We start from the raw sequence: 42,874 nt of genomic DNA on the forward strand, positions 1-42,874 counted from the left end.
GACAAGATATCAATGATAGAGGAAGATGGGCAAAACAACCAAAACTGGTGAAACTTAAACTAACATTTTTGGTGAAATTTATATTGACATTAACAGCTATCATTTAATCACTATGTCATTTCTAGGAACACAAAGAACAGTTATAGTTTTTCAAAAAAGGATTAAAAGGAAGTTTAATTGAATATATAATGTACAAGAAGCGGTTTATCTATATGGTTGACCGCTTTTAGAATAAAAAGGCATATCTTATTTGAAGAATGTGAAGAAAACATTATTCAAGTAAAGTTATAACTTGAAATATGAAAGAAAATGAACTATAATTTAATTAGTCAATTAATTGACTAATTAAATTATAGATTGGTGATGAAGATGGATAAAGTAGCAAAGAAGAATGCATATTTGTATTGTAAATTTAGAGATGAGCAATTTGCTCTTTATGATGAGTATGCAAAAAGAAATGGACTATTAATGAATACTCTGCTTGTTTTAAATGTTCTTTATTATGCCAAAGAGGGTATGACACAAAAAGAAATATGTCAGCGTACATTTAATTCTAAGCAAACAGTGAATCTTATTATAAAAAATCTTTTAAAAGATAATTATGTAGAATTGAAGGAAGATACAAGCGATAAAAGAAATAAACTTGTTGTTATGACGAACGAAGGAAAAATGTATGCTAAAGTTCCGGTAACACATATTACATGGGCTGAGGACAAAGCAATGTCAATGTTTAGTGAAGAAGAACAAGAATTACTTATTCGTTTATCAAGAAAATTCACACAAAACCTGACAATGCTCATCAATGGAGGAGATGAAGACAATGATTATTAATACTGGTGGTAGAACAGATACTGTACAATATTATACAAAATGGCTTCTAAAGCGTTTTGAGGAGGGATATGTTCTTTCAAGAAATCCTTTGTTCCCTAATAAAGTAACTCGTTATGAATTAACACCTGATAAAGTGGATTGTGTCCAATTTTGTTCAAAAAATTATAAACCTATTCTAAATGATTTACCCAAGATCATAAAACGTTTTCATACTTATTTTCATTATACAATTACTGCATATGGCAATGATATAGAGCCTGGAGTGCCAACCATTGAACAAAGTATTGAAACATTAAAAGAATTATCTTTGATTGTTGGAAAGCATCGTCTTGCTTGGCGATATGATCCTGTTTTATTAACTGAAAAATATGCGATTTCATATCATTTGCAATGTTTTGAACGTATGACGAAAGAGATAGCCCCTTATGTTGATCGCTGCATTTTTAGTTTTGTGGAGATGTATAAAAAACTTGAAAGAAATATGCCAGAGTTGATTCCACTTACAATTCAGGATGAAGATATACTGGCAAAAGGATTGGGCGAAATTGCTGCTAAGTATGGTATGATTTTGCAGACATGTGGAACAAATCATGATTATTCAAAATATGGTATTCTAAGTTCTGGCTGTATGACATTAGACATAATAGGTAAAGCAAATAATATTACTTTTAAGAAATTGAAACATAAAGGAATGCGTCAGGGATGTCATTGTATAGAAAGTAGAGATATTGGAGCATATGATACTTGCTTAAATGGGTGTAAGTATTGCTATGCAAATAAATATCCTAAAAAGGCTCATGAAAATTATCAATACCATGATCCAGATTCGCCACTTTTGCTTGGAAACATTAAAGAGACAGATACTATTGTACAAGGCGTTCAAAAAAGCTTTATAGCGAAAGATAAAAAGGGAAAGGGAGATACTGATGGAATTTATTGATGTGGTAAACAAAAGAAAGACAAGTAGAGTTTTTTTAGATAAAGATGTTGATTTTGATTTAATAAAAGAAATCATTGAAGCTGGTATAAAAGCACCAACATGGGATCATAACAGGAATTGGCAATTTATCATTTTGCGAACAAAAGAAGAAAAGGAGCACGCTTTTGGGTATGCTAAATGGATTGCTGATCATTTTGATACAGGCAAGTATGAAAATAAAAGACTAACATTAGGACAGAAGATGTATGCGTATGCTATGCCTAAGCAATATACAATGTTGGTAGATTGCCCTTATGTTATTGTTCCAGTATTCAAATGGAAAAAATTAAATGCAGAATATGTTAGTAAATTAAATCCATTTTCAAGCATATGGTGTGTTATTGAAAATATATTCCTTGCTGCAACGAATGTGGGATTAGGCTGTTCAATGAGAATCCCTTTAAACAAAGAACATGATATAGTACGAGAAAAACTTGGAGTACCAGAAGGATATATTTTACCTGTTTTTATAGGAGTAGGTTATCCTGATCCAAATGAAGTTGTTCTTGAGCAGTATGCACCAAAAGTTGAAGAAAAAATTCATATGGGTAAATGGTAATATAAGAAGTGAGAGGAGAAAATATGGAGTTTAATGAAGTTATAAAGAAAAGAAGAATGACAAGGGAATTTTCAAATAAAGAAGTTCAATATTGTGATATAGAAGCGATTATAGAGGCTGGATCTTTAGCACCTACTTGTAATCATTTAAGGCAATGGGATTTTGTTATTATTGATGATAGAATGATCATAAATATTCTTGCTAAATGTGTAAAAAATTATAGTTCAAGTGCAAGTAAGCCTAAAAATCCATATGAAGATATGTGTAATTATGCATTTCCTAGACAACAGTCAATGATAGAAGAAGCTCAATTTATCATATTGCCAATTATTAAAGAAAATTCTTTATATAAAGCGACGAATATGTTTTCACTTATGCATTTTGCTGATACTTGGTGTGCTATTGAGAATATGTTTTTGAAAGCAACCGAATTAGGTTTGGGTTGTTCTATGCATGTACCAAGTATGGAAGAACAAAATAATATATTTAATTTAATAAAATGTAAGAAAGGATATGCACTGACTTGTATTATCGGTATAGGTTATCCAAGTGAAACAGCATATTATCCAGAGGAAATAGAATTTGATAGAAAAAGAATTCATAGGAACAGGTGGTAAAAAGTCATGTCTGAATTACCTGAAATTGAAAGTGTTGTCTATTTTTTAAGACCTCATTTAGTTAATAGAACAATCAAAAAGGTTATACTTGAAAAAGAAAGTATTTTAGTCAATTGTTCAAAATTAGAATTAATTGATCATTTAACCAATCGAACAATTATTGATTTTTCAAGAAGAGGAAAGATTTTAATATTTTCTCTTGATGATCAATCGAAATTATTTATTCACCCAAGAATGGTAGGACAACTCATAACCTGTTATAAAGAGTTTCCAGAAATTAAGCATACTCATTTTATAATGGAATTTGATAATGATGAAGAATTTCGTTATATTGATGTAAGAAGGCTAGGGAAACTATACTACTTGAGAGATGGAGAAGATGTTTCTGTTACAGGAATAAATAAACTTGGATTAGAGTATAATAATTCTCAATTAGATATTGATTATTTAAAATTACATCTATCTCATTTCAAAAAGACAATTAAGGATGCTCTTTTAGATCAATCCATCATCACAGGAATTGGAAATATTTATGCTGATGAAATACTGTTTTCAGCTGGAATTATTCCTAATAAAAAGGCAAAAGAACTGTCAGACGATGAAATAAATGACTTATTTATTTCTATTCAAGACACTTTAGATAATTACATAGAAATTAATGAATCAGTAGGGTATGACGAATATTTGAAAGGAGAAGGCAGAGATTTTAAAAACATGCACATTTTAAGATTATATGATAGTGAGATTTGTCCAGCATGTGGGGACAAGCTTACAAGAATAAAAATATCATCTAGGACAACGGTATATTGTCCTCACTGCCAAAAGTAAATATGACTATAAAAGAAGTGAACGTAAAAAGTATATTAACAAAATCAAATTTACCTGTATCTGATTATTCAGTTAACCCTTATATTGGTTGTATGCATGGTTGTAAATATTGCTATGCATCTTTTATGAAAAGATTTACCAATCACCCCGAGTTATGGGGAACATTTGTAGATGTCAAATATTGGAATGTAATAAAAAAGCCTCAAAAATATTCAGATAAGGAACTATTTATAGGTTCAGTAACAGATCCTTATCAGCCTGTGGAAAAAGTTTATAAACGAACAAGGGAATTTTTAACACAAATGCAAGGGGTTCCTTGTAAAATAAGTATTGCAACGAAATCTGATTTAATTATTCGAGATTTAGATTTAATAAAGTCATTTCCAGATGCGCGTGTATCATGGTCAATTAATACATTGGATGAAAACTTTAGAATGAATATGGATAATGCAGTAAGTATAGAACGACGCTTTAAGGCTATGAAAATCTTTCATGATGCTGGAATAAGGACAACGTGCTTTATATCTCCAATATTTCCAGGGATTACTGATGTGAAAGCTATCATACAGCAAGCAAAGAATTGCTGCAACTTAATTTGGTTAGAAAATTTAAATTTACGAGGCGAATATAAAAAAGTTGTTTTAGACTATATTTCATTGAAATATCCTCATCTTATTCTACTTTATAATTCCATTTATAATAAAAATGACAAGAGCTATTGGTATATGCTGGATAAGGAAATAAAAGAGTTTGCCAAGCAGGAAGGTTTTATCTATGTATGCAATGATGATACGATTAGCCATCCTTTTGAGGAGCCTCCAATTATAGTTAACTATTTCTTTCATGAAGAAATAAAACGTTCTGCAATGAATAGAAAGTAATCTTATTATAAAAATAAGATAATTATTATTGTTTCTTAAGAGAGCAAAAGAAAACTACAAAAACGAGAAAAAGCCTTTATTTAAGGGCTTTTTTTCATATTCAGTGGTTTTATGAATTTTCATAAAAAGTGGGAGAAGTGCTATAAAATTTGGAAAAAGTGGCTCAGTTGGTGGAAAATAAGCAACAAATAAGCAACAATTTGGCGTAAAATCTGGCGTAATTTTTGGCGTAAAGTTGGCGTAAAATTTCAATCCCTCGCTGACATTGTTTTATCCATGCGATAGAATGATAGTGTGGAAAGCGTAAAGGAGTGAAAATTATGGAAACTATCAGTCTGGCAGCAGAAGTCATAGGCAGAAGATTATCAGAAATACGCAATGAAAGAAATCTGACAATTCAAAGAATGGCTGTCAATGCGGATATCGATCCTAAACATCTGAAAAAAATGGAAAACGGAATATCAGAACCCTCAGTACTTGTACTTAATAAAATCATGAAAAGCATAGGTGGAAATCTAACTGACTTCTTTGATTACCACTTTGATGAGATATACTTTTTAGTCATTGAAGAAAGAGGCGATTGCTTTGAGAAAGAGTAGTGTCTTAAGTGATGATGAAAGAATTGAACTTCAGGCCCTGGGGAGACGTTTAAGAGAGATAAGAGAAGAGCAGGGAATAACAGTGGCAGAACTGGCAAAACTTGCAGGAGTGGATCGCGACAGCTATTCAAGGGTAGAAAAAGGAGAGAGAAATGCTTCACTAGGAATCATATTCAAGATAGCCGAAGGATTGGAGATATTGCCATCTGAAATATTCAATAAGGATTATCTTGAATTGCATAATGAATTGAATAAAGAAAGAGAGATTGATTCCATACTGACTGAAGATTTTTGTAAGCTTGTCAATAAACGCAAGGTTATATCACTTATAAAACGATATAGAAAATCAAAGCATATCAGCCAGTATAATCTATCATTAAGAATGGGAATATCACGAAATGTCATTAACAATCTGGAATATGGCAGAGGAAAAATCAATGCTGTGCTGTTAAAAGCAATAATGAGTGTGATGGATATGACGATAGAGCAGCTGCTTAATGAAATAGGAATGAGCTAATTAGATAGTCTGGTGTTCAAATATGAACATCGTTTTTTACCTTGTATTACTCTAAATAAGATGTCATAATAGAGTTGATAAAAGAATTAGAATTTATGAGATAAGAGGATGCTAACAGGATATTATTGTACAAATATCTTTTCTGGACAAGCAAAAGAATTGATTGCTTTTTATAGAGATACATTAGAAATACCTTTCATCAAGACAGACGTAGATTTGACCAGTGGAGTTTATTTTGGTTTTTTGGAAAACGCACCAACACTTTATATATGGGATTGTAAAGTGTTCAATGCAGAGCCTACGGGACATCAATCATTTGTTTTTCAAACAGATGATTTAGATTTAACGAAGGAATGTTTGAAGAAGAAAAGTGTTGCTATATCAGAAGCGGTTAGATATGATTGGGGAACTTGCGAAGTTCACTTAAATGATATTGATAGAAACGAAATTGTAATAATAGAGTTTGTGTAAATTATAAATACTGGTTCATTGAGTTCATACATGAGAATACAATAACAGTATTATAAAAAATAATGTGAAAAATAAATTTGAAGTCATAAAGGAGAAACAGTATGCTGGATATAATACATAGTGCAGAGGGAATGGTTACTTTAGTAGGACAATCATTATATGATGTATGGAATGAATTATGCAGTTTAATTGATGAAAAATATGAAATGGAATGCTTATGGAACAAAGGAGGTAAAGCGTGGACTTATGAATATAAGTACCGTCGTTGTTTCAATAGAGAAATTATCAATTGTTAGTGCTATTATGAATTATTACTAAGAGAAAAATAAGAATTTTGGAGGAAGCTATGGAAAAGAAAATAGTTGCATGGGAACCGTGGTTTTTTATATTTTTCGGTTTATTTCATTTACATAGAATATGGGGGCTGTTTGATAGAACTGCGTATGCTCGATTTTGGATTGGTATATCAGAAAATAAAGGATTATTTTATTTTATATTGATGGGTACATTGGCTTTCCTTTGCGTTTTAGGGGTTGTTACATTTTGCAGGAACATACATAATAACTATTGGTGGAGATGGATATATTTATTTGGTGGTATTTATGTGTTATTTGATTTATATGCGATTGCTGTTGGCTTAGAATTCTGGAATAAATTTTTATTGTGGATGTATGATGTGAATTCACCTTATTGGAATCTTATATGGTTTTCTTTTGTGTTGCTTGGTGGCTTTGTATTTGTATTAGGCATAAAATTACTTATACAAAGGAAAAAATAAATTCTAGTTTAGCGGACTGGACAAATTTCAGTTTATGTGATTATAGGTGTTCAAATATGAACACCGTTTTTTAAATCTTGTATTCTAGATTAGAAGATGTCATAATAGATTTAATGCAAGACAAACCATAATTTGTGTAGAGGGGAATTTATATGAATGAGTATATTGTTGATTTAGAGCAAGAATTATCTTTGATAGAAAATGGTTTTAAAGTGGAAGAAAGCAGAGCCTTAAGTGATTATAAATCTCATGATAATGAATTTATTAAAAAGTTGGCATTTTTAGCATACAAATCTATGGTATATCAAGTAAGAATGTATGCCGTATTTCTTTTTGGATATCTATCAGAAGATGAAAATATTTTAGTTTTCATGAGAGATACAGTTTCTAATGATGATAACTGGAGAGTTCAAGAAATATTAGCAAAATCATTTGATGAGTTCTGTAAGAAAAAAGGATACGAAAATGCTATTCCAATAATTGATGAATGGTTGAAAAACAGCAATCCTAATACTCGAAGGGCAGTTACAGAAGGTTTAAGAATTTGGACGAGCAGACCTTATTTCAAGGAAAATCCCACGGAAGCGATTGAACGATTAGCTGATTTGAAAGAGGATTCCAGCGAATATGTTAGAAAGTCGGTAGGTAACGCTTTAAGGGATATAAGTAAAAAATATCCAGATCTAATTAAAACCGAACTGGATAGTTGGAAATTGGAAAGCAAAGAAATCAATCAAGTATATAAATTGGCAAATAAGTTTGTTAAGTAACAAATTCCAGTTTGCTTGATTTCAGGTGTTCACATTTGAACACCTTTTTTTAAATCTTGCATTCTAGTTTAGAAGATGACATAATAAACTTAATAGAAGGAAATTGGAATTTATTGGAGAGAACTATTATGTCAAATATAAAATTAAGAAATACATTCAAGTCATATACTATGATATTTATAATCGGTATATTAGTAGGATGTATATGTAGGTTGCTGGATTACTTTCCAGCAGATACGCTATGGAGTTTTTCATCAATTCAAACGCTGTTAGGATTTTGGATTATTACTAATACTATCATTGTTCTGTTAAGCACCTCAAATATTTGTGCAGGAATTAGTTCGTTCTTATATATGTTTGGAATGACATTTAGCTTTTATGCCTTACAAGCAATATTAGGAATGTTTATACCCTTGTTTTCTGGTGCATTTCGCTTTTCGCTATTTGTATTGTTCACCGTTCTTTCAATCTTTTGTGCAATAGCGGCATTTATTCTATATTACTGGAATAGGGAAGACATTTTTAGCTCAGTATTATATTCTTTACCAGTAGGAGCATTAGCTGCTGAAACAATAGTAATTTTTATTTATTTTTTGGAACATCATACATTCCTGTTTCAGTTTTTGATGGATATTATAGGTGCTGTTTTGTTTGGTATAATATTTTTTAAAAAAGTAAAATATAGAAAAATGTATATTGCTGGAATTGTATTAAGTACTTTAGTATTCTATTATATTTTTCCCTGGTAGATTATATTTACAAATCCCAGTTTGTTTGATTTCAGGTGTTCAAATATGAACACCGTTTTTTATCTTGCATTCTAATTAATAGGATGTCATAATAGAGCTAATCAAAGATAAATTAGAATTTGTAGAGGTAGGAAAATGCTTGAAGTTAAATTTTATGATAATGTAGATGATAGATTATTAAAATTTGCAGTTATTATTTCTAAGTCAAATGGTCAATGGGTATTTTGTAAGCATAAGGACAGAAATACTTATGAAGTACCAGGCGGACATAGAGAAAAAGATGAACAGATTTTAGATACTGCAAAACGTGAATTAAAAGAAGAAACTGGTGCCATTGATTTTACAATTAAGCCTATTTGCGTGTACTCTGTGAAAGGAAAAACAAGAGTAAATGAGAATACAAATGATGAAACATTTGGAATGCTTTATTTTGCAGATATTCATTCATTTGAAGAAATACATAGTGAAATAGAAAAAATTATTTTAATGGACGATTTAGTGAAAGATTGGACTTATCCATTAATTCAACCTAAATTGATCGAAGAAGCAAAGCGTAGGGGAGTTATATAAATTATAACCCCTTTTTCTATACTATAAGTGATAAACATATTCGATAATCAATACTTTTGATCTATTATTATAGTAATGTGAAGATTATTATATGCAAATAATATATTTAATAAGACAATAATGTCACAATTCATGACAAATATTTGATTGGAAATTAATTAATTACAATTTTATAATTAAGTGTAATTTACTTGTGCTTTTAAAAAATTTGATAATCAATATGTAAATGGTTATATATTTTTAGAGATGAGAAAATGTTATTGTGGGTAATAAAATTAATTATGTCTTAGATGATTTCTATATCAGGATACTTTATTTTAGTTTTGATAATTATAAAATTACAGATAAAAATCTAAGAGAAGCTTACGATTAAAAAAACGTTTAAGAACTGATTGTAAATGGCTTGTTGGTGTTGTTAAAACCATTAAAATGAAATGGATAACACTTTTACAATACATAAAACATGGACTTCATGTTATGTTAAAAGTGAGAAGATAATGCCAGATGCAGTTTTGTATACAAAAGTAATGAAAATTACCTTAACTAAAGATTATAAGTATATGTAAACTTATTTCATTAACACAAGAAAATATATCTGGTATTGTAGAATACGATTTTATAATTCTTAATAAAGAAGAGTATAAAGTATATTATAAAAGGACTACACAAGAAAGGCTGGTAGGGGATTATAATTAATTGCTAATCAAAGATTATTTTATAAAAGAAATAAAAACGATGAATTAAAAACATAGATATAAATCGAAAGGGGTAGATTATTATGTTCTTTTATAGTAAACATTACAGAAGATTTCTCTACATGTTGGAGGAAGTTCTATGAATACTAATGATTTTTTACAACTATCAAAACGTAATATTTTTCATACTTTTATTAAATGAAAAGATGAGAGTGATTCAAAGTATATTCTAAACTATGCACCATCAATTATTGTTGAATTTAATGATGATGAGCTAGATATCAAGGATTTTAATACAAGGAAATCTTTATTAAAAATTAAATATACAGAAATGGTGTCAATTAGTTTATCTGTATGTTCTAGGTTAATGGCTATGAGATTTGTCCCAACCAAAATGTATGATATAGAATATATTATTAAAACAGATTCCAATGGATTTCATTTTGAATGTAAAAATCCATTAATTTGGAAAGAGATATTAAAAATTTTAAACAATCATCATGTTAGCATAATAGATCCACTATTTCTTGTAAAATGTATAGAAAATTGTGATCAAGGAGATGGTTTTTATGATTTTTGTCAAAAGAATATTGCTTCTTGGAAAGAAAAGTATAATGTTTTAGATCCAAAAGTTGGAGATTCAATTAGAAAATAGATAAATATCTATGTTTCATCGTTTTATTTTTGTTAAATTTCCTTTTTAAAGAATGAGGAATACTCTCATTCTTTTTTTGTGATAAAAAAGTGATTTAAGCATCTTTCAATCAATAAAATTAACATATAATAGAGATAATATCTCATTTGTTTGTTGATTTTATTGATGATAAGCCTATAATATAAATAAGAGGTGATTATTATGTTAATTCAATTTAATTTTAAAAATTTTAAATCATTTAGGGATGATGCAACACTAGACTTATCGGCAACTAAGATAAGTGAGTTTAATGATAGAGTAATAGAATTAGGAAATGAAAAGATATTACCAGTTGTTGCAATATTTGGAGCAAATGCCAGTGGTAAGTCAAATGTACAGCAGGCGTTTTCATACATGGTATATTATGTTTTACGTTCATTTGCGTTTGGTGGGGATGCTGATGAGAAAAAAAGCAAAAGTGAATTTATGCAACCTACACCATTTTTATTTGATAGTACCAGCAAAGATGCACCATCAACGTTTGAAGTTTATTTTATTGGAGAAGAAAAGGATAAGTATAGACAGTACAATTTTGGGTTTAGTGTAGATAAAAAAGGTGTTTGTGAAGAATGGCTTAATGTTTGTGCAAAAAGTGCAAGAGGAAAATTTAAACCAATATTTTATAGGAATAGAGATAATAATGAATTAGATTTAAGTGGTTTACCCAAGAAGGTTCATGATAACATAAAAACTTCATTACAGAATGAGACGCTTATTGTATCTTTGGGTGCAAAATTAAAAGTTGAGAAATTAAAGTATATTCGCGACTGGTTCTTGAAGCATGAAATGGCTGATTTTGGAGATCCTTTTGAAAATTTATTTCTTTCTAGATATACACCTGATGGTTTTTCAGATAATGAGAATGTTAGAAAAAAAGTAGTAGACTATTTTTCGTCTTTTGATAATTCCATCATTGATTTTAAGGTTGAAAAACTAAAAGAAGATGAAGATGATAACGAACATTTAAAAATTAATACAGTCCATAGATTAATTAATTCTGATGAAACTGTTACTTTACCTTTGCAGGAGGAGTCAGCAGGAACGTTAAAAATGTTTGCCTTATATCTTTCTTTACAGGAAGTCATGGAAACAGGTGGTGTACTATTTGTTGATGAGTTAAATTCTAGATTACATCCATTACTTGTGAGAAACTTTTTAATCAATTTTCTTGATTCTTCCATCAATAAAAATCATGCTCAAATTATTTTTACTACTCATGATTCATGGACATTATCAAATAATTTATTAAGACGAGATGAGATTTGGTTTACAGAAAAAGATCGTGATGGTATTTCATCGTTGTACTCATTAGCTGATTTTGTAAATGAAGATGGTCAAAAAATAAGAAAAGATGAGAATTATGAAAAAAATTATCTTTTAGGTAAGTATGGGGCAATTCCAGAATTGAAGTCAATGATAGTGATGGAGGATGAATAATTTATGGGAAGAGGAGATAGATGAGGCAACAGAAAATCTAGAGAACAATATAGAAAAAGAGGAGTTCCAGAGTTAGGATATTATTATATTGTAACTGATACTGATCAAACGGAAAAGAATTATTTAGAAGGATTAAGGGACTCTATACCAGAAAAATTAAGAGGAAAGATTGTGATAAAGGTTACTAAATCGAGGACAGTAGATTTAGTAAAAACATGTAAAGAAGGAGCATCTCTATATCCACAATACAGTGAACCGTGGATTATTCTTGATCGTGATCAAGTAAAAGATTTTGATAGTATTGTAAGGAATGCTCAGCAAAATGAAATTCATGCTGGATGGTCAAATCCATGCCTTGAAATTTGGTTGCATGCTTATTTTGGTAGTATGCCTAATATTCAAGATTCTGTTAGTTGTTGTAATAAATTTGCAACTGAGTATGAGAGAAGAATATGTCAAAAATATGATAAAGCAGAAAAAGATTTGTATAAGAAATTATGTGAATTTGGAAATGAAGAAAATGCGATTAAGATAGCTCAACAAAAAAGGAAGCAATGCATTGAAAATGGATTATCCGTTCCTTCTAAAATGATACCTTGTACAATGGTAGATGAATTAATAAAGGAAATAAGACAGAAGTCACAAGAATGAAAAATATGTGGTCAATATGATACATGATAAAGAAGGAATAACGAAAATAGCGATTGCTTATTAAGAACAATCGCTATTTTTATAGAAAAATATACTTGTTAATCATTTGCTTCAAAGCCATTTTTCTTATAAAGTACAAGAAATAAAACTGTTGCAATGATGATTTCAACAATTAAAATAATTATACTATTTATTTGAAATGGATGAGCATTGATGCTAATTTGATTTGCAAAGTCCATGATAACACCAGTAAATGTGAGAGATGATATTGTATCAAGAATAGGATGAATACCATTTAACATTGGTAAAAGTAAAAGCACTAGCATAAATGGTGTTGTTATCATACTTGCATTCATCTGATCTTTTGAATAAATACCAATCAGCATACCTACAATTGTGCCGATAAGACTTGATAAAGTTGTTAACAATAAGTAACATCCCCATTGCATAACTGTCATAGATAAACCAGTGATAAAAGGAAGCAAAGTATTAACAACAATGGATTCCATAAGAACAGGTAATACACTACCAAAATAAAATTCCATCCCATTAACTGAAGATGTCATCAGAACTCTTAATGTATGTTTTTCTTTTTCTTCAGCAAGTGAACCTGCAACACAAAAGATACTGCACATACAAATATTCATAATAACACAGTTTGCTAGTGTTGATGGACTCATTTTTCCACTTTCCATATAGACACTAGACATAAATCGCATCAAAAGTGCAAAACCTATCGAAAATAATGGCATGATGATATATGTCTTATCAAGTAAAGTTTTACCTTTCACTTCCATAACTGCTAATAATTTTCTTAAATGAATACTTTTCATTCTAAGCCCCTCCCTGTTACCTTTAAAAATACTGTTTCTAATGTTGGTTCACATGAGTGTAGTGTTTCAATACGGTTTTCTAATAACCACTCATTGAGTTGTGATAAATCTTCTCTTGTTTGATGAATCACATATTCTTTTTTATCATCTAATAAAACATGATATTTCTTTTCAGTGTTGTATTTTAAACATAACTGATGAGGTGTTCCAAATTCAACAATTTCACCATCATTTAATAATGCTACATGGTCACAGAGTTTTGTGGCTTCTTCCATGTTATGTGTTGTTAAAAAGATAGCCATTCCTTCACTTTTAAGTTCTAGTAAGAGTTGATGAATTTTTAAAGCAGTAGAAGGATCTAAACCACTTGTCGGTTCATCTAAAAATAAGACTTTTGGTTTATGAAGAATTGCTCTGGATAGAACTAAGCGCTGTGTTTGTCCTTTTGATAGTTTTGAAGCAAGTTTATTTTTGTGCTCTAATAACCCAACTCTTTCTAGCAAAATATTAATCTCTTTTTTATCTACACCATGTATTTTAGAAAAATAACGAAGATTATCATAAACTGTTAATCTTTCATACACTCCACTCATATCAGTGACGATTCCAATTTGTTCATAGATTGTCTCATCAATGTTTTTAGAATCAATACCAAAGATACAAGCTTCTCCTGATGTCTGATGCAGCTGACCAGTGATAATCTTAATTGTTGTTGTTTTTCCTGCTCCACTGGGTCCTAAAAAACCTAATATTTCTCCTTTATGCAGGATAGCATTAATATCTTTTAAGACAAGTTCGTTATTGAATTTCTTTGAAACATGATTTAGTTTAATAATTTCATTCATATACTATTCCTCCTTCATCACGTTATATCTTAAAGAAAATAATATAAAAAAGTGAAATGTTTCCTAAAAGGTCACTATGACTTCCTAATTAACAAAAAAATTGGTTACTGTGAACCAATTTTGCTTAATAAATTTGATTTTTCTTTTCTTGATATTGGTATAGACTGTCCTGCTATTGTGAGTGTTTGATGTTTTAAATCAACAGATTCAATCTTATCAATAGAAACCAAATAAGAGCGATGAACTTTAATAAAGTTTTGAGATAATTCTTTTTGAATATCAGAAATATTCCCTAAGAACTCAATATATTGATTTTTTCCATAAAGAATAACATAATGAGAACGAGAAGATGTTTCAAAATAATAAATGTCATTTAGCGGAACATGATAGATCACATCACTGCTTTTGATTGTATAACAGGCAATGGGATCTATATTTTCTGTTTGCAGTTTCTCTATCAATGATGATAAACAACCAGCAATAGACTCAGTAAGTTTTTCTGGTAGATCTTTAACGATATAGTCAAACGCTTCTAAATGATACTGAAAAGTTTTGTATGCTAAATCCTTATAGCTAGTAATATAAATAATTGAACCATTAGGATCAATTGCACGAATTTCTTTGCCTAACAAGAAACCATCAAAATCCTTATTTTTTAATTCAACATCTAAAAAATATAAATTACGCTTTGTTTCTTCTTTTTTTATTGCTGATAAGAGTTCTTCTGGCGAAGTTGTTGAACAGGCAATTTCCATATCGTAATTTTGAATAAGTATTTGTTTGGCAATTATATCAGTTATTTTCTGACAGATGATTTCTTCATCATCGCAAATAAACGCCTTAATCATTTTCTTCACCTCGTTTGATAAAAATATCTTGAATAAACTTTTGTTCTTTTATTTCCGTCATATGTGAAATACAGTTATAGGAGTTTATAATTGCTTTTAGACTTGTAAGCCCTTGGCCACTATGATTATCTTTTGAAGAATAACCTTCCTGATAAATCTTCATCATATCAACATCATTATAAATTGTATTTTCTACAATTATATGCAATCCTTCACTTTGATTAGAGAGAATCAATGTTATTTTACCTTTATGTTCTTTAACTTCTTCAATAGCATTATCCATTAAAATGCCAACAATCCTACACAAATCAAATGTCTTAATAGGAGTCTTATTAATTGGATACATAACCTCTAAATGAAATGCAATATCATTCTTATCAATCTCTGTCATCTTTTGAAATAGAATACTTTTCAATTCAGTGTTGATAATTTTTGATATTTGGTTTGTAAGATTCATTTTCTTATCAATATTTTCATCAAAATCATCAATAAGCTGGTGTAAATCTTGTTCAATAGCTTCAATATTTCCTTGGGTTGATTTTAAATAGAGAGATGTCATCATGTTTTTAAAATCATGTTTAAAACTTCTCATATTCTGGTGAATATTTTCTAAATCCTTAACATATAATTCTTGTTGTTGTAAAAGAATTTGTGAATATTTCTTTTCTTCTTGAGTACGGATAAGTGCAGTATAGTTTTTTGAAAAGAAATAAATAATAACAAGCAGGATAATAAGTAAAGTAAATTCAGATATATTAAAGTTAAATGTTTCTCTATTAATAATAATACGAACAATAACATAAGATAAATCAATACCAATAGATATCAAAATAACTTTGAATAATGATGTTTCCTTTTTGTCTAAGAAATGCTCTAAAAAGGAAAAATCAGACTTACGAATAAAGTAAGATAATAATACATCACTTACACATACAGCAATGAGTGAGGCAAATAAATAAGTATAAGTATTGGTATTTGCAATGGCATAACAGAAATTGTTAAGAATAAAAAAAACAAATTCATACAAACACCATGATATAGATGAAAATAAAGTTACTCTTTTCAAATTTTTATCTAAGACAAGATAAACCGTTACAACTAAAACGAAATAGTTAGATAGATTAATAAATGATAAATATATTGCTGTAATCAGTAATTCATTTTGCAAAGTTGTCGTAAGATATTGATATAGAAAATCTAGGGCTTTTGTAAAAATGGGTTCATATATAATGGTTGCTAAGATAGTTATGATGATAGACTTTTTGATAGAAATTTTATTTCTGCATAGTCTCTGATAAGAAAATACAATAAACAGCATCATTAAAAGGTTTATAAAGAAAACAAGTATATCATATAGAAATGTTGACATGTGTTTACCTCCTCAAATAGATGGAAATATGAAAAAATATGTGTATGTCGCAATCAATAATTCTTTGCAATTAAACACTAATTATTTGTTTTTAAATTTTTATTCATCTGTAACTGTAAAAATATCTTCAATGGATGCATTAAATACTTTAGCAATATTCCATGCTAGAACAAGCGAAGGGTTATATCTTCCTTTTTCAAGATTGCCAATTGTTTCTCTACGTACTCCCACAAGCTTTGCTAAATCATCCTGTTTCATGTTATGTTTTGCTCGAAATTCTTTGATATTATTCTTAATCATTTTCTAAGCCCCATTTCTCTTTTAAACCATAATAAGCAGTTGATAAAGAATACATTATGATTGCTATAGACCAACCATATGATAATCCTGTTGCCAATGCATTATGACTAGTATTGCTTTCTACAAGAAAGGAAAATAGAGTCATTAAAGCAGTGGTAATCATACCACTGTAGAAACCACGTGCTGCTGATTTACTCATATATTCTTCAAGCATTTCATCAGATTTCATAAACCAGTAATCAAAATCAATAACAAATGCAAAAAAGAGAAGAAAACTTTTTTCGTTGGTGATAATACCAAGAAATCCTATAAGGGAAAGAAACCCCATTGATCCATACATAAATTTTCTTAGATTCATAATTTATTGCTCCTTATGTGGTATATTTCTATCATTATGATATAAATATACCACATATTTTTTAAAAGTGTCAACATAAAGTTATTATGTGTTATCAAAGCATGTTTTTTTGTTAGAAGAATATGTTCATTGAGTATTACTTATAAAGTCTTGAAATGATATATTGTTAAAATATTTGACAAAGTTCTAAATATCTTTGGTAGAAAAATGAGAATAATTTAATATCTTTTTTATAGGAGAGATAAACAAGAATGGGTTTAGAAAATAACATTTTAGAAGCAAGAAACACAGTATCCAACGATGATGAGTTGAGTAGAAGAAAAATACAAGTAAAAGGATGATTGATATGAATATAAAAATAAAGATTAAGGAAAAGCAACAATTACTTTTTATTGCTTTAGGATCTGTGATAGGGTTAATGATAGGATTCTTACTTTCTAATTATATGGAACTTGATACAGTGCAAACATTGCAAGAATCTACGAGAATATTAGGTAAAGAATTATCAGTGCAAAGTGCATCTGATTTAATTCACTTTCAAATGACAGCAGCTTTATATGGACCTATTTTGTTCAGGATTATTTAATGGAACATATTTATTTATAAATTTATATAAATAAATAAGTTATTTTATCAGTGAATAATAATATATGCTGATATAATATTGTCATATAAAGAACTAACACTTAAGTCATTAAAACATATATTTAAAGGTGTTAAAATATGGATACCGTTTTTAAATCTTGTATTCTCGTTTATAAGATGTCATAATAAATTTAATGAAAGAACAAATGTGAATTGAGTATCAGGTATATTATTATAAATACATAGAGGATGTAAAAATGAAAAAGACAATATGGAAAAATCCAAATAATTTCAATGAATTAGAAGTTAATGAGAATTGTTTAATAGACAATAGAACTGGAGAACAATTTATTAAAGATGAAAATGAAATTATTCAATTTATTCAAAAAGAGGAAATAGATGGTTCAAATAAAAAGAGTACAGATTTTTATAATAGTTTTGCACCATTCTATGAGATAGGTCAAAAGATTTGGTATAGTTTTTTTGGTGGAGAAAAAAAGGCAAGAATGGATTACTTAAATTATCTTGATATTAAAGACAATATGACAGTATTAGAAGTATCTATTGGAACAGCAGCAAATGTAAAATATCTAACAAAAAATGCAGATTATTACGGAATAGACATATCTATGGGACAACTTCTTCAAAGCGTAAAAAATAAGAATAAATATAAGTTACCGATTACACTATGTTATGCAAATGCAGAGAGTTTACCATTTAAAGATAATTCATTTGATGTTGTTTATCATATTGGTGGTATAAACTTATTTAATGATAAACAAAAAGCCATTTATGAAATGGTTAGAGTTGCGAAAAAAGACGCTAAAATAATGATTTGTGATGAAACAGAGAAGGTTGCACAAAAATATGAGAAACTGCCTTATTTTGGGAAGCCATTTAAAAATAGAGAAAAAATAGTTCCACCTATTAATCTGTTACCAGAAAATGTTGAAAATATAAAAACAATGGAGATAAGAAAAGGAACATTATATATTATTACTTGTAATAAAAAATAATTTTAAAATATGTAATTAGGATTTTATGAGGCGATAAAACGTGAGCTATTAGGAGATATGAAAGATTTTTAGTTTTTAATATACCTTTTCCATTTATTTCTATATTAGATTTATTTAAATATCATAGTAATTATTTTAATCATTCAAAGAAGATTGTTATTGAGTTAGATGAAAATATAACAATGTATAATGAAAAAATTGAAACGATAAATATTTATATTGATAATGAATAACGAATTATAAAGAAATAGAATTGAACAGCAAATTACTATCATAAAGGTTTGCAATGATATTAAGAGGAAACGATATAGAAAATCATGTTAATGATAAAATAGTTATTATTGTTTTTTAAGAGAACAAAAGAAAGTTACAGAAACGAAAATAAGCGTTTACTTCATTTATAAAAGTCTACTATAAAATGAAAAAACAGGGAACTATAATAAAATGTGAAATGTCCTCTTGTTTTTGAATATCATTTTCTCGTTTATAAGATGCCATAATAGAGTTATCAAAAAGATATATGAGAAGGAGAGAAGGTGTTTTTTTGAATAAGTCTTTGAACAAAAAAGTAAGTCAAATTATCCAACAGAGAAATCTACATAGTATAATGAACAATACAAAATGGACAGAACTTATTTCTTCAATTATTCAAGAAATGCCATTCCCACCCGCTTTTGTTATTAAATATCTGACTTCTGAAACGAAACCATCAATAGATATGATGGCCTGCCATTATTACGGTGACTGGACAGGTGAGAATTTTCCATCTGTAGAGTACTATTTCAATATTGAATGGATGAAAGTACAGCCACGATATTATAAGCATAGAGGAAAACTTGTTAGTCCAGAGATTGTTGATGGAAGCAAAGAATTTGAAGCGATTTTAGATAAATGTCACATTCCTTATGAAATTGACAATGAAGTCTATTGTATTTATGGATATAAGTAATGAAGTGATAATTTCTATTTAGCAGATTATTAGGTGTCCAAATATGAACACCATTTTTAAACCTTGTATTCCAATAAGTAAGATGAGATAATAAAATTAATGAAAGAATAAATGAGAATTGATGGAGGTTCTTTTATGGATGATATGGTTATTGTTGTCATAATTGTAAATCTGATATATTTTGTAATTTGGATAGGTATAAATAAATTACGAAACTCAAATATAACGTTTATTAAAGAATGGGATAATGGCAATGAATTTTATGAATCTTTAAATGAGAATGATAAAAGAATATACTGGGAGCAAGATACACATATTCTCAATAGAGTTTTATTAATATTTTTTCCATTTATGAATTTGGCATTATTTCTCATTGATAATAAAAATTATTATTGGATAATTTGTTTAGTAATAGGATTGATTTTATCATGTATTTTAGGTGTATTAATGTCAATTAAATTAAGGAAAAGATTAGAATAGAAAAATCTTAGTTTCAACTTTAGTTTGTCTTTATAAAAATTTATGATTTTCATTACAAGACAAAAAAATAATTGTATTTTGTAATGGAGCTTCTCCGCTTGACGATGAAGCATTTGAGGAAATAAAAAAACATAATATGAAAGATGATCTCAAAAATATTCCTTGATTTTATAGCAGAGGTGGATGGGATTGAGAGGCAATGAGTTTTATAGATAGAAATATGTTAAACTGTTAAGAAAATCTATATTGAAAAAGGACCCAAATGAATTAGAAATATGGGAAAAGGCTTTGTTGTCTGTGGGCAATGAAAAATGTGATTGGATAGACAAAAAATATCTAAAGCCAATTTTAGAAGCAATAAACAAATAGATTCAATAAGAAAAGGGGATTTCATTGTGTTTGAGAGTATTGATGTTAAAAATGGAAAAATAACTTTTTGTGATATGGGTGACTATTTAAAAGAAGATTTATTTCAAGTCATATATCCAAATGATGTTATTGTTGACGTTGGATGGTATAACGGTGTTCATGGTTTTATTATTTTGGTCATTTCTTCGTTTGATTGGGAAAATCCAGTTATCAAATATGTTGTTTGCGATGAAACAAAAATGCTTTTAGTTTTACAGAAAGTAATTGATAAAATAGCTGAGAATTAGAATTTATGAAGGAAAATGACAAAAATGAAAACAGTAAATATTTTGAACGCTTTGAGGTTGTTGAAGTATTATAATAAGTAAATTGTTTTTATGCAGTGCATTGATTTTTTAGGCTAATAGTTTATTGAATATAGAAAAATTAACATTTAGCTAGGAGGGATAGGTTTGTATAATCGCTATGAAGATATTTCAAAGTTCATTATAGATATGGATCAACTGTGTGTTGCAGATGATGGGTATGTATATGTTTCTAAACAGGAAGATTATAATATTGCAGTAGATATGGAAAGCTCTTATGGCTCACTTGATGAAGTAAAGTCTTTTATTATTTATTTAGTGAAGCATATTTGTGAACTGGATAATCTCGTTCAACGTTTTAATCAGAAAAAAAGAATTAAAGATGGTGGGCGTGGGTATGTATGTCTTCCAAGCCCAGTAGGGGTTTTACGATTTGATTATTCACAGAGCATAGAGAATGATCCTTTCCCACAAGAAAAAGAGTTCCCTTATGAATTAGAAATTATTTATATGGAAAACCCCAATAGCATTGTATTTGATTACTGGAATACTAAAAATTGCAGTCAACTTGATATTACATTTGAATATAAAAAAGATAAATTTTTCTTGCGGAAGTTCGGTTATATTGATTGTATCCCTGATGGTTGGGAAGAAATAAATTCTAATTTATAGGGTTAAATACAATCCATTTTCCTATTTAGTGTAATGTTAATATATGTTGCTTGTCGCAACGGTCTTTTCTACCATATAATGGTGGTGAAAGGAGGGAATCACCGATGCTAAATGAAAACATCAAAGCAATCAGAAAATCTAAAGGACTTTCACAAGAAGAACTTGCCATCAAGTTAAATGTCGTAAGACAAACAATTTCTAAATGGGAACAAGGTTTGTCGGTTCCAGATGCTGATATGTTGATTTCTATATCAGAAGTCTTTGAAACACCTGTAAACATATTACTTGGAGAAAGTGTTGACGAGACAAGGGCTGACGACTTAAAAGTCATTTCAGAGAAACTTGAAGTCATAAATTTGCAACTTGCACATAGGAAAACAACGATTCAAAAAGTGATTCATTGGCTTTTTATTTCGTTGTGTGTAGTTATAGTATTCATTTTTTCTATTCTAATAACATTGAATAGTCCTTACTTAGGTTGGGATTATAACAATCCTGAAACCTCAGTTGCTGGAGTCATTTTTCACGCATTTGAGTGGCTGTTTGTTAGAATATCACCATTTGCTTTGTTTGGAGCAATTCTTGGGATTTGTATGACACGAAAGAAAGTGTGAAACTATTTAGATTTAAAAATGTATTTTGAGAGATTGTTAAATTACTATTTGCATAGTGATTTAAAGATAAAGGAGGATAAGGTTATGGGAATTTGGATGATTAAGTAATAGCAAGGAGTATCTAAGCTATTACACCTTGCTAATTATAAATAACTAAAATGATTAGGAGGTATAAATTTATGTCATATTTTCATTATCAAGATAAAAAAATTTATTATAGAGAAGTAGGTCAAGGTAAACCACTCATAATGCTACATGGTGATGCTGTATCATCTGTCATGTTTGAGATGTTATTACCATTATATCAAGAACAATTTCATGTCATTTTAATTGATTTTTTAGGAAATGGGAAATCAGATAGAGTTGACAGTTTACCATCAAATCTATGGATTACACAAGCTGATCAAGTGATTGCTTTGATAGAACATTTGAAATTAAAAAAGGTAAATGTTTTAGGAACGAGTGGCGGAGCATGGGCTGCTATAAATACAGCATTAAAAAGACCAGAACTTGTCAATAAAGTTATTGCAGATAGTTTTGATGGAAGAAGTTTAGATGATAGTTTTGTTGAAGAACTTCTAAAAGAAAGAACATTTGCAAAACAAGATGTTGATGGAAGGGAGTTTTATGAGTGGTGTCAAGGAGATGATTGGGAAGTTGTTGTTGATCTCAACACACAAGCATTAGTGGAATGTGCAACAAAGAAGGAAGCACTATTTATTAAACCATTAGAAACACTGAAAGTTCCAATTCTTTTTATAGGCAGTCAGCAAGATGATATGTGTAGAAAAGATATGTATTTGGAATATAAAGAGATGAGTAAACTTGTTGAAGATGGAACGATATATATGTTTGATTCTGGGGCACATCCAGCTATTGTAAGTAATGCTGAACAATTTTCAAGTATCGTTTTGAAGTTTATATAGAAATCATTATAAACAGAAAACAGTTAGTCAAATGAAATGACTGACTGTTTTTAAATTAAATATAATTTTGATATGTTAAGGTGCCTTAAAGTCAAATAGTTATGTATTCAATTAAAATTATATTTGAAAGTTATTAAAAAAGCAAAGCTAAGATCATGAAAGTTTAATGATAAAATCATACATCGGAATCTCTTTTTTACAATATGTCCACAATATAATTTTAATAGACGAAATATCTCCTTTTAATAAGAATATCCCGTTTTAAAACTAAAGACAGAAAAAGAGGGCTCATAAATATTTAATATACCTAAAAAGAATTTCTTTCCAATAGACACTAGTGATAAGTTTAATTTAAAAAAATGTAGTTCAAAAAAGAGAGATTGGAAGAAGAATCAAATTCATTTTAAATGCTAGTTACCATAAATTGGGTCTCATATTATAATTTTATTTTAACTTATAGAATTATATTTTAACATCATCAGTATTAAAATATAAAAAAATAAGTTAAAAAGGTGATGCTATGAATGCAATTGAAGTGCTAGGATTAAAAATTGAAGTAAATGATTGGAAATATAACAATCATTTACCATTATATATTACTAATACATATACAATTAAAAAGGTATTAATAAATAATGTATATGCTCTTATGCTTTTACCTAATGAAGAATTACCGAATACTCCTGCTTTAAAAAAACATATTTCGAGAATACAAAATATAGAAAATTTACCTGTGTTTTTAAAACTTGAGATATTATCTGAGTACAGAAAAAATAATCTCTTAACAAATCAAATTCCATTTATATATTTAGATAAATTAATTTATCTCCCATTTTTAGGGACGGTTTTAGCTAAAACGAATTTGAACTCAAAAAAACCAATTGAAAAATTCACATTATCTACTCAACTTTTATTTATCTGGATTATGTATCAAAACACTGATAAATATTATATATCAGAAGCAATTTCTAAATTAAATTTTTCAAATATGACATTAACACGTGCATATCGTCAGTTAGTAAATAGTGGATTATTTTGTGAAGCTAAAGATGTTAGAAAAATATATTTAACATCTATTTATAGTAAGAAAGAACTTTTTGAAAAAGCAAAACCATATTTGACTTCACAAATTTTAAAAACAGGATACATAAATAAAAAAATTTTACCAAAGAGAATTTTGTGTGGTGAGTCTTTATTAAGTGAACTTTCATTATTAACTCCTCCAAGGATAGCAGAATATGCAGTATATCATAATAAGATAGATAAATTGTTGTTAACAAATGAATTAATAGATCCAAATGAACAAGTTAAAGTTGAACTTTGGAATTATGATCCACTTTTATTTTCAAAGGATAATGAGACTACAGATATCATATCTTTAGTTATCTCATTATTTGAAACAGAAGATGAGAGAATTGAAATTGTTCTTGAACAATTATTAGAAAAAATATGGAAGGAGAAAAGTTTGTAATAGGAATAGAGAAATTCAAAGAATATTTTAGTGGCTATGAAGATCAATATGTTATTATAGGTGGAACAGCTTGTGAATTATTAATGGAAAATGAGGAACTGGATTTTAGGGCTACAAAAGATATAGATATTGTTATTATTCTTGAATCCTTAACAAAAGAATTTGGAAAAATATTTTGGGATTTTATTTTAGAAGCTGGCTATCAGCATATTAATAAGGGAACAGGGAAAGCGCAATTTTATCGATTTTATAAGCTTAAGCCATCAAATTACCCAGCTATGATAGAAATATTTTCAAAAAATCAAGATTGGATATCTTTAGATAAAATGGAAGGAATTGTGCCTATTCATATTGATAATTCTATTTCAAGTCTTTCAGCAATTCTATTAAATGAATCTTATTATAATTTTTTAATAAATGGAACTGGTGTTATTGATGGTATGTCTGTTTTAAATGCAGAACATATTATCCCATTTAAAGCAAAAGCATGGTTAGATTTAACTGAAAGAAAAGCTAATGGTGAACATGTGGATAGCCGAGATATAAAAAAACATAAAAATGATGTTTTAGAGTTATTGTATCAATTTTATAAAATTAGAGAAATACAATATATAAGATAATTGATAATAAAAATCAATGATAATGAGTTAGTATATATTATTCTTTCATAAGAAAATTATCAATTTTATCAGTATTAGCTATTAAGATGAATCATTAACGAACATGAAGAATAAATTTATGTTTTTATTCTCTTAGATTATTTTGCTTTATTGCAATTTATTAATATCATGTTTAATAAGAAAAGTAACAGACCAGTCTCGCATGGTTTTGTTGCTTTTTTATGCTACAACAATGAGAAAAAGCCAAAATGTTACTATTTAATAATTTGTATTTCTGTTTAAAAGATGTCATAATGAAGTATATAAATTTAAATTTATGGAGGTAAATATGCTTATTAATTTTAATGAAATACCAGAAAGAACTGCACCAGGAATGAACGGTGGAACAGGAGAAATGACAGCAAAGATGTTTATGGATAATGGTGGTAAAATCATTCCCTGCCGTATTCATATGGGAGGATCTATTGGCTTATATAGACATGAAACAAGTGATGATATCAACTATATTATTTCTGGTACTGGTTATGCTATTTGTGATGGAAAAGAAGAAATTCTTACGGCAGGAACTTGTCATATATGTAAAAAAGGTTCTGAACATAGCATTGTCAATACAGGGAATGAAGATTTAGTTATGATTACGATTGTCGTAGAGCGATAAATTGTTAGTGGATATATTAAAAAACAATTGAGAGTAATGTGTTTTGAAATTAAGATAAACTAAAATTTGTGAGGAAAAATCTATGATTGATGTGTTAAGTCATTTAAACCATATATTTCAGTTAGTAGCAGTCGAAAAATCTTCTGATGAAGAAGCAATTGCAAGTTTAATAGCTTCTTCAGAAATTGTAGTGCCAGATGAATACTTAAACTTAATTCTAAAGAATTCAGAGTTTGAATTTGCAGTATCCAATACTCAATATATACGTATATGGGGAGCAAGTGGGTGCATAGAGATGAATGAAGCTTATCATATTCAAAAATATATTCCTCAATCACTTGCTATCGGAGATGATGAGGGAGGGAATGCTCTTATTTATGCTACGGGGCAAGAAGGATTTGGTGTTTATGTTGTAGCATTTAATGATCTTGATATTGACGAGATGAAATATGTTTCGGATTCATTGATATCATTGCTTGTCAACGGAATGGGTGTTGAGACATTGATAAATCTATAAATATGAAGTTATTTTGAACAATTTGAATACTGTTTATTGTCTTGTGTTATTGTTTATAAGGTGTCATAATAGGGTTAACAAGTCATTAAATTAGAAATTTGGAGGCACTATATGAGTATATATAAGTCGCAAAAAGGGCGTGAAGAATCACTTTTACTATATGATAAACAATTATTAAAATTAGGAAAGTCTTTTTTAGACATTTATGTAGAGACATCATTTGGAAAAACTCATATAGTTGAAACTGGAAATAAGAAAGGAATCCCATTGCTTGTTTTTCATGGTGGGAATAGTACAACTGCATATAATTTATTGATGTGTCGATTTTTATTAGAGGATTTTCACATATATGCGGTTGATACAATCGGACATCCAGGAAAAAGTGATGAAGTGTGTTTATCACATAGAGGATATGATTATGGAAAGTGGGCAAGTGAAGTCATTGATCAATTGGGATATGACAAAATTGCCTGTTTTGGTATTTCATTTGGTGGTGGTATATTAGCCAAGCTCATATGTGTTGCGCCAGAAAAAGTTAAAAAATCAGTTTTGATTGTGCCTGCTGGAATAAGTAACGCTTTGCCTATCTCATCAGTAAAAATGATGATACCTTTATTACAATATCGTATGACAAAGAAAAAGAAATATCTTATTAAAACAGCATTATTTATGGCATTACATGAGGATGTCCTTGATGAAGATACTTTAGATACTGTTAAAGATAGTTTTGATAATGTGAAAACAAAGGTTGGAATGCCAACAAATATTGAAGAACAAAAATTATCTGGATATCATTCACCCACACTTGTTATTGCTTCTGAAAAAGATTGTTTATTTCCTGCTAAAAAAGTTTTAGCAAGAGCAAAACAAATTTTTACTGATTGCAGAATTTATGAACTCAAAGAAAGTGGACATATGCATATCTTGCCACCAAGTATTAAAAATACGATAGTAGAGTTTTTAAAAGAATCATCATAAAATCTTCATTTTATGTTTTAACAATAGCATGCTTGAATATTGAGTTAAAATTTGTTGATATCATATTGTTTATTGAAACAAGATAGTAAACTAACTTTGCCCGGTGAGTTACCATCTTTTTTCTAAATATTTTTATTTATACAATATTATAATAATTCAAATACTTATAAATATTTAAAGAAATAGAAAAAGAATATGTAGTTCAATTAAAACTACATTAAATTTTAAATAGTCTTGATAATGATTATAGTGTTCGTTGTTGAATATTATTATATTTATCTTGTTTAAATAAATTAAAAATGTAATCATAAATAGAGAAAATCTTTTTAGTAAGGAGAAAATAGATGAGTCATTATGTAATTGAAAATAAATTAACTAATCTCATACCAATCGTAAATCCAGGTTTAAAAGGAAAACAGGGAATTGAAGCAGCATTACTTTATAGAATCCTTCCCTGCAAAGAAATAGATTCATCAGATTTAGTTAAAGAAGCATATCAACTTTACTATGATGAACCTATTCCAGCTTATTCAGATACTATATTGAATGCATTTATACCATTTAGAGACTTTTGTGTATCAAAATTATTATTACTTAGCCGAGATGATAGAACTTATTATCCATTAAAAAATGGAACATATAGAAATGATTTAAATGAATTGATATACTTATATTTAGATGATATTTTTTATGGATATGAAGATTTAAGACATTTGTTTGATCGATATTTTGACCTTATGTATTCTTTTTCTAATTTCATGCCAGTGCCTGCTTTTTTTAATGGAACAAAAACAAGAAAAGGAAAAGGTGATTGGAGACTCAATAAAGATTATCCATCAATGTATTTAAAAAATCTTAACGATGAAAATTCTCAGATTTGTAATCGAATTGAAAATAAACAATGGCTAGATGAAAATATGGAAAAATATAAAGTAAAAGCTATGTATAGTTTACAACCACCTTATGATATTAAAGAATATTATGGAAACAACGATGATAAATTGGATATGTTAAAAGAATTTATTATGCAAGCAATAAAATTGATAGAAAATAGATTAAAATAAGACTATGTTTAAATGGGGGGATAAAAATGAATTTTGTATTTTTGCTATGCTCAATCTTTTTATTAATATTATCAATTCCACTATTATTTGGGAAAATGTCAAATATCATTGCTGGATATAATACAATGAATGATAAACAAAAAGAACAATATGATGAATTAAAGTTATGTCGAATAATTGCAATGATAATTATAGGATTAGCGATTATATTACTTTTAGGCGCTTTGTATATAATCAGTTCAACTAATACTATATTAGTAGGTATATCAGAAATAATGATAGGAGTAATTGTCGGAAATTTTTTTGCTAAGGAGAAGTAATATATGAAAAAGATTTATTCTGTATTAACGAATAAATCTTTTTCATTTTCAAAATTTTCTCTTTTTAATGATATTTTAATATGATTTAAAGATGAACTATCTAGCTCATAAAATAACTTATAATTCTTTGACATAGCAAGAATACTTTTCTCTATATTGTCAATTTGTGAAATAATATCATCAGAACAAAATATTTTGATCACAGTAAAACAAGATTTTTCAGTAATATAAACTGTAAGTTTAGAATGAGCATTTAAACAATTAAAGACAATATTTTTAGAAATATAAAACATTCTATGATTTAATGCGTCAATTTCATGTTTGACATTTTTTATTGAATTTATTTGTTGTAATTCAAATTTTCTGAGTTGTTGTGACTTTTCAAATTCAATTTTATTAAGTTTATTAAGATGATATAATTTCTATATAACTAAATTGAAATAAATAGGAGGTAAAAATGAAATTAGGATATTTTGTTTCAAAAAAGATTGATCAGTTAACAAAAAAAGCAGATAGTGCTATGCAATGTGGTAAATATTTAAAAGCCATTGCATATTATAAGAAAATAATAGAGATATTGCCTGAACCTAAAGAACAATGGGAAGCATACGAGTGGGGTGTAGTATCTATTGCTGATACATATTATATTATCGAAGATTATAATAAAGCAGAGTTATATTTTAATAAAATTATAAATACAGCAGTAAATCCTTTTATTTTCTTAAGATATGGGCAAACACAATATTATTTAAATAAAATAGAACTAGCTAAAAAATATTTAGAAAAGGTATATGAATTAGAAGGGGAAGAAATCTTTAAACAAGATGATCCTTGTTTCTTGAGACTAGCTATTGAATCTAGTAAAGCAACAAATAAAATTAAAGAAAATGATGATGGTTTTGAGAATCTATTTAGGTTACCCTTGGAATATCAGTATCTGGAAAAAGAATATATGAGTTTACAATATCTTTGGAAACCTATTGATTGGGATGAAATATACAATCAGTACAATTTATTCTTTGAGAAAATCCCAGAAGAACTATATTCTAATTCTATATCATTTCTTTGTGCTTCTGCGATACTAGAATCTGCAATAAATTTAGGTAAAACAGAAGTGTTTGAAAAATGGTTAACCATGATTGAAAGACTGTCACAAAACAGAAAAGATGTTGAAGTGGTGGAAATATGGAAAGGGATTTGTGAACTTTATAAAGGAAATAAAGAAGAAGCGTTGAAATTTTTTAGATTAGCAGAAGAAAAAGGTACAGATAGAATATTGAAACATTTTAGACATTTTGGTAATGATATATATGATTTTTATTTGAAAAATATTTAAGAACCAATTCTTATTGTATTTATTTTTTAAAGATGTCATACTATGAAAAAGCGTAAGATAAAGTGATATCTGGAGAGGGCATGAATATGAATAAAGAATTGTATGATATGATATTGAAAAGAAAATCATTTCATTTATTTAGAAATGTTGGAAATCATAACATTTCTATAGATGAGATTGAAAAAATTAAACAAATGTATGAAACTTTTGTACCTTTGTATCCTGATATAAAAACAACAATCAAGATTGTAGCAGCCAATGAAACAACTTGTAAACGTGGACAACAGTTTTGTATTTTGTTATATAGTGAAAAGAAAGATAACTATTTACAAAACATTGGGTATCTTGGTGAACAATTAGATTTATATTTGGTTTCACAAAATATAGGAACATTATGGTTTGGCATAGGTAAAACTGATGAACCCTCATTTGAAGGTCTTGATTTTGTGATTATGATAGCTATGTCAAAAATTGATGATGAGAAAAAATTTCGTAAAGATATGTTTAAAAGCAAACGTAAGACTATGGATGAAATCTGGCAAGGAGAACTGATCAGTGGTGTTAGTGAAATTGTGAGATTTGCTCCGAGTGCCTGTAATACACAACCATGGATTGTAGAACATGTAGATAACAAACTTTATGTTTATCGATATAAAAAACCAGGGAAAAGAGGAATTATGCCAGCAGATAAAGTTGTATTTTATAATCAGATTGATATGGGAATATTCTTATGCTTTCTTGACTTATGTTTACAACATACAAAAAATTCTTATGAAGTAACATTATTTATAGATAACGGATCACAAGAAGAAAAAATAATGAATGCAGAATATAAATTGTTATAATAAATTTATAAGGAGGACAATGAAATGAATTTATTTGGTTTAAAAAAGAAAAAGGATGAAAATTTTGAATTGAACTTAATCAATTATTTCAACAGTAAAAATATTTATCCAAATCCAGTTCAATTATTATTGCCAGAAGCAGTAGGATTATTAAATATAAATGAAAATTGGAAAGGTATATTATCAAATTGTTCAAGAAAAGAAAGAGTTCATAAAACTATTGAATTATGGAAAGAATCAACAAGTCAGTTTAGTAAAATAATAGATGTATTCAAAAGCAAGTTAATATCTATAGATACTATCCTTTATAATAAAGAACTCTATGTGGTATATTCTTTAAAAGCTTATGATGGTTTGATTTATTATTTAGGAAAATTACCAAGAGAATCATATGAAAATTCAATAATGAATAAACTTCCTAAAGAAATACAAGATTTTTATTTACATATTCATGATGGTTTTGTTTTATTCCCTGATGAATGTATGGGACCTGTGAGTTCAGATAAATTTTATTGTTTGGGGGATGATTTATTACAAAGTGAATTTTTAGATGATTATTCTGTTAAAGATACATATATGATCTTTTCAAATGGTGGTGGCGATGGAATTGTTTATGATTTAAGTCAAAATCCACCTAAAGGATTCACTTATTTTCATGGTAATTATGAGGATTGTGACTTTGAGAATAATCCAATTGATGTGATGTGTGAATGGATGAAAATAGGATTAAATGGTGAATAATAGATTTATTTCAATAAGGAGTATGGATGAATATGAGAGATAGTCTTAAAAGATTTTATGAGTATTTAGAATCTGATGAAGATTTAATGTATTGTGTTCGTATTCAGGTGGAATGGAACGAAGAAGCTTTTCTAAAGATGAAACGATTATCTAGAGAAGTCATGAAAGATTATGCTCACGAAGATAATTATCCAAAACGCTTTATTGCTTATTTTATGTGGGAAATTCCTACCATTATCGATATCCTTTCACAGTTTAAACACTGTTCAAAAAAAGATAAATCAAAAGGATATACTGATGAAACATATCACATAATGATTACAGAAAAAATCGATCAATTAAAAAAACTTCAACAAGAGTTTATAAGTTCATTGAATGTGTATTAAGTGTTCATTTATGAATTTTTGTTTATTGGATATGATGTTCATATTTGAACATCTTTTTATTTACTTGTTTTCATACTTAGAAGATGTCATAATTTAAAAAAGATGAATAGTTAAGCTTTAAGAAAGTTCGTAAAACAAATGAATTATCAATAACATGAAATATAAATGTTTTTAAATCACAAAGAAATTTTAATATCATAAATATAAAGCAATAAAACACTTTATAGAATCAATTTAAGATGATTTGCAACTATAATTTGCGCAATTGAGTGTGTATAGTAGGTCGTATGCAACTTTAAGAAAAGTTATGATTGAGTTACAGTCAGAAACGACTGAAATATGAAGGAGGATAAAAATATGAGTGTATCAAAACAACTTATTCATTTAAGAAATGTGAAGGGCATTTCTCAAGAAGAATTGGCTTCTTTGATGAATGTGACAAGACAAGCTGTATCTAAATGGGAGACGGATCAAGCTTTACCAGACAGTGAAAAAATTATTCGTTTAAGTGAGATTTTTGGTGTTACCACAGATTATTTATTGAAGGGAAAGGAAAATGATCCAATCGATATTTATTCACAACATGATTCAAAAGCTGGAACAGATATGTCAGCAGAGGTTACAGAAATTATAGATAATGTTCATCAGATGACAACAACAAAAAGATGTTTAATCGGAATAGGGATTTTCATTTTTGTAGTCATTGTTATTGTGGGTATTATCTTTATAATGAAAATGTAATTGTTATTTATGAATAAGCTTTTATTAAAACAATAAGGTGTTCATTTGGACACCTTTTTTCTTGTTATCTCATAGTAACAATGTCATAATATAAAAAATGAAGTAAATAAGGATATTCTTCAAGGAGAAATAAATATGCGAAGAAAAGATAGAGAAGTTACTGATTTTCATGAAATGATTGATATTATGAAAAAGTGTGATAGTTGTATTGTTGCTATGAATGATAGGGATTTTCCTTATGTTGTTCCAATGAATTTTGGATTAGAAGTTCAGGGAGAACAAGTCTTTTTATATTTCCATTGTGCAATGGAAGGAAAGAAACTTGATTTATTAAAAAAAGATAATCGTGTCACATTTGAGATGGATTGTGATCATAACTTTATTTTATATGAAGAAAGAATGAGTTGTACAATGGGATATTCAAGTGTTATTGGACATGGAACAATTGATAAAGTTGCAGATGAGGATAAGTATGATGCTCTTAAAATAATAATGAGACAATATCATGCAGAGGATTTTAAATTCAATACAGATATGATGAAAGTCACAACAGTTTTAAGATTGACTGTTACGGATATAACGGCTAAACGTAACCATTAATATCTATTAATCATTTAAAAAGAAATGGGAGGGGATATGATGACAAATGAACAAAGAGCAGAAGCCTTGATTCAAAAATATGGATTTGATTTTAAAAAGATTTCAAAAGAAGAAATACGTTTATTAATTAAAACAGAGATTACTCATTTTCAAGAAGGAAGCAGTGAATATTTGCGTTTATTATGTGGTTATCTTTATTGCATAGGGGATATATCTGATGTGAGCTTAATTGAAAGAGCCAAATATGATCTTAATATGGATGTTGGTTGTATGATTGACCAGGAATGGATTGATAGTTTAAAAAATGGTGGTATTGAAGATGAATATGTCAGAACCAGAGATGAAATTATAAAATCTTTTATTTTCTATTATAAAGATTTTAAAGCTGAAGATTATGAAATGTATTTATAAAGAGAAAAAAATGAGCACTTTACGACAATTCAAAGGGGTATTAGTGATAGGAATAATGTAATATGAATAAGAAGGATGGAATAATGGATATGGATAAAAAAGCAAAAGATATTTTACTAAAAACATATTGGTCAAGTTCAGGATGGAAAAATCAACCCTATACAGATCCACTTGATTTTGAATATGCAAAAGCTAAAGGTTTAATGTTTGATCCTATCACAATAACACATGATGAATGTATAAAAAGAATCATTGAAATTATTGATACAATTACCCTAGAACAAGTTACTAAAGCATTTTTATGTAGTTTATCAACACGTCGATTGGATTATCGTTCAGCGATTGCTTCATACAGTATTGCAAAATTATTGATTCCTCATCTATATACGCCAGTTATCTCAGGACATTTTTATCAAGATGGAGAGATTGCGGAAAAATCTCATACTTGTCAAATCTGTCGTGATTTAAAATATGGTATTATTGGAAACGAATATTATCAAGATGTTGATTTAAATGTACTTAATTTTGAACGTATCAAATGGGGTGGAGTTCGTCGTGGTGAACTCATTTATATTCTTTTTGATTTAGAACAATTCATTAAAGAGGATATTTTAGAACCAACAAAGCAAGATTGTGAAATCTTTAAAAATATACTTAAAATGATTCAAACATGTCAACCCAATGATTATCCCAGTGTATTATGTGAGAAAATCAAAGATATTCCTTTCTTTCGATCAAACAAAAACGAAAGATCAATGCTTATTGAAATATTGGCATGTATAGGAATATTAAAACCGGGTTCATATAATAGAACAGTAAAAAATAAAAACGATTGGACCTTTGCTGAATTTTGGCGAGGAGAAGATAGCTATAACAAGGAGATAGTTGATCAATATTTTAGTCAATATTTATTATCGTTTAAGGAGTAAAAGAAAATGACAGAAAAAGAAGCAGTTGAAATTGCTAAGCCTATTGTTAAACAAGTTGTAGATGCTTTGTCAAAAAGAAGATATCAAGATATTTGTCATTATGCAAAACTATATCAAATATCACAACAAACATTGCAGGAAACAATTGAAGAATACTTAACATTAAATGGATTACCTTACATTGATGCATTTGATGTCCCTTGTGATCTTTCTTCAAATGATGACTATCAACAACTTGATTGTGTTGTCTATAATGATGGCAGTGGTTTTACGCTTGATTATGCACTAACAACAGATTCCAATTTCAATGATTTAACTTTACAAATGGAATTTATTTGGACTGAAGAAGATATTATAGAAGCAAGAATTCTAGATGTCCATGTTTTATAAAAAATGATTATTCATTTTATGAGAGGAGGAATTCAATTGATAAGTTCTATATACCGAGGTATATTTTGGATCATATGTCACTATGATGAAGAAAGTTATCCAATATTTGAACCATTTGATTTACTCGCTTTTAAAGTTGAATGTGATGAAAATGGCAATATAATTAGATCATACAATTCAATTAAATGCGAAATCAGGAACATCTTTTAATCATAAAATGCAATAGAATCAATTACCTAAAAAATTAACAAAAAACCATTCTTATCAATATTATCCTCGTGGACGAGTAGAAATAAGACATGGAAAAGCTATTATCTTTCTGAATCCTATTCTTAATCAAGAAATGATTATTGATAAAATATGTTTGGAATTTCATTTGAACTGTGAAAAGATAAAACAAATTGAAGTGAAGTTAGATAGCTCTTATCATTATCATTGTTATTATGATGATGCATCAATATATTAAAAAGGAGAATTTATATGAATTGGAATCATTATTTATTAGAAGAAGAAAATCCCAATCATCCTTATGTAGACTTAGGTCAACTTGAAGGAACCGTTCAAGGAATATATGACTTATCCCAAGTACCTCAAAAGACAAAAGTCTTATCATTAAAAATGCCCCTTAAAAAATATAAACTGACTTACAGTCATTATGAATCAATCTATGAAAATCCAAATATCGAAGCAATCTACTTAAATGAAGTCAATGAAGAAATCATGAATCTTTTAAAAACACTTCCCAATCTTAAATATTTACATATCGCTTGTCTAAAACAAGAGTCAATCATGGATTTATCTTCGCTTTCTCATTTAGAAGTCTTGATTCTATCAACTATAACAAAACTCAACAATATAGACTTTTTATCTGGATTAAAGAATTTAAAAACATTATATATAAGAGATTTTAAGAATTTATATGATTTATCTCCATTATCCAAATTAACCTCTTTACAAGAATTACATTTATCGAGTGGAGGAATGAGTGGAGTAGGAAAACCAATAAAAAGTGTAGAACCATTATCAAGTCTTAAAGAATTACAATATTTATTCTTTGTTTTAGCGATTGAAAATAATGATATTTCACCAATATTTTCATTAAATAAATTAAAATATTTAAAGCTGTTACCACGTTATTATCAAAAAGACCAGCTGAAATTATTACAAGAAAAATTACCCAATACAATGATTGAATAAGGAGATGATTGTAATGATAGAAAAAACAATTTTTCCAGATGATTATGGTATAGCATTTCTTTCTGTTGATTTATTTATGGAAGAAATAAAAAAGAAAAAATGTAAAGCAAGAAAATTTATATCTTATTTTAATAAACATATGGATATTTATTTTGAATTGATTGATAAAGGAATTATAGTTCCGTTTCATCCTGTTAATGCAGGTGATGTTCCTATTTTTATAGAAACAGAAAGTCAGAATTTTGTGTGTCCTCAAGGATATCAAAAAATATTTCAATATGATGATTTTTATTTAAAGGTTGGACCACAAGGTATTGTGACTCTAGCTAGTTTTGGATATCTAGAATATTATGGAAAGAATATAGCTAGTGGAGAAACAAAACGCAGTTATTTTGATTTAGAAGGTAATGAGAGCTTTAGTGCTATAGATTTTCCTCTTGCTCAGGGAGAATATCAGTTTTCATTGATTGCTCTTAAAAAGATTGATAGAACTGAATATGAAATCAAATATGATAAAGGGTATGCTTATGGCTTTTATTTTAGTCAACCACAAGATATGATTAAAGATAATTTAGAAAAATGTGATGATGATCACTATGATTTTCGTTTGATGTCATCAAATCAGGGAGGAAAAATATGCGTAATGATGTAGAAAATATTATTAAAGAATTTCATCTTGATCGAAAACGTATTTTTGAAGTCTCGAAATTCAAATATGCATCAATTATTCACCAAATAGAAAAGACATTTGTTAAAAATGGTCAACATATTCATTGGTCTAATATGGGAAATGGATTTCAATCTCAATGGTCTTGTATTTATAAAGATATCAGTCAACAAATGAACTGGTATCACTTACTTCCTCAAATCATTTTAGATAATAAAGAACCCATCTATGTTCTTTTTGAAGATACAGTTGATTATCAACCAAAATATTGGGTTTATGAAATGTATATTCCAGAACTCATTGTAGTGATCGATAATAGTAATCCTGATGATTTTTATCTTGTTTCTAAAAAATATGATTGGTTAATAAGTGAGTGTCATGAAGAAGTTGTTTGTTTTTTAGGCGATAAGCTTAACTATCAAGTTATAAAATAAACTGAAAGGAAAAAATACAATGTTAACAATACAAGATATGTTTCAAAATCAATCAAAAATAGATGAAGGTGTATTGGTGGAAGTTTCTGATCAATTATGGAAATTAGGAAGTCTACAGGAAATAAAAGAAAAAGTAAGTGAAGATCTTTTTGTGGTCCATGTTGGGATAAATATGATTGGAAATTGGAAAAATGATGGTTGGTGGTGTTTGATATGTGAACAGGCATACCTTGTGCCTTATATTCCAGATGTTTTAAAAATTTTTGGTTTAGAAGAAATGAAAACTGTTTTTGAAAGTATTATTTCTTTATTTCCAGAGTATACAACTTTCTCAAATGAAGATGAAAGTTATTATGATATTGTTAATTTTTTACAGAATGCTCATTTCAAAGTTAATGATGAAAGATTAAATCATATAACAATTGAAAATCGAAAAGCAATGGTAAGATTAATCCATCAAAGATTAGATAGACTAGAAGATATCACTGATCCTTTATGGGGTTATGGAAGTCAATGTGATGGGTGGAAGTCAGTATTAGATTTTATTGCTTTAAAGATATAGAAAAGTCGAGGTATTCATTATGTATGAGGGAAGTAGAAAAAAACAACGTGGTCAAAAACGTAAGTTAGAAAAAATGTTTTCTTATATTGATTGTTTTGAACCTTGTTGGAATCAGGATGTTTTGTATGAACATTTTCATGTTCCAAGTGATCCATTTATAGAAAGGGCAAAAACATCAAATCAAGTGAAAAGAAGCTTTTATCAAAAATGGTTATCCACAACAAAAAAATTTATTGAAGAAAAACCACAAGATTTAAAGTTTTGTAAGATTGTTGCTTTATTATCAATTCCTAATCTTTGGAGCAGTGAAATCATTATTTTTTTTGATAAGAGTTATTATGAGTCTTTTTTTGAACGTCATGACGATTATCAAAAATGGATTTTGATAGAGAATGATTCATTTGCAAAAAGACAAAGCTTAAATATTGATCTTTGTGAAATGGGAATAAGACAATTTATAAATGATGAAGGTGACATATTTACTAATGAATTGTGGTTTTATGGTGAAGTTGTAGAGTTTATTTCATAATTAAATATTTATTGATGAAGGGAGATTAAAGTTTTATGGAATTGCAATTTTATAGTGTTGCTGTTTGTTATACGAATTGTGTTGAATCACTTATGGATGAAATGCATTCACTTGAAAAGTTGGCTTTGTCATGGGATTTTCCTTATGATATTTCAATAACTGTACGTTGTGGCAAGAATGTAGGGCGAACATTTCGACGATTTTATCAAAAAGAACAGACTTTAATGCTTGATATTCGTCAAGAAGATAGTGATTATATGGTTCTATCTAAAAATGAACAGAGAGAACATTTAGGAAAATTGATATATTCTTACTTAAAAGAAAGTATAAAAAAATATCCCCAGTTTGCGACAATATCCCAACAAGAATATTTGATAACTAGGTTTGAACAATGGATGAAAGAAAATAATTGGTTAGATGGTAAAATTGAAAAAGCTAGAATTATGTTAAAGGCTAACCAAGATACAAATGAAGTAGCTGAGACTTTGAAAATGTCTTTAGCAGAAGTAGAAGATATCCTTATTCATATGGATGAAACTGAAAAAAGAGAAGAAATACATTCAGATAATCAAAAAGCTATAAAAGATTGTAATTGGACATATTAAAAATAAATATGCTTTTTATTATTTAAATACAAGTCAAGACACTTTTAAAAAAGTGTCTTTTAAATTTATATAAAAGTGATAAACACTTTTTATTGTGACTAATTTGTGATAAAATAACAAAAATGAAAGGAAATTCAATTCATCTTTTTGAAAGGAGAATTTTATGAAAAAGCATTTACTATTATTTATTAATTCACTTTTGGTATTAATATTAGTGATTGGTTTTACTTTAACTGCTTTTATGAGTCAACAAACATATAAACCAGTAATTGAAGATGATATTGAAAATATCTCAAAATTAACGGCATCTAATATTTATGCAGAAATTAAGGGAGATATGATGAAACCATTATTTGTGGCTCAAACAATGGCTTCAGATTCATTTTTAAAAAATTGGTTATATGCCGAAAAGAAAAATCCTCAAGATACAAATCATCAAAAACAGATGAAAGAATATTTGAATACATATCGTCAAAAGTATCAATATGATTCGGTTTTTACGATTTCAGCATATAGCAATACTTACTTTTATTATGATGGGGTTAATAAGGTTGTCAGCCCAGAAAATGAACATGATGATTGGTATTATGATTTTGTTGATAGTCAATTACCTTATCGTTTGAATATTGATACAGATGAAGTGAATGCTAATGAATTAACAGTTTTTGTAGACTGTCGAATTGAAGGTAAAGATGGTGAATTTTTAGGGGTTACGGGGGTTGGAGTTAAGATGAGTAAGTTACAAGACTTACTTAAGAAATATGAAACGGATTATGATTTACAAGCAATCCTTATTGATCAAAGTGGAAAAATAACTGTCAGTTCTGATTCACATAAGATAGAAAATATAAATGTTTTTGATGATACGATTTTAAAAGAATTTAAAACCCAGATTTTAGAGGATAAAAAATCATTTCAAATGAATTGGTATCCTCAATCAGAGGCAAATCAATGTATTATTTCTTGTTATGTAGATAATTTAAATTGGTATTTGATTGTAACCAAGGATACGCAACCATTACGTACATCATTTCAAGAATTAATTAAAAAAGATATTTTCATTATGATGATTATGTTAGTCATGTTATTGATGTTAATTACTTTTATTATTCGTTGGTATAATAAACGTTTATCATTATTATTAAATATTGATCATTTAACTGGTTTACCAAATCAACAATCTTTTAAAGAAAAATTTGAATGTCTTAATGAATCAGAAAAATGTGTTATCTTTATGTTCGATTTAGATCATTTCAAATCTATTAATGATACAGATGGACACTTAGAAGGTAATCGTATTTTATCCCAAATTGCTTCAGCATTAAAAGAATCAATGAATGGTTATGGAATTGCTGCACGTTGGGGTGGGGATGAGTTTATTGGTGTTTTTAAATGTCCATTATCAAAAGCTCAGGATATTTTACAAAGAATGCAACTTCAACTCCAACATGAATGTCATTTTAGTGGCGGAGCTGTCACGATAAGTATTGGGATGACTGAGATTTTAGCTGATATGAGTTTGGATGATTTGACGAAATTAGCGGATGAGGCTTTATATGAAGCTAAGGCTTATGGGGGAAATACAATCGTTATAAAATAAAAAGTAGCTACGGCTACTTTTTAATTACATTTGAACATAATTCTTTCCATTTCGTTTTGCAATATAGAGACGTTGATCAGCTTCTTCAAAAATATCTTTTAAAGATTCAAATATATTTTCTCTAAAACAACATCCTATAGAAATCGTAAAATGAATATCTTTATCACCAATATGCAATAGACATGATTCACATTCATAACGAATCTGTTCAGCAATTTGATAAAGCTGTTCAATGGTTATATCATTTATCAATAAGATAAATTCCTCTCCTCCAAATCGAGCAATAATCCCGTGTTGTTTATACTTATCCATAATTTGAGTAACTTTTCGAATGACTTCATCACCTTGAATATGCCCATAAGTATCATTAATGACTTTAAAATCATCAATATCAATCATCAAAGCACCTATCGATTGATGATTCTCTTTAGCCTTTAAAAGCATACTTTCACCTTGTTGCATTAATGCACTACGATTATAAGTCCCTGTTAAATAATCAAAACTTGCTTTCACCAACGCTTCTTCAAAACGATATATATTTTGTAATGCAATAGCAACATAATCAGCAAAAACCTGTAAAAGACTTTGATCAGTTTGACTAAAAAAGTTGATTTGGAATGAACCAAAATAGATAACTGCTAATAAATTATTTTGATAAGTTATCGGCTGTAAAAGAACAGAACGTAAATTCTTTTGATAAAGCTCTCCTAAATCAATACAAGTTGAATCGCCTTCAAGAATATTTGAATAAGTAATAGATTGTCGCTCATCTACACACTTTTGTAATAAAGAATTTTGAGATGAAAAAATGGTATTATCTAAAGATTTAAATTCTGTTTTTTGTTCATCATAAAGAAGTAAACGACAAATATCAAATTTAAAGATTTGAGGAAGTCTTTCTTTAATAACGTCAATCAATTGATTTCTTGTTAATGAAGATGTTACGATTTTACCAAAAGAAGTAATATCAAGTAATCTTTGATATAAAACTTCGTACGATAACATCCGATTCTTTTGCCAAACATCTTCCAATTCATGACGATACATATCATCAATAAACCTGACATATTGATGACTTCGTATACGCGCTTCATTTAAATGCTTGTAAGCTTCTTTATATTGCCCTTGTTTAGCTTTAAGAAAAGACATTTCTTCTCGAATACGCAATTTATTTCCAAGTAAATTATTAAAATTATCATAAACAATCTGATAATAGATTTCAGCCTTTTCAAAATCTTCCATAAATAAATAATAACGAGCATAAACCAAATAAACTTCAGCATTATCCAATAAATCATTATCTTCAAAAGAATATGTCTTTTGTAAAACCTCAAAACAACGTTTTGCTTCTTCACGATTTTCTTCTAACATAGCAATTTCAACCGAAAACTTATTAAAAATCTGAAGATTAAATAGTTCTGTTTGTTGCAGATAAGAAGCATATTCCTTTAAAATTTCTTTTGCCTTTTTAACTTCTTTTGCACTGATACATAAGTTCATTAATAAAAAGATTGTGACAATATAATTACTATCACCAATAATATCATGCTTTTGTAACGTTTCTTCAACTTGCTGGATAGCTTTTTTATAAAGTCCAAACTCAGCTAAAATAATTGCTCCATTATTTAAAAAAGCCGAATAATAAGTTATTCTTCCATTCTTTTCAGCCATCGGCATGGCTTTAAGAATCTCCATATAAGCTCCACCATAGTTTTCCTTAAGAATCTCCACCAGAACTGCATTATTAGCAACAGTTAAAATACCTTCCATATTTTCATAACCAGGAATTTGCATAAATAGTTCACGGGCTTTTTCATTATAGGCAATGGCCTTATCTAAATCTCTTGTATAATAAAGATAAAACCACATCGCATAACCTAATGCTATTGAATAGGTATAATTTTGTTTTTTAGCAATGGCTTGAAATTGTTCTAAAATTGGAAAAAGTTCATCTTGTAAACCAATGTTTTCTAAGACTAATCTTTTTAATTTTGTATTGACTTCTTCTGTTTTTTCAAATTGTTCAAAATATTCATTAAAAGTTCTTTGTAATTCTTCTCTCATCATATAATCCTCTAATCATATTTCTATCATACACTATTTTTATTTTGAAATATAGCGAAAGCAAGAAATTAATCAAATATTACTTATAAAAACGAATAAACATTATCACATAGA

At 28.2% G+C, this 42,874-nt stretch carries 55 protein-coding genes; 48 read left to right on the top strand and 7 right to left on the bottom strand.

All coding sequences use genetic code 11. The features are described from left to right. The first annotated feature begins 369 nt into the window (after positions 1 to 369). The 17 genes from EDD60_RS13210 (at position 370) to EDD60_RS13290 (ending at position 12,626) form a co-directional block, all read left to right on the top strand. Complete coding sequence (locus EDD60_RS13210; RefSeq protein ID WP_066443804.1) at positions 370 to 831, top strand: MarR family winged helix-turn-helix transcriptional regulator; 462 nt, start codon at positions 370 to 372, stop codon at positions 829 to 831. Continuing rightward, entirely contained in the window at positions 821 to 1,771 is a 951-nt protein-coding gene (locus tag EDD60_RS13215; RefSeq protein ID WP_132226490.1) for a DUF1848 domain-containing protein, read from the top strand. The genes EDD60_RS13210 and EDD60_RS13215 overlap by 11 nt, the downstream gene beginning before the upstream one ends. After that, positions 1,758 to 2,369, top strand: coding sequence for a nitroreductase family protein (locus EDD60_RS13220; RefSeq protein WP_066443810.1), 612 nt, complete (start codon positions 1,758 to 1,760; stop codon positions 2,367 to 2,369). Before EDD60_RS13215 ends, EDD60_RS13220 begins: the two co-directional genes overlap by 14 nt. Before the next feature lie 23 nt (positions 2,370 to 2,392). Further along, positions 2,393 to 2,986 (top strand): nitroreductase family protein, encoded by a 594-nt coding sequence (locus EDD60_RS13225; protein WP_066443811.1) that lies wholly within the window; start codon positions 2,393 to 2,395, stop codon positions 2,984 to 2,986. 6 nt (positions 2,987 to 2,992) lie between these two features. Next, positions 2,993 to 3,814 carry a bifunctional DNA-formamidopyrimidine glycosylase/DNA-(apurinic or apyrimidinic site) lyase gene (gene mutM / locus EDD60_RS13230; protein WP_066443813.1) on the top strand — a complete coding sequence of 274 codons (822 nt, stop codon included), beginning with the start codon at positions 2,993 to 2,995 and terminating at the stop codon, positions 3,812 to 3,814. 2 nt (positions 3,815 to 3,816) lie between these two features. Further along, the gene (locus tag EDD60_RS13235) at positions 3,817 to 4,695 is read left to right on the top strand and encodes a radical SAM mobile pair protein B (protein ID WP_132226491.1); all 879 of its coding nucleotides are present in this window, start codon (positions 3,817 to 3,819) and stop codon (positions 4,693 to 4,695) included. A 320-nt stretch (positions 4,696 to 5,015) separates the two neighbouring features. Next, positions 5,016 to 5,294: a helix-turn-helix domain-containing protein gene (locus tag EDD60_RS13240; protein WP_066443513.1), complete on the top strand. Its 279-nt coding sequence runs from the start codon at positions 5,016 to 5,018 to the stop codon at positions 5,292 to 5,294. After that, entirely contained in the window at positions 5,281 to 5,811 is a 531-nt protein-coding gene (locus EDD60_RS13245) for a helix-turn-helix transcriptional regulator (RefSeq protein WP_066443511.1), read from the top strand. The genes EDD60_RS13240 and EDD60_RS13245 overlap by 14 nt, the downstream gene beginning before the upstream one ends. A gap of 108 nt (positions 5,812 to 5,919) precedes the next feature. Beyond that, the gene (locus tag EDD60_RS13250; RefSeq protein WP_066443509.1) at positions 5,920 to 6,282 is read left to right on the top strand and encodes a VOC family protein; all 363 of its coding nucleotides are present in this window, start codon (positions 5,920 to 5,922) and stop codon (positions 6,280 to 6,282) included. A gap of 101 nt (positions 6,283 to 6,383) precedes the next feature. After that, positions 6,384 to 6,578 carry a DUF3788 family protein gene (locus EDD60_RS13255; protein ID WP_066443506.1) on the top strand — a complete coding sequence of 65 codons (195 nt, stop codon included), beginning with the start codon at positions 6,384 to 6,386 and terminating at the stop codon, positions 6,576 to 6,578. A gap of 50 nt (positions 6,579 to 6,628) precedes the next feature. Then, positions 6,629 to 7,060 (top strand): hypothetical protein, encoded by a 432-nt coding sequence (locus EDD60_RS13260; protein WP_066443503.1) that lies wholly within the window; start codon positions 6,629 to 6,631, stop codon positions 7,058 to 7,060. A 152-nt stretch (positions 7,061 to 7,212) separates the two neighbouring features. Then, a complete protein-coding gene (locus tag EDD60_RS13265) occupies positions 7,213 to 7,830 on the top strand; it encodes a DNA alkylation repair protein (protein WP_066443499.1) in 618 nt (205 codons plus the stop codon). 128 nt (positions 7,831 to 7,958) lie between these two features. Next, positions 7,959 to 8,579 (top strand): hypothetical protein, encoded by a 621-nt coding sequence (locus tag EDD60_RS13270; RefSeq protein WP_066443496.1) that lies wholly within the window; start codon positions 7,959 to 7,961, stop codon positions 8,577 to 8,579. Positions 8,580 to 8,714: 135 nt separating this feature from the next. Continuing rightward, positions 8,715 to 9,149 carry an NUDIX hydrolase gene (locus EDD60_RS13275; protein ID WP_066443494.1) on the top strand — a complete coding sequence of 145 codons (435 nt, stop codon included), beginning with the start codon at positions 8,715 to 8,717 and terminating at the stop codon, positions 9,147 to 9,149. A 1,068-nt stretch (positions 9,150 to 10,217) separates the two neighbouring features. Beyond that, on the top strand, positions 10,218 to 10,499 hold the full coding sequence (locus EDD60_RS13280) for a hypothetical protein (RefSeq protein WP_066443491.1): 282 nt from the start codon (positions 10,218 to 10,220) through the stop codon (positions 10,497 to 10,499). A gap of 201 nt (positions 10,500 to 10,700) precedes the next feature. Further along, positions 10,701 to 11,975, top strand: a complete 1,275-nt coding sequence (locus tag EDD60_RS13285; RefSeq protein WP_066443489.1) for an AAA family ATPase — start codon at positions 10,701 to 10,703, stop codon at positions 11,973 to 11,975. An 87-nt stretch (positions 11,976 to 12,062) separates the two neighbouring features. Further along, positions 12,063 to 12,626 carry an RloB family protein gene (locus EDD60_RS13290; protein WP_207905372.1) on the top strand — a complete coding sequence of 188 codons (564 nt, stop codon included), beginning with the start codon at positions 12,063 to 12,065 and terminating at the stop codon, positions 12,624 to 12,626. 98 nt (positions 12,627 to 12,724) lie between these two features. Here EDD60_RS13290 and EDD60_RS13295 read toward each other — a convergent pair whose 3' ends face one another. The 6 genes from EDD60_RS13295 to EDD60_RS13320 all read right to left on the bottom strand — a co-directional run bounded on the left by EDD60_RS13295 (position 12,725) and on the right by EDD60_RS13320 (position 17,179). Beyond that, the gene (locus tag EDD60_RS13295; RefSeq protein WP_066443487.1) at positions 12,725 to 13,459 is read right to left on the bottom strand and encodes an ABC transporter permease; all 735 of its coding nucleotides are present in this window, start codon (positions 13,457 to 13,459) and stop codon (positions 12,725 to 12,727) included. Then, the gene (locus EDD60_RS13300) at positions 13,456 to 14,304 is read right to left on the bottom strand and encodes an ABC transporter ATP-binding protein (RefSeq protein ID WP_066443484.1); all 849 of its coding nucleotides are present in this window, start codon (positions 14,302 to 14,304) and stop codon (positions 13,456 to 13,458) included. Before EDD60_RS13300 ends, EDD60_RS13295 begins: the two co-directional genes overlap by 4 nt. Positions 14,305 to 14,408: 104 nt before the next feature. Continuing rightward, complete coding sequence (locus tag EDD60_RS13305; RefSeq protein WP_066443480.1) at positions 14,409 to 15,152, bottom strand: LytR/AlgR family response regulator transcription factor; 744 nt, start codon at positions 15,150 to 15,152, stop codon at positions 14,409 to 14,411. Next, entirely contained in the window at positions 15,145 to 16,521 is a 1,377-nt protein-coding gene (locus EDD60_RS13310) for a sensor histidine kinase (RefSeq protein WP_066443478.1), read from the bottom strand. The genes EDD60_RS13305 and EDD60_RS13310 overlap by 8 nt, the downstream gene beginning before the upstream one ends. A 99-nt stretch (positions 16,522 to 16,620) precedes the next feature. Continuing rightward, a complete protein-coding gene (locus tag EDD60_RS13315; RefSeq protein ID WP_066443476.1) occupies positions 16,621 to 16,821 on the bottom strand; it encodes a helix-turn-helix transcriptional regulator in 201 nt (66 codons plus the stop codon). Continuing rightward, positions 16,814 to 17,179, bottom strand: a complete 366-nt coding sequence (locus tag EDD60_RS13320; RefSeq protein WP_066443474.1) for a DUF3796 domain-containing protein — start codon at positions 17,177 to 17,179, stop codon at positions 16,814 to 16,816. Before EDD60_RS13320 ends, EDD60_RS13315 begins: the two co-directional genes overlap by 8 nt. 346 nt (positions 17,180 to 17,525) lie before the next feature. Between EDD60_RS13320 and EDD60_RS13325 the strand changes: the two genes are divergently transcribed. The 31 genes from EDD60_RS13325 to EDD60_RS13480 all read left to right on the top strand — a co-directional run bounded on the left by EDD60_RS13325 (position 17,526) and on the right by EDD60_RS13480 (position 40,696). Next, positions 17,526 to 17,765 carry a hypothetical protein gene (locus EDD60_RS13325; RefSeq protein WP_066443467.1) on the top strand — a complete coding sequence of 80 codons (240 nt, stop codon included), beginning with the start codon at positions 17,526 to 17,528 and terminating at the stop codon, positions 17,763 to 17,765. A 256-nt stretch (positions 17,766 to 18,021) separates the two neighbouring features. Next, positions 18,022 to 18,780, top strand: coding sequence for a class I SAM-dependent methyltransferase (locus EDD60_RS13330; protein ID WP_066443464.1), 759 nt, complete (start codon positions 18,022 to 18,024; stop codon positions 18,778 to 18,780). A 544-nt stretch (positions 18,781 to 19,324) separates the two neighbouring features. Then, a complete protein-coding gene (locus tag EDD60_RS13335) occupies positions 19,325 to 19,729 on the top strand; it encodes a DUF6678 family protein (protein WP_066443462.1) in 405 nt (134 codons plus the stop codon). A gap of 135 nt (positions 19,730 to 19,864) precedes the next feature. Continuing rightward, entirely contained in the window at positions 19,865 to 20,209 is a 345-nt protein-coding gene (locus EDD60_RS13340) for a hypothetical protein (RefSeq protein WP_066443459.1), read from the top strand. A 395-nt stretch (positions 20,210 to 20,604) separates the two neighbouring features. Further along, positions 20,605 to 20,865 (top strand): hypothetical protein, encoded by a 261-nt coding sequence (locus tag EDD60_RS13345; protein WP_066443456.1) that lies wholly within the window; start codon positions 20,605 to 20,607, stop codon positions 20,863 to 20,865. Positions 20,866 to 21,030: 165 nt separating this feature from the next. Next, entirely contained in the window at positions 21,031 to 21,555 is a 525-nt protein-coding gene (locus tag EDD60_RS13350) for a hypothetical protein (RefSeq protein ID WP_066443453.1), read from the top strand. Positions 21,556 to 21,659: 104 nt separating this feature from the next. Beyond that, entirely contained in the window at positions 21,660 to 22,169 is a 510-nt protein-coding gene (locus EDD60_RS13355; RefSeq protein WP_066443450.1) for a helix-turn-helix domain-containing protein, read from the top strand. 179 nt (positions 22,170 to 22,348) lie between these two features. Further along, a complete protein-coding gene (locus tag EDD60_RS13360; RefSeq protein ID WP_066443447.1) occupies positions 22,349 to 23,095 on the top strand; it encodes an alpha/beta fold hydrolase in 747 nt (248 codons plus the stop codon). 520 nt (positions 23,096 to 23,615) lie between these two features. Continuing rightward, positions 23,616 to 24,566: a hypothetical protein gene (locus EDD60_RS13365; RefSeq protein ID WP_066443444.1), complete on the top strand. Its 951-nt coding sequence runs from the start codon at positions 23,616 to 23,618 to the stop codon at positions 24,564 to 24,566. Beyond that, a complete protein-coding gene (locus tag EDD60_RS13370) occupies positions 24,545 to 25,186 on the top strand; it encodes a hypothetical protein (protein WP_066443442.1) in 642 nt (213 codons plus the stop codon). Before EDD60_RS13365 ends, EDD60_RS13370 begins: the two co-directional genes overlap by 22 nt. Positions 25,187 to 25,514: 328 nt before the next feature. Next, a complete protein-coding gene (locus EDD60_RS16505; RefSeq protein WP_066443441.1) occupies positions 25,515 to 25,844 on the top strand; it encodes a cupin domain-containing protein in 330 nt (109 codons plus the stop codon). Positions 25,845 to 25,926: 82 nt separating this feature from the next. Then, the gene (locus EDD60_RS13380) at positions 25,927 to 26,361 is read left to right on the top strand and encodes an SMI1/KNR4 family protein (RefSeq protein ID WP_207905366.1); all 435 of its coding nucleotides are present in this window, start codon (positions 25,927 to 25,929) and stop codon (positions 26,359 to 26,361) included. 111 nt (positions 26,362 to 26,472) lie between these two features. Then, on the top strand, positions 26,473 to 27,339 hold the full coding sequence (locus tag EDD60_RS13385) for an alpha/beta fold hydrolase (RefSeq protein ID WP_066443439.1): 867 nt from the start codon (positions 26,473 to 26,475) through the stop codon (positions 27,337 to 27,339). Between the two features lie 344 nt (positions 27,340 to 27,683). After that, entirely contained in the window at positions 27,684 to 28,403 is a 720-nt protein-coding gene (locus EDD60_RS13390; RefSeq protein WP_066443436.1) for a hypothetical protein, read from the top strand. Positions 28,404 to 28,429: 26 nt separating this feature from the next. Continuing rightward, entirely contained in the window at positions 28,430 to 28,723 is a 294-nt protein-coding gene (locus EDD60_RS13395) for a DUF3784 domain-containing protein (RefSeq protein WP_066443434.1), read from the top strand. 457 nt (positions 28,724 to 29,180) lie between these two features. Further along, entirely contained in the window at positions 29,181 to 30,059 is an 879-nt protein-coding gene (locus tag EDD60_RS13405) for a tetratricopeptide repeat protein (protein ID WP_066443431.1), read from the top strand. An 86-nt stretch (positions 30,060 to 30,145) separates the two neighbouring features. Beyond that, a complete protein-coding gene (locus EDD60_RS13410) occupies positions 30,146 to 30,904 on the top strand; it encodes a nitroreductase family protein (RefSeq protein ID WP_243646690.1) in 759 nt (252 codons plus the stop codon). Between the two features lie 24 nt (positions 30,905 to 30,928). Continuing rightward, a complete protein-coding gene (locus EDD60_RS13415) occupies positions 30,929 to 31,645 on the top strand; it encodes an SMI1/KNR4 family protein (protein ID WP_066443426.1) in 717 nt (238 codons plus the stop codon). 26 nt (positions 31,646 to 31,671) lie between these two features. Further along, positions 31,672 to 32,031, top strand: a complete 360-nt coding sequence (locus tag EDD60_RS13420; RefSeq protein WP_066443423.1) for a hypothetical protein — start codon at positions 31,672 to 31,674, stop codon at positions 32,029 to 32,031. 357 nt (positions 32,032 to 32,388) lie between these two features. After that, positions 32,389 to 32,772, top strand: coding sequence for a helix-turn-helix domain-containing protein (locus EDD60_RS13425; protein WP_066443418.1), 384 nt, complete (start codon positions 32,389 to 32,391; stop codon positions 32,770 to 32,772). 135 nt (positions 32,773 to 32,907) lie between these two features. Next, on the top strand, positions 32,908 to 33,372 hold the full coding sequence (locus EDD60_RS13430) for a pyridoxamine 5'-phosphate oxidase family protein (RefSeq protein ID WP_066443415.1): 465 nt from the start codon (positions 32,908 to 32,910) through the stop codon (positions 33,370 to 33,372). Positions 33,373 to 33,408: 36 nt separating this feature from the next. Continuing rightward, complete coding sequence (locus EDD60_RS13435; protein ID WP_207905368.1) at positions 33,409 to 33,783, top strand: hypothetical protein; 375 nt, start codon at positions 33,409 to 33,411, stop codon at positions 33,781 to 33,783. 62 nt (positions 33,784 to 33,845) lie between these two features. Next, positions 33,846 to 34,712, top strand: coding sequence for a hypothetical protein (locus EDD60_RS13440; protein ID WP_207905370.1), 867 nt, complete (start codon positions 33,846 to 33,848; stop codon positions 34,710 to 34,712). 6 nt (positions 34,713 to 34,718) lie between these two features. Beyond that, positions 34,719 to 35,102 carry a DUF7668 domain-containing protein gene (locus tag EDD60_RS13445; protein WP_066445232.1) on the top strand — a complete coding sequence of 128 codons (384 nt, stop codon included), beginning with the start codon at positions 34,719 to 34,721 and terminating at the stop codon, positions 35,100 to 35,102. Positions 35,103 to 35,582: 480 nt separating this feature from the next. Then, entirely contained in the window at positions 35,583 to 36,299 is a 717-nt protein-coding gene (locus tag EDD60_RS13450) for a leucine-rich repeat domain-containing protein (protein WP_066445228.1), read from the top strand. A 13-nt stretch (positions 36,300 to 36,312) separates the two neighbouring features. Further along, positions 36,313 to 36,951: a hypothetical protein gene (locus EDD60_RS13455; RefSeq protein ID WP_132226496.1), complete on the top strand. Its 639-nt coding sequence runs from the start codon at positions 36,313 to 36,315 to the stop codon at positions 36,949 to 36,951. Then, complete coding sequence (locus tag EDD60_RS13460) at positions 36,936 to 37,400, top strand: DUF6756 family protein (protein WP_066445220.1); 465 nt, start codon at positions 36,936 to 36,938, stop codon at positions 37,398 to 37,400. The genes EDD60_RS13455 and EDD60_RS13460 overlap by 16 nt, the downstream gene beginning before the upstream one ends. Positions 37,401 to 37,419: 19 nt before the next feature. After that, a complete protein-coding gene (locus tag EDD60_RS13465; RefSeq protein WP_066445219.1) occupies positions 37,420 to 37,962 on the top strand; it encodes a hypothetical protein in 543 nt (180 codons plus the stop codon). Positions 37,963 to 37,981: 19 nt separating this feature from the next. Further along, positions 37,982 to 38,491 (top strand): DUF3916 domain-containing protein, encoded by a 510-nt coding sequence (locus EDD60_RS13470; RefSeq protein ID WP_066445216.1) that lies wholly within the window; start codon positions 37,982 to 37,984, stop codon positions 38,489 to 38,491. A gap of 35 nt (positions 38,492 to 38,526) precedes the next feature. Then, positions 38,527 to 39,096, top strand: a complete 570-nt coding sequence (locus EDD60_RS13475; protein WP_066445214.1) for a hypothetical protein — start codon at positions 38,527 to 38,529, stop codon at positions 39,094 to 39,096. A gap of 163 nt (positions 39,097 to 39,259) precedes the next feature. Beyond that, positions 39,260 to 40,696: a sensor domain-containing diguanylate cyclase gene (locus tag EDD60_RS13480; RefSeq protein ID WP_066445212.1), complete on the top strand. Its 1,437-nt coding sequence runs from the start codon at positions 39,260 to 39,262 to the stop codon at positions 40,694 to 40,696. Positions 40,697 to 40,720: 24 nt separating this feature from the next. Here EDD60_RS13480 and EDD60_RS13485 read toward each other — a convergent pair whose 3' ends face one another. Then, positions 40,721 to 42,760: a sensor domain-containing diguanylate cyclase gene (locus EDD60_RS13485; RefSeq protein WP_066445234.1), complete on the bottom strand. Its 2,040-nt coding sequence runs from the start codon at positions 42,758 to 42,760 to the stop codon at positions 40,721 to 40,723. Positions 42,761 to 42,874 lie beyond the last annotated feature (114 nt).

Source organism: Longibaculum muris (assembly GCF_004343035.1).
In the GTDB taxonomy this organism is placed as follows: domain Bacteria; phylum Bacillota_I; class Bacilli_A; order Erysipelotrichales; family Coprobacillaceae; genus Longibaculum; species Longibaculum muris.

What these genes read in the sequence shown, in the direction of transcription:
- EDD60_RS16505 (WP_066443441.1), top strand. Translation starts at nt 25,515, where the DNA reads ATGCTTATTAATTTTAATGAAATACCAGAAAGAACTGCACCAGGAATG.
- EDD60_RS13325 (WP_066443467.1), top strand. Translation starts at nt 17,526, where the DNA reads ATGAATATAAAAATAAAGATTAAGGAAAAGCAACAATTACTTTTTATT.
- EDD60_RS13340 (WP_066443459.1), top strand. Translation starts at nt 19,865, where the DNA reads ATGGATGATATGGTTATTGTTGTCATAATTGTAAATCTGATATATTTT.
- EDD60_RS13260 (WP_066443503.1), top strand. Translation starts at nt 6,629, where the DNA reads ATGGAAAAGAAAATAGTTGCATGGGAACCGTGGTTTTTTATATTTTTC.
- EDD60_RS13330 (WP_066443464.1), top strand. Translation starts at nt 18,022, where the DNA reads ATGAAAAAGACAATATGGAAAAATCCAAATAATTTCAATGAATTAGAA.
- EDD60_RS13235 (WP_132226491.1), top strand. Translation starts at nt 3,817, where the DNA reads ATGACTATAAAAGAAGTGAACGTAAAAAGTATATTAACAAAATCAAAT.
- EDD60_RS13385 (WP_066443439.1), top strand. Translation starts at nt 26,473, where the DNA reads ATGAGTATATATAAGTCGCAAAAAGGGCGTGAAGAATCACTTTTACTA.
- EDD60_RS13250 (WP_066443509.1), top strand. Translation starts at nt 5,920, where the DNA reads ATGCTAACAGGATATTATTGTACAAATATCTTTTCTGGACAAGCAAAA.
- EDD60_RS13255 (WP_066443506.1), top strand. Translation starts at nt 6,384, where the DNA reads ATGCTGGATATAATACATAGTGCAGAGGGAATGGTTACTTTAGTAGGA.
- EDD60_RS13425 (WP_066443418.1), top strand. Translation starts at nt 32,389, where the DNA reads ATGAGTGTATCAAAACAACTTATTCATTTAAGAAATGTGAAGGGCATT.
- EDD60_RS13450 (WP_066445228.1), top strand. Translation starts at nt 35,583, where the DNA reads ATGAATTGGAATCATTATTTATTAGAAGAAGAAAATCCCAATCATCCT.
- EDD60_RS13355 (WP_066443450.1), top strand. Translation starts at nt 21,660, where the DNA reads ATGCTAAATGAAAACATCAAAGCAATCAGAAAATCTAAAGGACTTTCA.
- EDD60_RS13275 (WP_066443494.1), top strand. Translation starts at nt 8,715, where the DNA reads ATGCTTGAAGTTAAATTTTATGATAATGTAGATGATAGATTATTAAAA.
- EDD60_RS13395 (WP_066443434.1), top strand. Translation starts at nt 28,430, where the DNA reads ATGAATTTTGTATTTTTGCTATGCTCAATCTTTTTATTAATATTATCA.
- EDD60_RS13485 (WP_066445234.1), bottom strand. Translation starts at nt 42,760, where the DNA reads ATGAGAGAAGAATTACAAAGAACTTTTAATGAATATTTTGAACAATTT.
- EDD60_RS13300 (WP_066443484.1), bottom strand. Translation starts at nt 14,304, where the DNA reads ATGAATGAAATTATTAAACTAAATCATGTTTCAAAGAAATTCAATAAC.
- EDD60_RS13365 (WP_066443444.1), top strand. Translation starts at nt 23,616, where the DNA reads ATGAATGCAATTGAAGTGCTAGGATTAAAAATTGAAGTAAATGATTGG.
- EDD60_RS13265 (WP_066443499.1), top strand. Translation starts at nt 7,213, where the DNA reads ATGAATGAGTATATTGTTGATTTAGAGCAAGAATTATCTTTGATAGAA.
- EDD60_RS13360 (WP_066443447.1), top strand. Translation starts at nt 22,349, where the DNA reads ATGTCATATTTTCATTATCAAGATAAAAAAATTTATTATAGAGAAGTA.
- EDD60_RS13315 (WP_066443476.1), bottom strand. Translation starts at nt 16,821, where the DNA reads ATGATTAAGAATAATATCAAAGAATTTCGAGCAAAACATAACATGAAA.
- EDD60_RS13295 (WP_066443487.1), bottom strand. Translation starts at nt 13,459, where the DNA reads ATGAAAAGTATTCATTTAAGAAAATTATTAGCAGTTATGGAAGTGAAA.
- EDD60_RS13470 (WP_066445216.1), top strand. Translation starts at nt 37,982, where the DNA reads ATGTATGAGGGAAGTAGAAAAAAACAACGTGGTCAAAAACGTAAGTTA.
- EDD60_RS13455 (WP_132226496.1), top strand. Translation starts at nt 36,313, where the DNA reads ATGATAGAAAAAACAATTTTTCCAGATGATTATGGTATAGCATTTCTT.
- EDD60_RS13440 (WP_207905370.1), top strand. Translation starts at nt 33,846, where the DNA reads ATGAATAAGAAGGATGGAATAATGGATATGGATAAAAAAGCAAAAGAT.
- EDD60_RS13380 (WP_207905366.1), top strand. Translation starts at nt 25,927, where the DNA reads ATGATTGATGTGTTAAGTCATTTAAACCATATATTTCAGTTAGTAGCA.
- EDD60_RS13390 (WP_066443436.1), top strand. Translation starts at nt 27,684, where the DNA reads ATGAGTCATTATGTAATTGAAAATAAATTAACTAATCTCATACCAATC.
- EDD60_RS13240 (WP_066443513.1), top strand. Translation starts at nt 5,016, where the DNA reads ATGGAAACTATCAGTCTGGCAGCAGAAGTCATAGGCAGAAGATTATCA.
- EDD60_RS13225 (WP_066443811.1), top strand. Translation starts at nt 2,393, where the DNA reads ATGGAGTTTAATGAAGTTATAAAGAAAAGAAGAATGACAAGGGAATTT.
- EDD60_RS13430 (WP_066443415.1), top strand. Translation starts at nt 32,908, where the DNA reads ATGCGAAGAAAAGATAGAGAAGTTACTGATTTTCATGAAATGATTGAT.
- EDD60_RS13465 (WP_066445219.1), top strand. Translation starts at nt 37,420, where the DNA reads ATGTTAACAATACAAGATATGTTTCAAAATCAATCAAAAATAGATGAA.
- EDD60_RS13420 (WP_066443423.1), top strand. Translation starts at nt 31,672, where the DNA reads ATGAATATGAGAGATAGTCTTAAAAGATTTTATGAGTATTTAGAATCT.
- EDD60_RS13480 (WP_066445212.1), top strand. Translation starts at nt 39,260, where the DNA reads ATGAAAAAGCATTTACTATTATTTATTAATTCACTTTTGGTATTAATA.
- EDD60_RS13280 (WP_066443491.1), top strand. Translation starts at nt 10,218, where the DNA reads ATGAGATTTGTCCCAACCAAAATGTATGATATAGAATATATTATTAAA.
- EDD60_RS13475 (WP_066445214.1), top strand. Translation starts at nt 38,527, where the DNA reads ATGGAATTGCAATTTTATAGTGTTGCTGTTTGTTATACGAATTGTGTT.
- EDD60_RS13310 (WP_066443478.1), bottom strand. Translation starts at nt 16,521, where the DNA reads ATGTCAACATTTCTATATGATATACTTGTTTTCTTTATAAACCTTTTA.
- EDD60_RS13220 (WP_066443810.1), top strand. Translation starts at nt 1,758, where the DNA reads ATGGAATTTATTGATGTGGTAAACAAAAGAAAGACAAGTAGAGTTTTT.
- EDD60_RS13410 (WP_243646690.1), top strand. Translation starts at nt 30,146, where the DNA reads ATGAATAAAGAATTGTATGATATGATATTGAAAAGAAAATCATTTCAT.
- EDD60_RS13435 (WP_207905368.1), top strand. Translation starts at nt 33,409, where the DNA reads ATGATGACAAATGAACAAAGAGCAGAAGCCTTGATTCAAAAATATGGA.
- EDD60_RS13305 (WP_066443480.1), bottom strand. Translation starts at nt 15,152, where the DNA reads ATGATTAAGGCGTTTATTTGCGATGATGAAGAAATCATCTGTCAGAAA.
- EDD60_RS13285 (WP_066443489.1), top strand. Translation starts at nt 10,701, where the DNA reads ATGTTAATTCAATTTAATTTTAAAAATTTTAAATCATTTAGGGATGAT.
- EDD60_RS13415 (WP_066443426.1), top strand. Translation starts at nt 30,929, where the DNA reads ATGAATTTATTTGGTTTAAAAAAGAAAAAGGATGAAAATTTTGAATTG.
- EDD60_RS13370 (WP_066443442.1), top strand. Translation starts at nt 24,545, where the DNA reads ATGGAAGGAGAAAAGTTTGTAATAGGAATAGAGAAATTCAAAGAATAT.
- EDD60_RS13320 (WP_066443474.1), bottom strand. Translation starts at nt 17,179, where the DNA reads ATGAATCTAAGAAAATTTATGTATGGATCAATGGGGTTTCTTTCCCTT.
- EDD60_RS13460 (WP_066445220.1), top strand. Translation starts at nt 36,936, where the DNA reads ATGCGTAATGATGTAGAAAATATTATTAAAGAATTTCATCTTGATCGA.
- EDD60_RS13210 (WP_066443804.1), top strand. Translation starts at nt 370, where the DNA reads ATGGATAAAGTAGCAAAGAAGAATGCATATTTGTATTGTAAATTTAGA.
- EDD60_RS13405 (WP_066443431.1), top strand. Translation starts at nt 29,181, where the DNA reads ATGAAATTAGGATATTTTGTTTCAAAAAAGATTGATCAGTTAACAAAA.
- mutM (WP_066443813.1), top strand. Translation starts at nt 2,993, where the DNA reads ATGTCTGAATTACCTGAAATTGAAAGTGTTGTCTATTTTTTAAGACCT.
- EDD60_RS13215 (WP_132226490.1), top strand. Translation starts at nt 821, where the DNA reads ATGATTATTAATACTGGTGGTAGAACAGATACTGTACAATATTATACA.
- EDD60_RS13445 (WP_066445232.1), top strand. Translation starts at nt 34,719, where the DNA reads ATGACAGAAAAAGAAGCAGTTGAAATTGCTAAGCCTATTGTTAAACAA.
- EDD60_RS13270 (WP_066443496.1), top strand. Translation starts at nt 7,959, where the DNA reads ATGTCAAATATAAAATTAAGAAATACATTCAAGTCATATACTATGATA.